This is a genomic window from Stutzerimonas stutzeri RCH2 (assembly GCF_000327065.1).
GTDB lineage: Bacteria > Pseudomonadota > Gammaproteobacteria > Pseudomonadales > Pseudomonadaceae > Stutzerimonas > Stutzerimonas stutzeri_AE.
Map to the genome: position 1 here is coordinate 2697107 of NC_019936.1, position 56994 is coordinate 2754100.

Here is a 56994-nt window from a genome sequence, read left to right on the forward strand (position 1 = left end):
CTGGTGGTCGGTGCTGCGCGCCAACCCGAAGCAGGTACCACAGGCGCTGATGGCGGTACTACTTACGCTGATGCACACCGGCCTGCTGGGCGCCCTGCTCACCTTCGGTAACGTTTCGTTCTATGGAGAAGGCCGCGCGGTGGAGGACCAGCAACTCGCCGGGCTGATCATGTGGGTGCCGGGCGGGCTGATCTATCTGATTGGTGGCGGCTGGATCGCCTGGCGCTGGCTGACCCGCATGTGGCGTCGCCAGCAAACGGGTGCTGCCCGGGAGGAGCTGGGCTGAGGCTGCGAACGAATCGGCAGCCACATCGCTCACTCGCTCTTTTTGCGAATCCAGTAAAGGTAGGTGCCTGCTGCTTCCTGCTGCTCGACCAGGTCATGCCCAAGGAAAATGCAGAACTTTGGAATATCGCGCTGGGTCGAGGGGTCGGTGGCAATTACCTTGAGCAAGGCACCACCGGCCAGATCGCGCACCTTGTTGTGCAGCATCATCACCGGCTCGGGGCAGTTCAGGCCGCTGGCATCGAGCACGGCGTCGGCGGTCATTTCAGCTGATTGGTTCATCTTTGGCTCCGGTAAACAGGCGTGCATTGTTACGCATGGGCGCAGGCGGGTCATTCGCTAGCTGATCAGAGACGCCGCAGATGACAGGTCACCTCTTCACGATCGTGGTACAGCTGCTTGCAGCCGATACTCGCCTTGACGCCGCGCGCGGCCAGGCCATCGGCGATACGCTCGAGCAAGCGCTTCACCTCGGCATAGCGCTGCTTCATCGGCAGCTTGAGGTTGACTACCGCCTCGCGGCACAGGCCCTCGCCGATCCAGGTTTCCAGTAGCGCGGCGTTACGTGCCGGCTTCTCGACGATATCGCAGACCATCCAGTCCACCGGCCTCTTCGGGCGGAAGGTGAAACCGTCAGCGCGAAAATGCTCGACCAGCCCGGAGTCCATCAAGTCAGCGTTCATCGGCCCGTTGTCCACGGCACTGACCTTGATGTGCCGATTGACCAGCTGCCAGGTCCAGCCGCCCGGTGCCGCACCGAGATCGACGCCGGTCATGCCTGCTGCCAGGCGAGCGTCCCACTGATCGCGCGGGATAAAGTGGTGCCAGGCCTCCTCCAGCTTTAGCGTGGACCGGCTTGGCGCCTGGCGTGGAAACTTCAGTCGCGGGATGCCCATCGGCCATAGCGCACTGTTGTCCGCCTCGGCGATTCCGGCAAACACCTCACGGCCGCTCTTGAAGGTCAGCAGCAGCCTGGGCCCGCTACCCTCTTCATCGAGCCGCCCGGCCTTGATTAGCGCCTTGCGCAGTGGCGCCTCGAACTTGCGACAGAAGTTGGAAAGCTCCTTGCCGTCGTTGGTATCCAGCACTTCCAGCCACAGGCTGCTGCACACCGGATAGTTCGCCAGATGAGTCAGCAGCACGCTGATGCGATCCGTTTCGGGAAGTTGCAGGTATTCACCGCGCGCCCACTGCCGCGGAAAGATCAGCTCGGCAAAACGCAGTTTTCGCATCAGCCGCTCGCTGCCCCTGCTTTCGCTACAGACGAACTCGGCACAGGCGCTGTCTGGCCGTGCCTTGGCGTAGCCAGCAACTTCGAGCATGGCGGCGTGTTCGCTGATCTCCGAGCAGACTTCACCCTCGAAACCGGGCCGGCAATGCAGCAGCAAAGTGTTCATGTTCGAGTCCTGTCAGCGGTCGGGCCTGCGCCAAAGCCGCGCATCATAGCCGACCATGGGAACCCTCGCCCGCATGGCCCGGTCCAGTGCAGTAGCGAAACCCCTGCCCTGGTGGCCTGTGTGGTGAGTTGGCTCGGAAATGTTTTGAGCGAAACCGAACCCACCAACCCGGCCACTTAAGCTAGTTTCAAAGCTCATTCATCAGCCAGCCCTACCGTGTGGGCACAAGGAGATGAGGAATGCCTTCCCTGGATAGCCTGAAATGCCGTCGCAGTCTCGAAGTCGCCGGCAAGACCTACCACTATTACAGCCTGCCCGATGCAGCTGCCCAGCTCGGCGACATCAGCCGGCTGCCCACGTCACTAAAGGTACTGCTGGAAAACCTGCTGCGCTGGGAGGACAACCAGACGGTGCGCGCCGACGACCTGAAATCCCTGGTGAGCTGGCTGGACACCCGCAGCTCCACCATGGAGATCCAGTATCGCCCTGCCCGCGTGCTGATGCAGGACTTCACCGGCGTGCCGGCAGTCGTCGATCTGGCTGCCATGCGCGACGCCGTGGCCAAGGCCGGCGGTGACCCACAGAAGATCAATCCACTGTCGCCGGTGGATCTGGTGATCGACCACTCGGTGATGGTCGACCGCTTCGGCAGCGACCAGGCATTCGAACAGAATGTCGAGATCGAGATGCAGCGCAATGGTGAACGCTACGAGTTTCTGCGCTGGGGCCAGCAGGCCTTCGACAACTTCGCCGTAGTGCCGCCGGGCACCGGCATCTGTCACCAGGTGAATCTGGAATACCTCGGCCAGGTGGTCTGGACCCGCGAAGAGAACGGCGAAACCTTCGCCTATCCGGATACCCTGGTCGGCACCGACTCGCACACCACCATGATCAACGGCCTCGGCGTGCTCGGCTGGGGTGTTGGCGGGATCGAAGCCGAAGCGGCAATGCTCGGTCAGCCGGTGTCGATGCTGATCCCCGAAGTGATCGGCTTCCGCCTGACCGGCAAGCTCAACGAGGGTGTCACCGCCACCGACCTCGTGCTGACCGTAACGCAGATGCTGCGCAAGCACGGCGTAGTCGGCAAGTTCGTCGAGTTCTATGGCCCCGGCCTCGATCACCTGCCGCTGGCCGACCGCGCCACCATCGGCAACATGGCCCCCGAATACGGCGCCACCTGCGGCTTCTTCCCGGTCGATCAGGTGACCATCGACTACCTGCGCCTGACCGGCCGTAACGAAGAGCGCATCGCACTGGTCGAGGCCTACAGCAAGGCGCAGGGCATGTGGCGTGACAGCAACTCGCCCGCCCCCGAGTTCACCGCTACCCTCGAACTGGACCTGAGCCAGGTTCGACCGTCCGTGGCGGGTCCCAAGCGTCCACAGGATCGAGTGACCCTCGGCGATATCGGCGCCAACTTCGATCTGCTGCTGGAAACCAGCGGGCGCCAGCAACAGGCTGATACCGATTTTGCGGTCGCTGCTGAACAATTCCAGCTCAAGCATGGCGCAGTAGTGATCGCTGCCATCACCTCCTGCACCAATACTTCGAACCCAAACGTGTTGATGGCCGCCGGCCTAGTCGCCAAGAAGGCCATCGAGCGCGGACTGCAACGCAAACCCTGGGTCAAGACATCTCTGGCACCCGGCTCCAAGGTGGTGACCGACTACCTCGAGCGCGCCGGCCTGACCCGCTATCTCGACGAACTCGGCTTCAACCTGGTGGGTTATGGCTGCACCACCTGTATCGGCAACTCCGGCCCGCTGCCGGACGCCATCGGCCAGGCGATCACCGATAACGACCTGATCGTGTCATCCGTGCTGTCCGGCAATCGTAACTTCGAAGGCCGCGTACACCCGTTGGTCAAGGCCAACTGGCTGGCGTCGCCGCCACTGGTGGTCGCCTTTGCGCTGGCTGGCACCACACGTATCGACATGGACCGCGAACCGCTGGGCTATGACGCACAGAACCAGCCGGTCTACCTGAAGGATATCTGGCCAAGCAGCGCGGAAATCGCCGAAGCGGTGGCGCGCATCGACGGCGAGATGTTCCGCAGCCGTTACGCCGACGTGTTCAGCGGTGACGAGCACTGGCAGAAGATTCCGGTCAGTGCCGGGGATACCTACGCGTGGAACGCTAATTCCAGTTACGTGCAGAACCCGCCCTACTTCGAGGATATCGGCCAGCCACCGACCCCACCGGCAGATGTCGAGAATGCCCGGGTACTGGCCGTGTTCGGCGACTCGATCACCACCGACCACATCTCACCGGCCGGCAACATCAAGGCCAGCTCACCGGCGGGCCTGTACCTGCAGTCACTCGGTGTGGCACCCGAGGACTTCAACTCCTACGGCTCGCGCCGCGGTAACCACGAAGTGATGATGCGCGGCACCTTCGCCAATATCCGCATCCGCAACGAGATGCTCGGCGGTGAGGAAGGCGGCAACACGCTGTATCAGCCGAGTGGCGAGAAGCTTTCCATCTACGATGCCGCCATGCGCTACCAGGCCGAAGGGGTACCGCTGGTGGTGATCGCCGGCAAGGAATACGGCACCGGCTCAAGCCGCGACTGGGCCGCCAAGGGCACCAATCTGCTAGGCGTGAAGGCGGTGATCGCCGAAAGCTTCGAGCGCATCCACCGCTCCAACCTGATCGGCATGGGTGTACTGGCGTTGCAGTTCGTGAACGACCAGACGCGCCAGTCGCTGGGTCTGAACGGGATGGAGAAGTTGTCGATCCGCGGGCTCGACGCCGACATCAAACCGCGCCAGATGCTCACCGTCGACGTAGAGCGCGCCGATGGCTCGCGTGATTCGTTCCAGGTGCTCAGCCGCATCGATACGCTCAATGAAGTGCAGTACTTCAAGGCGGGCGGCATTCTGCACTATGTGTTGCGCCAACTGATCGCCCACTGAGCGCCACCATGCGGGCGCCCTGCTCCCGCAGACAAAAAAACGCCGGTGCGAATCCATTCGCACCGGCGTTTGCCATTCCGTGGCGCCTGATCTCCAGCTGCCCTGACGTCCATGCCGCCGCCCGGATCCGTGACCGCCAAGTCATCGCTCCCGTCATAGAGCGTCCGGACATGGGCTTAACGTGCCGGAAAGAGATTGCAGATTGATTAAGCCGCACCAGTTGCCAGTGGTCTTATTGCCGGCTTGAAGCAGCTCCGGCCGGCAGCATAGCGCTCAAGAACACAGTGCGGCTGCCGACCCCATAGGTCAGCCTGAGACTCAAAAAAACATAAAGGTCAGGCGCACCACCTTATGAATACCTTGCCAGGCGTGAAAGTCGATGCGTAACAACCAGCCCGTAACTCAACGTGAATATGCCTTTCCCGACCAGCAGCGATTAGTCTCGACTACCGACCTGAAAGGCCAGATCACCTATTGCAACAACATCTTCGTAGAGGTCAGCGGCTTCGATCGCGACGAGCTGATACGCGCACCGCACAATCTGGTACGCCATCCGGATGTGCCGCCGGCCGTGTTCGACCATATGTGGACCACGCTCAAGCAGGGCAAACCCTGGATGGGCATCGTCAAGAACCGGCGCAAGACCGGCGACCACTACTGGGTCAATGCCTATGTCACGCCAATTCTCGATCAGCAGCGGCAGGTGACAGGCTACGAATCGGTACGGACCAAACCAACCCGGGAACAGGTGCAGCGCGCTGAAGCACTGTATGAGCGGATCAACTCCGGCAAGAGCGGCGTGCCCCAGAGCGATCGCTGGCTCCCGGTGCTGAGCAAGTGGTTGCCCTTCCTGATCATCAGTCAGCTCGGATTTCTCGTCGGCGCAGGCTTCGACCATGCCCTGGGGTTCATCGCCGCAGCCGCGCTTGCCGTTCCGCTCGGACTTGCCGGCTTGCAGTGGCAGCAACGCGGTCTGAAACGCTTGTTGCAGCTGGCGAGCCAGACCACCAGCGATCCGCTCATTGCACGCATGTATACCGACAGCCGTGGCGTAGAAGCCCAGCTCGAGATGGCGATGCTCAGTCAGCAGGCGCATCTGAAAACCTGCCTCACCCGCCTGCAAGACACCGCTGTACAACTGCAAGGCCAAGCCAAGCAGGCCGACTCGCTGGCACAGAGCTGCGCAAATGGCCTGGCGCAGCAGAATCAGGAAACCGAACAGGTAGCGACTGCCATCAACGAAATGGCTGCGACCACTCAGGAAGTAGCAAGCAACGTCGCCCTGGCGGCCGAAGCCACCCGCGAAGCGAGCCGTCTCACCATTCATGGTCGCGAGGTCACCGCGGAGACACGAAAGGCGATACAGCAGCTGGCCGATTCGGTAGCCAGTACCGGCGAGGCGGTCAATCAGCTAGCCAACGACAGCGACGCAATCGGTGGCGTGGTCGATGTGATCAAGAGCATTGCCGATCAGACCAACCTTCTGGCCCTCAACGCTGCGATCGAAGCGGCACGGGCCGGCGACAGCGGACGCGGGTTTGCCGTGGTTGCAGATGAGGTACGGCAGCTGGCACAACGCACTGCCGAGGCCACTGGCGAAATTCACCAGCTGATCGAGAAGCTGCAACTGCAAGCTCGACACGCCGTTCAGACCACCGAAGAAGGTCGTGTCCAGGCCACGCGTGGTGTCGACCAGGTTGCTCAGGCGGACCAGGCCCTGACCGGCATAAACGAGGCGATGGGCAACATCATCGACATGACCACGCAGATCGCCTCGGCAACCGAGGAGCAAAGCGCAGTGGCCGATGAGATCAGCAACAACGTCAGCACCATTGCCCGCCTGGCCGATCAGACCTCGGGAGACGCACGCAGCTCGGCGCTGCTTAGCGAAGACCTCGCCGCAACGGCCGAAGGTCAGTACGCGCTGGTGGAACGCTTCAACCGCTGAGTTCGCCCGGCAGCCGGTGTCGCTTGACCCGGCTGCCTCCTGCAAGAATCAAGGCCGAGCAAGCCCCCGCAGAAACACTGCGATCACGTCCGCGGCGCTGTCGAGATGCTCTGCGTGAGTCGATCCGGAGCGTTTCAGTGGCTTGAGGTCATGATCTGCCGTCGTGAGCCAGTGCAGCGCGATAGCCGGTGACAGCTCGTACTGCTCCACCGTTTCGCGGTCGCCGAGGACGTCCCGCTCTCCCTGAACGATCAAGGTCGGCGTCTGCAGCGTGGCGAGGTGGGCCACCCGAGGTTTTTCCGGCTTGCCGGCGGCATAGAACGGATAGCCCAGGCACACCAGTGCATCCGCCTCCAGTTCATCGGCCAACAGGCTCGCCATGCGCCCGCCCATCGACTTGCCGCCGATGGCCAGCGGTCCTGTGGCCTGCTGTCGCACCAGCTCATGGATTTCCCGCCACTCCGCCAGTAACTGGGCCTGGGGACTGGGTGGGCGCTTTGCCGCACCCACCCGCCGCTGCGCCATGTAGGTGAACTCGAACCGACCGACCGCAATGCCACGCACGGCAAGGCGTTCGGCCATTTCTTCCATGAAGGGGCTGTCCATCGGTGCGCCAGCGCCGTGGGCGAGAATCAGGCTCGCGATCGCGTCGTCTGGCGCTCGGTTCCAGCGGACGGAATGCCCTTTGTCACTTTGTGTGTATTGATCCGGGTCAATACCGGCAGATTGCCCTTTCCCCATCCTTGCCTCGCTTTCTATTAGAAAGAAAAAAACTGCTCATTACCCGTGGATGGAAGCCCATACATGAACACAGCAACCAGTACCGCCTACAGTTACAAGGTGGTCCGCCAATTCGCCATCATGACGGTGGTGTGGGGAATCGTCGGGATGGGGCTCGGCGTTTTCATCGCAGCACAATTGGCCTGGCCATTTCTGAACCTTGACCTCCCGTGGACCAGTTTCGGTCGTCTACGTCCATTGCACACCAACGCGGTGATCTTCGCCTTCGGCGGCTGTGCTCTGTTCGCGACGTCCTACTACTCGGTCCAGCGCACCTGCCAGACCACCCTGTTCGCGCCGAAACTGGCCGCGTTCACCTTCTGGGGCTGGCAGCTGGTCATCCTGCTCGCCGCAATCTCCCTGCCGCTGGGCTTCACCAGCTCCAAGGAATACGCGGAACTGGAGTGGCCGATCGACATCCTGATCACCATCGTCTGGGTGGCCTATGCGATCGTCTTCTTCGGCACGCTGGCGACACGCAAGGTCAAGCACATCTACGTCGGTAACTGGTTCTTCGGCGCCTTCATCCTGACCGTGGCGATCCTGCACATCGTCAACAACCTGGAAATCCCGGTCACCGCGATGAAGTCCTACTCGGTTTACGCCGGTGCAACCGATGCGATGGTGCAGTGGTGGTACGGCCACAACGCCGTGGGCTTCTTCCTCACCGCAGGCTTCCTCGGGATCATGTACTACTTCGTGCCGAAGCAGGCCGAGCGTCCGGTGTATTCCTATCGCCTGTCGATCGTCCACTTCTGGGCACTGATCACCGTCTACATCTGGGCCGGTCCGCACCACCTGCACTACACCGCGCTGCCGGATTGGGCGCAGAGCCTGGGCATGGTGATGTCGCTGATTCTGCTGGCTCCGAGCTGGGGCGGCATGATCAACGGCATGATGACCCTCTCGGGCGCCTGGCACAAACTGCGTAGCGACCCGATCCTGCGCTTCCTGGTGGTATCGCTGGCGTTCTACGGCATGTCGACCTTCGAAGGTCCGATGATGGCCATCAAGACCGTCAACGCCCTCTCCCACTACACCGACTGGACCATCGGCCACGTACACGCCGGCGCCCTCGGCTGGGTTGCCATGGTGTCCATCGGCGCGCTGTATCACCTGATTCCGAAGGTCTTCGGCCGCGCCCAGATGCACAGCGTCGCGCTGATCAACACCCACTTCTGGCTGGCTACCATCGGCACCGTGCTCTACATCGCCTCGATGTGGGTGAACGGTATCGCCCAGGGCCTGATGTGGCGCGCGATCAATGACGACGGCACGCTGACCTACTCCTTCGTCGAAGCACTGGAAGCCAGCCACCCCGGTTTCGTGGTGCGCATGATCGGTGGTGCGATCTTCTTCGCCGGCATGCTGGTGATGGCCTACAACACCTGGCGCACCGTGCAGGCTGCCAAGCCCGCCGAGTACGACGCTGCCGCGCAGATCGCCTGAGGAGCCTAGGTAAATGAAATCGCACGAGAAACTAGAAAAGAACGTCGGGCTGTTGACCCTGTTCATGATCCTGGCGGTGAGCATCGGCGGTCTGACCCAGATCGTCCCGCTGTTCTTCCAGGACGCCGTCAACGAGCCGGTCGAAGGCATGAAGCCCTACACCGCGCTGCAACTGGAAGGCCGCGATCTGTACATCCGCGAAGGCTGCGTCGGCTGCCACTCGCAGATGATCCGCCCGTTCCGTGCTGAAACCGAGCGCTACGGCCACTACTCCGTTGCTGGCGAAAGCGTCTACGACCACCCGTTCCTGTGGGGCTCCAAGCGTACCGGTCCGGACCTGGCCCGTGTCGGTGGCCGTTACTCCGATGACTGGCACCGTGCGCACCTGTACAACCCGCGCAACGTAGTGCCCGAGTCGAAGATGCCGTCCTACCCGTGGCTGGTCGAGAACACCCTGGACGGCAAGGACACCGCCAAGAAGATGTCGGCACTGCGCACCCTCGGCGTGCCGTACACCGAAGAAGACATCGCCGGCGCTCGTGACTCCGTCAAGGGCAAAACCGAGATGGACGCCATGGTGGCCTATCTGCAGGTGCTCGGCACGGCTCTGACCAACAAGCGCTAATCGCAGCCAAGAAAAATGACGGCTGCCAAGCCAGCCGTCAGGGACTTCAATCGCGGACAGCCAGAGTTGCTCGGGCTGTCCAGGAGTAGCACATGAGCACTTTCTGGAGTGGATACATCGCCCTGCTGACGCTGGGCACCATCGTCGCTCTGTTCTGGCTGATCTTCGCCACCCGCAAGGGCGAGTCGGCCGGCACCACGGATCAAACGATGGGTCATGCCTTCGACGGCATTGAGGAATACGACAACCCGCTGCCGCGCTGGTGGTTCCTGCTGTTCATCGGCACGCTGGTGTTCGGCATCCTTTACCTCGTGCTCTATCCGGGCCTGGGTAACTGGAAAGGCGTCCTGCCCGGCTACGAAGGTGGCTGGACCCAGGAGAAGCAGTGGGAGCGCGAGGTCGCCCAGGCCGATGAGAAGTACGGCCCGATCTTCGCCAAGTACGCAGCCATGTCGGTGGAAGAAGTCGCTCAGGACCCGCAAGCCGTGAAAATGGGTGCGCGCCTGTTCGCCAACTACTGCGCGATCTGCCACGGGTCTGACGCCAAGGGTTCTCTCGGCTTCCCGAACCTGGCCGACAGCGATTGGCGCTGGGGTGGTGACGCGGCCTCGATCAAGACCACCATCCTGAACGGCCGTATCGCGGCCATGCCGGCATGGGGCCAAGCCATCGGCGAAGAAGGCGTAAAGAACGTTGCAGCCTTCGTCCGCAAGGAACTCGCTGGTCTGCCGCTGCCTGAGGGCACTGACGCCGATCTGGGCAAAGGCAAAGAGGTCTATGCACAGACTTGCTCCGTTTGCCACGGCCAGGGTGGCGAGGGTATGGCTGCATTGGGTGCGCCGAATCTTCAGCATGCCTCCGGCTGGATCTACGGCTCGAGCCTCAGCCAGCTGCAGCAGACCATCCGCCACGGTCGCAATGGTCAGATGCCTGCTCAGCAACAGTATCTGGGTGACGACAAGGTTCACCTGCTAGCCGCCTACGTTTACAGCTTGTCGCAGAAACCGGAACAACTCGCCAAGCAGTAAGTCGTAAAAGGGCGGTACACTCGTACCGCCCTTCCCGCCTTGTCCCCAGGCAATTCCGTCACGCTGCGACCATCTGTCGCATCACCAGCCGACCGAAGACCTTCCCCGCCCGCTTACGCACTTCTAAGCTTTGCTTCCGACTCGCCGCGCCACCTAGAACCATAAGGCGAACTCGGTATTTCTGGCGCACCGGCCTGGTGCGAAACATCCCTGCGCAGCGCATGGAAAACGCTTTAAATCAGGGTTTTGGCCAGCAAAGAGAGCCCGGGCGTGGTTTGCATTGCCCCCCTGCTTTCTCCATACTTGCCGCCGTTTTTGCCTTCGAAAATGCCATTAGCGTGGAAGCCTTGCATGAGCACAGCAATAAGTGAGACTGCTTATAACTATAAGGTGGTTCGCCAATTCGCCATCATGACGGTGGTATGGGGAATCATCGGGATGGGCCTGGGTGTCTTGATCGCCGCGCAGTTGGTGTGGCCCTCGCTCAACTTCGACCTGCCGTGGACGAGCTTCGGCCGTCTGCGACCATTGCACACCAACGCGGTGATCTTCGCCTTCGGTGGTTGCGCACTGTTTGCCACGTCCTATTACGTGGTTCAGCGCACCTGTCAGGCGCGGCTGTTCTCCGACGGACTTGCAGCCTTCACCTTCTGGGGTTGGCAGGCTGTGATCGTGCTTGCGGTCATCACTCTTCCGCAGGGCTTTACCAGCTCCAAGGAGTACGCGGAACTGGAGTGGCCGATCGACATCCTGATCACTCTGGTGTGGGTGTCGTACATCGGCGTGTTCTTCGGCACCATCATGAAGCGCAAGGCCAAGCACATCTATGTGGGCAACTGGTTCTTCGGCGCCTTCATCCTGGTTACGGCGATGCTGCACATCGTCAATAACCTGGAAATCCCGGTGTCCTGGTTCAAGTCCTACTCGATCTACTCGGGTGCGACTGACGCCATGGTGCAGTGGTGGTACGGCCACAATGCCGTAGGTTTCTTCCTGACCACCGGCTTCCTGGGCATGATGTATTACTTCGTGCCGAAGCAGGCCGAGCGCCCGGTGTACTCCTATCGCCTGTCGATCGTCCACTTCTGGGCGCTGATCACCCTCTACATCTGGGCCGGCCCACACCACCTGCACTACACCGCGCTGCCGGACTGGGCGCAGAGCCTGGGCATGGTGATGTCGATCATCCTGCTGGCTCCGAGCTGGGGCGGCATGATCAACGGCATGATGACCCTCTCGGGCGCCTGGCATAAGCTGCGCACCGACCCGATCCTGCGCTTCCTGGTGGTATCGCTGGCGTTCTACGGCATGTCGACCTTCGAAGGTCCGATGATGGCGATCAAGACCGTCAACGCACTATCCCACTACACCGACTGGACCATCGGCCACGTACACGCCGGCGCCCTCGGCTGGGTCGCGATGATCACCATCGGTTCGATGTACCACCTGATCCCGAAAGTGTTTGGTCGCGAGCAGATGCACAGCATCGGCCTGATCAACGCGCACTTCTGGCTGGCCACCATCGGCACCGTGCTCTACATCGCCTCGATGTGGGTCAACGGCATCACCCAGGGCCTGATGTGGCGCGCGATCAACGAAGACGGCACGCTGACCTATTCCTTCGTGGAAGCACTGGAAGCCAGCCACCCAGGCTTCATCGTCCGCGCACTCGGCGGCGCCTTCTTCCTCGCCGGCATGCTGCTGATGGCCTACAACACCTGGCGCACCGTGCGTGTCGCCAAAGCAGCCCAGTACGACGCTGCCGCGCAGATCGCTTGAGGAAACGGATAGATGAAGAACCACGAAATACTTGAAAAGAACATCGGTCTGCTGACCCTGTTCATGATCCTGGCGGTGAGCATCGGCGGTCTGACCCAGATCGTCCCGCTGTTCTTCCAGGACGCCGTCAACGAGCCGGTCGAAGGCATGAAGCCCTACACCGCGCTGCAACTGGAAGGCCGCGATCTGTACATCCGCGAAGGCTGCGTCGGCTGCCATTCGCAGATGGTGCGTCCGTTCCGTGCGGAGACCGAGCGCTACGGCCACTACTCCGTTGCCGGCGAAAGCGTCTATGACCATCCGTTCCTGTGGGGCTCCAAGCGTACCGGTCCGGACCTCGCCCGTGTCGGCGGCCGCTACTCCGATGACTGGCACCGTGCGCACCTGTACAACCCGCGCAACGTAGTGCCCGAGTCGAAGATGCCGTCCTACCCGTGGCTGGTCGAGAACACCCTCGACGGCAAGGACACCGCCAAGAAGATGTCGGCGCTGCGCACCCTCGGCGTGCCCTATACCGAAGAAGACATCGCTGGTGCCCGGGATGCCGTTCGCGGCAAGACCGAGATGGACGCCATGGTGGCTTACCTGCAAGTACTCGGCACTGCACTCACCAACAAACGGTAACGCATGATGGAAATCGGGACTCTTCGCGGCCTGGGCACAATTCTGGTATTCGTCGCCTTCATCGGCGTGGTGCTCTGGGCCTACAGCAGCAAACGCAAGCAAAGCTTCGACGAAGCAGCCAACCTGCCCTTCGCAGACGACGAGACCGACGCCAAGAAGCGTGATGAAGAAGCTTCCAGGAGTAAGAAATAAATGACCTCGTTTTGGAGTTGGTACGTCACCCTGCTGAGCCTCGGCACCATTGCCGCGCTGGTGTGGCTGCTACTGGCAACTCGCAAGGGCCAACGCCCTGACAGCACAGAAGAAACTGTCGGCCATTCCTATGACGGCATCGAGGAATACGACAACCCGCTGCCACGCTGGTGGTTCATGCTGTTCGTCGGCACCGTGATCTTTGCCCTCGGCTACCTGGTGCTGTATCCGGGACTGGGCAACTGGAAAGGCATCCTGCCCGGCTATGAAGATGGCTGGACCCAGGTAAAGGAATGGCAGCGCGAGATGGACAAGGCCGATGAGCAGTACGGCCCGCTGTATGCCAAGTACGCTGCCATGCCGGTCGAAGAAGTTGCCAAGGATCCGCAAGCCTTGAAGATGGGTGGCCGCCTGTTCGCCTCCAACTGCTCGGTCTGTCACGGCTCCGACGCCAAGGGCGCCTACGGCTTCCCGAACCTGACCGACGACGATTGGCTGTGGGGCGGTGAGCCTGAGACGATCAAGACCACCATCCTGCATGGCCGTCAGGCTGCAATGCCGGCCTGGAAGGACGTGTTCGGTGAAGAAGGCATCCGTAACGTGGCTGGCTACGTTCGCAGCCTCTCTGGCCGTGATACCCCAGAGGGTATCAGCGTCGACATTGAGCAGGGTCAAAAAATCTTCGCCGCCAACTGTGTAGTCTGCCATGGACCGGAAGCCAAGGGCGTTGCAGCCATGGGCGCGCCGAACCTGACCGACAATGTATGGCTCTATGGTTCGAGCTTCGCTCAGATCCAGCAGACCCTGCGCTACGGTCGCAACGGCCGCATGCCGGCCCAGGAAGCAATCCTTGGCAATGACAAGGTGCACTTGCTGGCAGCCTACGTCTACAGCCTGTCGCAGCAACCGGAGCAGTGAAAGATCGAGGTCGGGAGTGACGTCCTGTCACACCCGACCTCAAAGCTCCGGGCGTACCATTCGCAGCTGGACAGAAAAATGATCCTGGTTGGCACGTATCGACCAGGACACCCACCTTCCGCCGTGGTACGCACTCGATGACTGAGCAGATCCCCGTTCGTGATGTAACCCCCCCGTCCAAGGCCGGAGCGTCAGCTGACCTTTACGCCGCGCGCGAAAAGATCTACACCCGGGCCTTCAGCGGCTTGTTCCGCAACCTGCGACGCGTTGGCGGCGCAGTTCTGTTTATCCTGTTCTTCGGAACCGTCTGGCTAAACTGGAACGGCCGTCAAGCCGTCTGGTGGGACCTGCCAGAGCGCAAATTCCATATCTTCGGGGCTACGTTCTGGCCTCAGGATTTCATGCTGTTGTCGTGGCTGCTGATCATCTGCGCCTTCGGCCTGTTCTTCATCACGGTCTTTGCCGGCCGTGTCTGGTGCGGCTACACCTGCCCGCAGAGTGTCTTCACCTGGGTATTCATGTGGGCCGAAAAGATCACCGAAGGTGATCGCAACCAACGCATGAAACTCGACAAGGCGCCAATGAGCGCCAACAAGTTCGCTCGCAAACTCGCCAAGCACGCGATCTGGCTGGCCGTCGGCATTCTGGTGGCCATCACCTTCGTCGGCTATTTCACGCCGATCCGCGAGCTGGTGCCCGATCTGCTCACCTTGAACGTCAACGGCTGGGCTGCGTTCTGGATCGGCTTCTTCACCCTTGCCACCTACGGCAGCGCCGGCTTCTTGCGCGAGCAGGTGTGCATCTATATGTGTCCGTATGCGCGCTTCCAGAGCGTGATGTTCGACAAGGACACCCTGATCGTCTCCTACGACCCGCGTCGCGGCGAAAAACGTGGTCCACGCAAAAAAGACGCGGACTACAAAGCCATGGGTCTTGGCGATTGCATCGACTGCACGATGTGCGTGCAGGTCTGCCCCACCGGTATCGATATCCGTGACGGACTGCAGATCGAATGCATCGGCTGTGCTGCATGCATCGACGCCTGCGACGCCATCATGGACAAGATGAACTACCCGCGCGGTTTGATCAGTTACACCACTGAGCACAACCTGTCGGGCCAGAAGACTCACCTGCTGCGTCCGCGCCTGATCGGCTATGCGGTTGCGCTGCTGGCCATGATGAGTCTGTTCTCCTACGCCGTGTATGATCGCCCGCTGGTCAAGCTGGACGTGCTCAAGGATCGTGTGCTCTACCGCGAGAACGAGTTGGGCAACATCGAAAACGTCTACACCCTGAAAATCATGAACAAGGCTCAACGCGAGCAGACCTTCGTGATTGAGGCATCCGGCCTGGACGGCCTGGTCTATGAAGGTCGCAGTGAGGTACGCGCCGAAGCAGGCGAACTGGTCACCATTCCGGTTGAACTGTCCATCGCGCCTGAGAAGCTACCTTCGAGCACCAATGAGATCGTCTTCAGCATCCGCTCGATAGACGATGCATCGATAAACGATGATGCCGACAGCCGTTTCATCGGCCCGAGCATCCGCTAAGCAAGGTAATACATGCGCTCTGAAAACGAACAAACGCGTTGGTACACCCAGTTCTGGGCTTGGTTTGTCATCGCAATATTGGTCTTCGCGGTTGTATTGGGGCTGTCACTGCTGACCATCGCGATTCGCAATGCCGACACGCTCGTCGCGGACAATTACTATGACGCCGGAAAAGGCATCAATCAGTCGCTGGAGCGCGAGAAGCTGGCGGAGCGTCTGCAAATGCAGGCGAGCATTTCACTCAATGACGAGCGGGGCCTTGCCGAGGTGCAGCTGAGCGGCGCAAGCCGCCCGCAACAGCTGGTGCTGAATTTGCTCTCTCCGACCCAACCCGAGCGTGATCGTCGCGTCATCCTGCAGCCTCAGGGAGATGGTCTCTATCAAGGACAGATGCAGGAGCCGATCAGCGGTCGCCGCTTCATCGAACTGCTCGGCCGGGAAGGCGAGCAGGACTGGCGCCTGTACGGGGAAAAGACCATCGAGACTGGCCGCGCCGTCGAACTGAAGCCTTGATCAGCTGATGGCAAAACCCCTTCCCTGTTACCACTGCGGCCTGCCAGTTCCGACTGGCAGCCCGTACCAGGCCCGCGTGCTGGGAGAGATGCGGGCCTTGTGCTGCCCAGGCTGTCAGGCAGTTGCCGAAGCTATCGTCAAAGGTGGCCTGGAAAGCTACTACCAGCATCGAAGCGACACCGCCATCAATCCGCAGTCGCTCCCACAGGAGCTTAATGAGGAGATGGCCCTGTACGATCGCAAGGATGTACAGCAGCCCTTCGTTCAGCACCAGGGCGAGTTGGCCAGTACATCGTTGATGATCGAAGGCATCAGCTGCGCCGCCTGCGGCTGGCTGATCGAGCGTCACCTGCGCAACCTGAACGGCGTGGCCGAGGCCAGTCTCAATCTGTCCAACCACCGATTGAGCGTACGCTGGAGCGATGCCCAGCTTCCGCTCAGCGAGCTGCTAGGGGAGCTGCGTCGAATCGGTTATGCGGCCCACCCCTATCAGGCCGATCAGGCCGCCGAGCGTCTGGCCAGCGAGAACCGCCGATCCTTGCGGCAACTGGGCGTCGCCGGCCTGCTCTGGATGCAGGTGATGATGGCCACCATGGCCACCTGGCCGGAGTTCAATCTCGACCTCTCGGAAAGCTTCTTTGTCACGCTGCGCTGGACGGCTCTGCTGCTGACCACGCCGATCGTGTTCTATTGCTGCACAGATTTTTTCAAGGGAGCCCTGAGAGATCTGCGCACCCGCCACCTGACCATGGACGTCTCGGTCTCGCTGGCCATCGGCGGCGCCTACGTTGCCGGTATCTGGTCGACGATTACCGGCCAGGGCGAACTCTACTTCGATGCTGTGGGCATGTTTGCCCTGTTTCTGCTGGCCGGGCGTTACCTGGAGCGACGCGCGCGCGAGCGCACCGCAGACGCTACGGCACAGCTGGTCAATCTGCTGCCGGCGTCGTGCCTGAAGCTCGATGCCGACGGGCACAGCAATCGCATCCTGCTCAGCGAACTGCAACTGGGTGACCGTGTGCTGGTGCAACCTGGCGCATTGATTCCTGCAGACGGGACCATCATCAGTGGCCAATCGAGCGTCGACGAGTCGGTTCTCACCGGCGAATACCTCCCCCTCCCGCGCGGTTGCGGCGACGCAGTGACCGCTGGCACGCTGAATGTCGAAGGCCCGCTGACCGTCGAAGTGCAGGCCTTGGGCGATGACACCCGCCTGTCCGCTATAGTCCGCCTGCTGGAACGCGCCCAGGCGGACAAACCCAAGCTTGCCGAATTGGCCGACAAGGTCGCGCAATGGTTCCTGCTGGTGGTGTTGGTGGTTGCAACCGTCGTAGGGCTGGTGTGGTGGCAAATCGACCCTCAGCGTGCGTTCTGGATCGTGCTGGCGCTATTGGTTGCCACTTGCCCTTGCGCACTCTCGCTGGCAACTCCAACGGCACTCACGACAGCAACCGGCACGCTGCACAAACTCGGCCTGCTGCTGACCCGCGGGCACGTGCTCGAGGGTCTCAATCAGATCGATACCGTGGTATTCGACAAGACCGGCACCCTCACCGAGGGGCGCCTGACGCTTACCGCCGTACACCCACTCGGCGCCCTCGACGCCGATGCTTGCTTGGCGCTGGCCGCAGCTCTCGAGAACCGCTCCGAACATCCGATTGCGCGTGCCTTCGGCCGTGCACCTCTGGCCGCCGAATCGGTCGAGACGGTGCCGGGGCTCGGCTTGCTGGGCTGCGTCGAGGGACGCAACCTGCGTATAGGCCAACCCAATTTCGTCGCCGAAGGCTTTTCCCAACCGGCGCCCGTCATTCCCGGTGAACAAGGCCAATGGCTGCTGCTTGGCGATGAACGGGGTCCGCTGGCTTGGTTGGTGCTCGACGACCGTCTTCGTGACGATGCGCCTGCTTTGCTGGCTGCTTGCCGTCGTCGCGGCTGGCAGACATTGCTGCTCTCCGGCGACAGCTCGCCTATGGTCGGCCAGATTGCTAAAGAACTCGGCATCGACCAGGCCGAAGGCGGCATGACTCCTGCTGCGAAGCTCACGCGACTGCAGGCACTGCAAGCTCAGGGGCATCGGGTGCTGATGCTCGGCGATGGGGTCAATGACGTCCCGGTGCTCGCGGCAGCGGACATCAGCGTTGCCATGGGGTCGGCCACCGACCTGGCAAAAACCAGCGCCGATGCAGTGCTGCTATCCAACCGCCTCACCAGCCTGGCACAGGCTTTCGACGTTGCGCGGCGTAGCCGCCGCATCATCATCGAAAACCTCACCTGGGCAAGCCTGTACAATGGCCTGATTCTGCCCTTTGCCGCCATCGGCTGGGTGACTCCGCTCTGGGCAGCGCTGGGTATGTCGATCAGCTCGCTGCTGGTGGTTTTGAATGCCCTGCGGCTGACACGTCAGCCTGCGAATAACGGCTGACTCCAGTCGAGATGTGCTGTGGCGCGGCAGTTGCGTACTTAGTTGACGCCACTGCCGCACAGTAATCGCAGCTGAAGACTTCGCTTCGGATCCTGGAGGTTCTGATGGCCGCTTTGTATATCCTCATCCCTGTTGCGGTGGTCCTGGTGGCCGTTGCGATCTGGGTATTCTTTTGGGCCGTGAACAGCGGGCAATTCGACGATCTCGACGGGCCCGCCCATAGCATCCTGTTCGATGATGAGGAGCCGCAGAAGCCTACCGGCTCCGAACTACAGAAAAACCCGGAAACCGAGCAACGGAAACGCAACGGTGAGTGAGCTGGCGCCGCTGCTGCTGTCCGCATTCGTGCTAGGCCTGCTCGGGGGCGGTCATTGCCTGGGCATGTGCGGCGGCCTGATGGGTGCGCTGACCATGGCCATTCCGGCTGATCAGCGCGCCAAGCGCCTTCGCCTGTTGATCGCCTACAACCTGGGTCGCGTATCGAGCTATGCCCTTGCCGGCTTCCTCATTGGCCTGGCGGGCTGGGCGGTTGCCAACAGTCCCGCAGCGATGGCGCTGCGCGTCGTTGCCGCGCTATTGCTGATTACCATGGGCTTGTATCTGGCGGGCTGGTGGAGCGGGCTGACGCGCATCGAGGCCTTAGGTCGAGGCCTTTGGCGCCATATCCAGCCCGTCGCCAGCCGCTTCATGCCTGTCACCAGCGTGCCGCGCGCCCTGCTATTGGGTGCGCTGTGGGGCTGGCTGCCCTGCGGCCTGGTCTATAGCACGCTGTTGTGGTCGGCCAGCCAGGGCGATGCGCTGGATAGCGCAATGCTGATGCTGGCCTTTGGCGTCGGCACGTGGCCGGTACTGCTTGCCACAGGCCTGGCTGCCGAGCGGCTTACCGCCTTGTTACGCAAGCGTGGCGTACGGGTCATCGGCGGCGTGATGGTGATTCTTTTCGGCCTGTGGACGCTGCCCGGCCCGCACCAGCAGTGGCTGATGGGGCATGGCGCGGTGGCTTCACACGGGCAGCACGCGCACTAGGGTAGCGCTGGCGAGGCATCAGGGCTCCTTGGGCAACTGCCGCTTGTGCGCCGTTTTGTCGTAGGTTTCGACAATGATTCGGGCGGCCTCGTCCGGTACTGGCTTGCCCTGTAGAAAATCATCGATGTTGCTATAGCTGACGCCATGGGCGGCCTCGTCGGGCTTGCCTGGCGAGAGCTCCTCGAGGTCGGCGGTGGGCACCTTGTGCACCAGTTGATCCGGAGCACCCAGTGCTGCCGCAATCTGCCGAACCTGATCCTTGACCAAGCCGGCAAGCGGGGTCAGGTCACACGCGCCATCACCAAATTTGGTGAAGAAGCCCATCACCGCCTCGGCCGCATGGTCGGTACCGATAACCAGGCCCTGTCGAGCATTGGCGATGGTGTACTGAGCAACCATGCGCATCCGTGCCTTGGTGTTCCCCAGTACGAAATCACGCTGCGCAGGGCTCAGCGGGTCGAGCGCCTGCGTGGCCGCCGCCAGCCCCAGCACGGCAGTGCCGATATTCACGGTATGGCACTCGTCGGGCTTGATGGTATCCACCGCCATCTGGGCTTCATGCTCGTCGCGCTGCACCTGATAAGGCAGGCGCACGGCAATGAAACGATAGTCGTCTCCCTCTCCCGCTTCGCGCATAGCAGCGACCGCTCGTTGCGCCAGCAGGCCCGCAGTGGTTGAGTCGACCCCGCCACTGATCCCCAACACCAGGGTTTTCAGGCCCGACTCGCGCAAGCACGACTGGATGAAGCTCACTCGGCGATCAATTTCAGCCTGTACCGACTCCGGCCCGCTGAATGGTGCGCAGACTTTGAGCGCGGTTGCGATTTCCTGCTGGCGGCTGTGCATGAAACTCTCCTCTGTTGATATGAAGGCTCTGCAGAAACAACAAGACACTGCATGATCATCTGACCACGAATCAGCGAGATCCCTCCGGCTGTCGGCACCGATCTGGCCCAGCGCGCTAGCGTCGGATCAAGTTTGATACAGGTCAAGTCTGCCGCAGGGCCCTGCCCCTAAAATCCAGCGACCGCCGTCATGACCGGGAACGCACATGCTCGACTCCATTCGCTGGGATTCCGACCTGATCCGTCGTTACGATCAGGCTGGCCCGCGCTATACGTCGTACCCGACCGCGGCCCAGTTCAATGACAGGATCGGCTCGTTCGACCTGCTGCATGCGCTGCGCAGCAGCCGTCAGGCGTCACGCCCGCTGTCCCTTTACGTCCACCTGCCGTTCTGCGCAAACGTTTGCTATTACTGCGCATGCAACAAGATTGTCACCAAGGATCGGGGCCGCGCACTGCCCTATCTGGAGCGCCTCGAAAAAGAAATCGAGCTGATCGCCTGCCACCTGAGCAAGGATCAGGTGGTGGAGCAGCTACACCTCGGTGGCGGCACGCCCACGTTCCTCAGCCATGACGAACTGCGCCGGCTGATGAGCCATCTGCGTCAGCATTTTCACCTCCAGGATGACGACCACGGCGATTTCGGCGTCGAAGTCGATCCGCGTGAGGCCGACTGGCCTACCATCGGCCTGCTGCGCGAGCTCGGTTTCAACCGCATCAGCATTGGCGTTCAGGATCTCAACCCGGACGTACAACGCGCTATCAACCGCATGCAGACGCTCGAGCAGACGCGCACCATCATCGAAGCGGCCCGCACGCTGCAGTACCGCTCGCTGAACGTGGACCTGATCTATGGTCTGCCGCTACAGACCCCGGCAGGTTTCGGCAAAACGGTCGAGGCGATCATTGATCTGCAGCCCGATCGGCTGTCGCTATTCAACTATGCCCACCTACCCGAACGCTTTGCGCCACAGCGGCGCATAAATGCCGCGGACCTACCCGCGCCGAGCGAGAAGCTACGCATGCTCGAGCAGAGCATCATGCTGCTTGCCGATGCGGGATATCGCTACATCGGCATGGACCACTTCGCCCTGCCAGATGATGAACTGGCGATGGCGCAGGAAGACGGTAGCCTGCAACGAAATTTCCAGGGTTACACCACCCACGGCCATTGCGATTTGGTGGGCCTGGGGGTTTCAGCGATCAGCCAGGTCGGCGATCTCTATTGTCAGAACGCGTCGGACATAGCGGCCTACCAGCAACGTCTGGACCAGAACCAGCTGGCCACCGCAAGGGGGTTGCGCTGCAATCAGGATGATCGCATCCGCCGCGCGGTCATTCAGTCGCTCATCTGCGACTTCGCCCTCGGCTTCGAGCAGCTCCAGCGCGATTACGCAGTCGATTTCCGCCAGTATTTCGCCGACGCATGGCCAATGCTGGAGCAAATGTCGGCGGACGGCCTGATCGAACTGAGTGATTCCCACCTGCTGATCCAGCCAGCCGGGCGTCTTTTGGTCAGATCAATTTGCATGCTTTTTGATCACTATCTGCCTGAGCATACCAATCACGGTTTTTCGCGCGTGATCTAGGGAACTTTTTCTGCTCTGCCAGTCCTGCGACGCTCTAGCCGATTGGCCATCGCAGACGTCCTGAGTTAACCTTGCGCGCTATAACCAGGTTTCCAGGAAGCCATCTATGTCCGAATCGATCAAGGTCCGTGCGCAGCGGCAAGCCCATTGCAAGGATTGCAGCCTTTCCGGGCTCTGCCTGCCCCTGTCACTGAACATGCACGACATGGACGCTTTGGATGACATCGTCAAGCGTGGCCGTCCGCTGAAAAAAGGTGAAACCCTATTCCGTCAGGGTGACGTTTTCAGTTCTGTATTCGCGGTACGCTCCGGTGCGCTGCGTACCTTTAGCGTGACCGATGGCGGCGAGGAGCAAATCACCGGCTTCCATCTGCCTAGTGAGCTGGTGGGGTTGTCCGGCATGGATACCGAAAGCTATCCGGTCACGGCCCAGGCACTGGAAACCACCTCAGTCTGCGAGATTCCCTTCGAGCGTCTCGACGAGCTGAGCGTGCTGCTGCCGCAGTTGCGTCGTCAGCTCATGCGCATCATGAGCCGGGAAATCCGCGACGATCAGCAAATGATGCTACTGCTGTCGAAAAAAACCGCCGATGAGCGCATTGCGACCTTCCTGATCAACCTCTCTGCGCGCTTCAGTGCAAGGGGTTTCTCGGCGAACCAGTTCCGCCTGCCCATGTCACGCAACGAGATTGGCAATTACCTGGGTCTGGCAGTCGAAACCGTCTCGCGCGTGTTCACCCGGTTTCAGCAGAACGGCTTGCTCGAGGCCGAAGGCAAGGAGGTACGCATCCTCGATTCCATCGGTCTGTGCGCCCTTGCCGGCGGCGCCATGGACGTCTGAGTTCACCGCGTTTGGAGCAGTCCGATGATCTTCGATGAGTTCAGCATCAAGACCTTGATACGCCCGGTGCCGGATTTCCCCCGTCCAGGCGTGGTATTCCGTGACATAACACCGCTGTTCCAATCACCGAAAGCGCTGCGCATGGTTGCCGACAGCTTTATTCAGCGCTACGTTGAAGCCGAGTTCACGCATATCGGCGCCCTTGACGCCCGCGGCTTTCTGGTTGGCTCGATTCTCGCGTACGAACTGAACAAGCCACTGGTCCTCTTCCGCAAGCAGGGCAAGCTGCCGGCGGATGTGCTGTCCCAGGCGTATTGCACCGAATACGGAGAGGCTCATCTCGAGATTCATGCCGACAGCCTGTGCGAGGGTGATTCGGTGCTGCTGTTCGATGACCTGATCGCCACGGGTGGCACTCTCATCGCCGCTGCGCAACTGGTCCGACGCATGCGCGCGCACATACACGAAGCGGCTGCGATCATTGACCTGCCAGAACTGGGCGGGTCGCAAAAGCTCCAGGATATGGGCATTCCCACCTTTACCCTGACCGCCTTTGCCTTGAGCGACCGCTAACGACGAGCTCCGCCCGATCCGGCTTTACTCGACGCGATCTGAAGGAAATATCTCGTGTTTACGATGCTTCAGCGCAGCCTGCTCATCCTTGCTCTGGCTTGCGTCTCGCCCTCCTTCGCATCTGATCGCGACACACTGCTGGATCAGGCAAACCTCCTGCTACTGCCGCGCGAACGCGCCATACCCGAATTTGAGCTGGTCGATCAGGATGGCCAGCCATTCACCAGCGCGTCACTCCAGGAGCGCTGGCACATTCTATTTTTCGGCTTTACGGCGTGCCCTGACATCTGCCCCACTACCTTGAGCGACATGCGCCGGCTGCTAAGCCAGCTGCCCGCCGACACCCGCGAGCGGGTGCAGCTGGTATTGCTCAGTGCCGATCCTGCGCGCGATACACCGCAACAATTGAAGACCTACTTGAGCTACTACCGTGCAGGCTTCGTTGGCGTGACCGGAGACATGGACCAGTTGCAAAAGCTGTCCAAAGCCCTGGGGCTCCCCTTCGTTCCAGCCAGCGAAACTGAGGGCGATTACAGTGTCAGCCATAGCGGCAACCTGGCTTTGGTGGCACCGAATGGCAGTTTGCGCGGGCACATTCGCGCGCCATTGAAGCTGGATGGGTTGCGCGAGATGTTGCCGCAGGTACTAGACAAAGAGCGCTGATTTACCGTCGAAGCCGTTCCGCAAAAATCAGTGGCAGTCCAACGTATCAGCCAGTACATAGGCCTGGAACGCCACCTCGTCGACCCATTGCCGGGTCAGCTCAGCCAGTTGCCCGTCCGCTTCCCACTGTGTCAGCGACGTATTGATCTGCTGCTGCAGATCTGAGTCATCCGTAGCCAGGCTTAAATGCCGTTTGGCATCGGTAAGCGCTGGCAACAGATGCCTGTAGAGCTGCCACTCTGGCAAGGTGGCGATCTCTTTCAACAACACATCGTCATCGACTACCGCACGGCATTCGCCGAGCTTGAGACCAATGAGCGCATGCGCCGTGCTCGGATATTCATGTGGGCGTGCAGCGAAGCGAGTACGCAAAATCTCGCTATGTGGGCTATCTCGGCTGACACAGACCAACTGTCCCTGTAAATCGGACCAGGCACCAAGACCGCCTTCCGTGGCACTGAGCGCGGCGGGCGCAGCGCGATAGTAGATGGCAGCCTTGGCGGGGTCAGCCTCGACCACGCGCACATCAGCGTCTTGCGCCGAGGCTACAGGCGAAGCGAGACGTCCAAGGCCCTCAGCCACCCGCTCTAGCAACGCCAGCTCGAAGCTCTCCGTTTCGCTGCTGGAGAGTGCCCGGAACTGGGGCAATTGAACCCGCAGCGGCTCTGCGAGCAACGCCGTCGGGCCGAGCAAGGCCAGACAAAGAGCGACGCACAAAAACCTGGACACAGGGGCCTCAGACGTACTGGTAACGCAACATGCGTTGCTTGAACTTCTCCAGTACCACCTGATCGATCAGCGTGGCGAGGATGGCGATGACCAGAATGTTCATCATCACACCCACCATGTCGGCAATTTCGCCCGAATAGGCGAGCGAGCGGCCGAGCCCCTGACCGAAACCGATCAGCATCTCCGCGGAGATCAACGCCCGCCAGGCATTACCGAACGCCAATTGCGCACCCGTGATCAGTTCGGGCATCACGGCTGGCAGGTAGACACGCCGCAGCAGCTGCCAGCGCGACGCTCCCATTACCCGCGCGGCAGACACATGCACCGGCTGCACGCTCTCCGTGGCATTCATCACCGAAAGCGCCATCGGGAAGAAGGCGGCAAGGGCTACGACGACGATGATCGGCAGGTTGCCGAAGCCCATCACGATCAGGAACAGCGGCACCCAGGCGATCGACGGAATCGACTGCAGGATGACGATGGCCGAACGCAGAATCTCGCGGAAGAAAAACAGCACACCTCCGACCAGACCGAAACCAATGCCAAACAACAGGGCGAAGCTGTAGCCACTACCAAGCCGGCTCATGCTGCCATAAAGCCCTTCGCGGAACTCAGGCTGCTGGACGGTGGTAACCAGGCGCTCGAAGACGGTTGGAATGCCAGGCATCAGAAAGGCCGGCAGACTCCAGGCTGCAGCCTGCCAAATCAGCAGGATGAACAGGATGGCCAGAACGACGGCAAGGTACTTCTTGGGCCCAGTAAGGCGACGTGCCTGGCTCATGGGTGCGTTACCTCCGTCTTGATGCCCAGCAGGCTGAGAATTTCCTTACGCTCGGCAGCGAAATCCGACAGGTCGTGGCTCTTCTCACAATGCGTGAAGTTGAAGGTTTTCAGCACGCGCGTCGGCCGTGCACTGAACACCAGCACGTGATCGGCCAGGTAAAGCGCTTCGTCGACATCGTGGGTAACCAAAAGCACGGTAGGCTGATGCTCCTCGATCAGCTCGCGCAACACGTCCTGCAATGCCATACGGGTCAAGGCATCGAGCGCACCGAACGGCTCATCCAGCAGCAGCACCTCTGGCTTGGCGATGAAGGCGCGAGCCAAAGCCGTGCGCTGACGCATGCCGCCAGATACCTGATGCGGGTAGTAATGCTCGAATCCATTCAACCCAACGCGCTCTAGCCAGCTCTGGGCCTGCTCGAACGCGTTGCTCTTGGCGACGCCTTGCAGTTCGAGCGCCATGGCGACATTGCCCTGCAGGCTCAGCCAGGGATACAGCGCGTGCTCCTGAAAGACCAGGGTGCGTCGCGGACTCGGCTCGGCGATCGGCTTGCCGTCGGCAAGCACGCGTCCGGCGCTGGGCTTCTCCAGCCCCGCCACCAGGTGCAGCAGGGTCGATTTACCGCAGCCGGAGGGTCCGACCAGGGCAACCAGCTCGCCCTGGGCGAATTCGCCGCTGAAGCCCTTGATGACTTCGAGCTGCCCGAAGCGCTTGTCTACATCTTCAAACCTGAGCTGCATAAAAATCCGCAAATCCAGAAACGAAATTGCCCGGCAATGCGGGCGGGGTAAACGGCCCGGCAAAAAGCCGGGCCCTGATGATACCGAACCGAAAACCGCTTAGAGTTCGCGCGCTTCCTGCCAGGTCAGATCGAGGATCGCACTGGTGTCGAACGACTTGCCATCACGGGTCTTCAGCGAGCCTTGCTCCTGCAGGATGTCAGCCAGCTCCTGGATACGCGCGAGGTCATTCGCGTCGAGCTTCGCGCTGAAGGTCTGGGTGCCGATTGCTTCTTCGATTACAACTTCACGCGGCAGCTCGCCACGCTTGAGCGTCTTCAGGGTCGGCTCGGCTATGAAGTAGCTGGCAATCAGCTTGGCCGCCTCGGCTGGCTGCTTGTCGAGCATCTCGATAGCTTCGCGCTGGGCGTCCAGCGATTTCCAGACAGCGTCCTTGCGCTTGGCCAGGGTTTCGCCGGAAGTGATCACCACCATGCAAGGGAATGGCCATACCTCCCCGATCTCATAGACCTGACGGACCGGTGCCACCAGTTGCGCGATACGGTCATAAGGCTCGAACAGGAAAGCCGCATCGACACGGCCGGATACAAGCGATTGCACCGCCACCGCAGGACTGACACCCATGATGTTGACATCGCTCGGCTTGAGGCCGGCGCTCTTCAAGGTCACACCGCGCAGAACCGCGTCGGCCGTGCTGCCTTCGCGCTGGGAAGCAAGGGTGCGGTCCTTCAGGCCCGCGACATCCTGAATATTCGTGTCTTCCCTTACCAGAATCGAGTGATAACCCTGCTGCGCGCCGCCTACCACCTTCAGGTCCGCACCCTTGGACGCCCAGGCCACCGCATTGGTAAAGCCCAACACACCGGTATCCAGCTGCCCGCCAACAATGGCCTTGATCAGATCGGTGCCGGAGCTGAACTCGATCAGCTCGACGTTCAGGCCGTGCTTCTCGTACAGCCCGGCCTCATGCGCAACCATCGCCTGAGCATCATCCATCACTCGGATGTAGCCAACCTTGAACTTCTCTTGCGCCTGGGCGAACGCGCTCAGGAGCACAAGAGCAGGAACCAGCCAAAGCTTTGCTTTCATTCTGACCTCGATCGGATAGCCAATGCATATAACCAGATCGAAGGATTATATTCGATCTGGTTATATAACTTTTATGGCTTAGAACTTTACCCGAACCAAACAAGAAACGGCACTACCGAGGAGGCATAAGGTCAGCGCCTGAGGTTATAGACTGATCGGCTTGCGCCCTGCCAGTGCATGGGCCAGCGTGCCACCGTCGACCAGGTCCAGCTCACCGCCCAGGGGCACGCCGTGGGCGATTCGGCTGATGGTCAGGCCCTTTGGAATCAGCATCTGGGCGATGTAGTGCGCCGTGGCTTCGCCTTCGACCGTTGGGTTGGTGGCGAGGATCACCTCCGTGAACGCCCCCTCGCCAACGCGCAAAAGCAGTTCGGGAATACCGATGGCTTCCGGGCCCAGGCCATCGAGCGGTGACAGGTGTCCCTTGAGCACGAAATAACGCCCCCGAAAACCGGTCTGCTCGACGGCAAACACGTCCACCGGGCTCTGCACGACACACAACAGCGAGTCGTCACGCCGTGGATCGGCGCACTGCGGACACAGGTCGTCCTCGGTCAGCGTACGGCATTGTCGGCAGTAGCCAACGCCTTCCATCGCCTTTGCCAACGCCTGCGCCAGGCGCAGGCCGCCGCTGCGATCACGCTCCAGCAGCTGCAGGGCCATGCGCTGCGCAGTTTTCTGGCCTACGCCGGGAAGAATGCGCAAGGCGTCGATGAGTTGGCGAATCAGAGGACTGAAGCTCATGGCTATCTCGAAGCGGGTGCTGAAAAACGCAAGAAGCTGCCACGCCTGACATCGAATGCTCCGATATCGGCGTTAGGCAGCTTCCGAGGTGGTCGTATGAACTAGAACGGCATCTTGAAGCCTGGCGGCAGCTGCATGCCGGCGGTCATGCCCGCCATTTTGTCCTGACTGTTCTGCTCGATCTTGCGTACGGCGTCATTCACGGCAGCGGCGATCAGATCCTCCAGGATCTCCTTGTCTTCCTGCATCAGGCTGTCATCGAGACTGACACGCTTGACGTCATGGCGGCCATTCATCACGACACTGACCAGACCAGCGCCCGACTGGCCGGTGACCTCGGCGTTCGCCAGCTCTTCCTGCATCTTCTGCATTTTTTCCTGCATCTGCTGCGCCTGCTTCATCAGGCCGGCCATGCCACCTTTCATCATGGGTATCACCTCAATTCGATCAGGGTTCTGAGTGTTCTACGGGTTCAATGGTGCCTTCGCGGATCACCGCCGCAAACTGCTGCATAAGTTGCTGGACCAGAGGGTCCGAGTGAATCGATTGTTCCGCAGCGCGCTGTCGCTCGGCACGCCGGCGGTTGGCAGCCTGGGCGGGCGTTTCCTGCTCCGGCTTCTGCAGCACGATGTCCAATTGCAGCGTGCGTCCATGGTACTGATTCAACGCATCGTTCAACCGCCGCTGCTGGGTGGGGTTGAACAGCGCACTCTGCGCCGGATCGAGGTGCATCAGCCAGCGATCACCTTCAACCGCAATCAACGTGCAGTTGGCGGCAATGCTACCGGTGAGACCGGATAATCCAAGTTTGAGATAAAGCTCAAGCCACTCGGCAGCGAGACCAGTGGCCGGTTCTACCGCCGGCAGCGGCTCAGCAGGCTCCGGCTCGTCGCTGACACTGCTCAACTCGTCCAGATAGGCCTCGGCCTGATTCTCGACCTCGAAGTAGTCCTCGTCGGTCAACGGCGGCTCGTCATCGTCCGGTTCTTCGACCTGCACGACGGAGGCGACATGCTCATCCGGGCTATCAGGCGCAGGCTCGGGCAGCACGGCGCCTGCTTCGACCGCAACCGGCGGCACATCCGGAGGCTCGTTCCAGGGTACGTCGATCACGGCCGGCGCCTGCTCTTCCACCGAAAGCGGCGCTTTCACTTCAGCCGCAACCGCGGGTTCGGAGGCGGCTGGTGCAGATGGTTCGGCAATACTGACCGGCGCGATCGGTGCTGGTGCCGGAGCCACAACAGCGGAAGCGGTCGGGGCCGAGGCCGGCGACACGCCGAGCGGAACCATGTCGGCCACCGCTGCAGGCTTGGAATCAGCTGTGGCCGGGCTGACTCCCAAGGTCTTTAGCGGTGTTCGCGGCGCATCATCGTTGCCTGCGGGGCGGAACGCCAGCATCCGCAGCAGCACCATTTCGAAGCCGCTGCGCGGGTCCGGCGCCAGTGGCAGATCGCGCCGCCCGATCAACCCCATCTGGTAATAGAACTGCACGTCTTCGGCCGGCAGCGCCTGGGCCAACGCCAGCACGCGATCACGATCGCCCTGGCCGTTGTCCACCGCCTCCGGCAGCGCCTGAGCGATGGCGACGCGGTGCAGGACATTGAGAATTTCAGCCAGTACGCCAGCCCAGTCAGGACCCTGCTCGGCAAGATGACGCACCGCTTCGAGCAACGCCCTGGCATCGCCTTCGAGCAATGCCTGCAACACGCCGTAGACTTGGCCGTGATCGAGGGTACCGAGCATCGCCCGCACATCGGCAGCCAGCACCTTGCCTTCCCCGAAGGCGATCGCCTGGTCGGTCAGGCTCATTGCATCGCGCATCGAACCATCTGCAGCGCGGCCCAGCAGCCAGAGTGCGTCGTCTTCGAAAGGAACGTTCTCGACACTCAGCACGTGGGTGAGATGCTCGACCACGCGCTCCGGTGGCATGTTCTTCAGCGAGAACTGCAGGCAGCGGGAAAGGATGGTGACCGGCAGCTTCTGTGGGTCGGTGGTCGCCAGCAGGAACTTGACGTGGGGCGGCGGCTCCTCAAGCGTCTTGAGCAGTGCGTTGAATGAATGCGACGAGAGCATGTGCACTTCGTCGATCAGGTAGACCTTGTAACGCCCACGGCTCGGCGCGTATTGCACGTTGTCCAGCAGCTCGCGGGTGTCTTCGACCTTGGTCCGGCTCGCGGCGTCGACCTCGATCAGATCGACGAAGCGGCCTTCATCGATTTCCCGGCATACCGAGCACTGACCGCAAGGCGTCGAGCTGACACCGGTCTCGCAGTTCAGACACTTGGCGATGATCCGCGCGATGGTGGTCTTGCCAACGCCGCGCGTGCCGGTAAACAGGTAGGCATGATGCAGGCGTTGGTTATCCAGCGCATTGATCAGGGCCTTGAGCACATGCGTCTGGCCGACCATTTCGCGGAACGAGCGCGGACGCCATTTACGTGCAAGAACCTGATAACTCATAACACCATCGCGGGGGACAAGGCAGAGGACGGGTAATGCTAGCGGAGCAGGATGGAAATTGCATCCGAGCCGCGTTCTATCTGCCGGTTAGTCCAGCAATCGGGCACCGAGCGCCGCAACCACCGCCTCAAGCGCCGGGTTTCTACCGACGATACGCACCGCCAGCCCATCGATCTCGCGTCGCGACGGATACTGCTTGCGCAGCAGATCGAACGTTGCGCGGCGCTGCGCTTCATCGCCCATCAGGCTGCGGCGAAAATCTGCATCATCGCGGCGCGGGTCATAGACCGCCCGGCATAGCGTCGCCAGCATATCGACCGGCTCCGCGGAAGACGCAAAGGTCAGTTCGGTCAGTGCCGCACCGGGCACCAAATGCGCCAGCTCGACCACAGGCTCCAGCCCCCGCGCCATGCACAGCGCCGTATAGATCTGCGCTGTACCGCGCAGCTTGCCATCCAGGCTGTATCCGGCGATGTGTGGCGTGGCGATCCGGCATAACCCGGCAAGCGCCACATCCACCTGCGGCTCACCTTCCCAGACATCCAGCACTGCTTCGATGTCCGGGCGCTGCTGCAGCACGTCGCACAGTGCGGCATTGTCCATCACTGCGCCGCGGCTGGCGTTGATCAGCCAGGCTCCCGGGCGCAGCCTGGACAACCTCTGCTGATCGAGAAGGTGAAAGGTCGGCCAGGCGCCATCCATGCTCAGCGGGGTATGCAGACTGATCACATCGCATTCGGCAAGCACTTCGTCCAGCGACACGAAGCCGCCCGTCTCACGGGCTTCTCGCGGCGGATCACAGACGCGCACATCCCAGCCGAGCCCCCGAAGCACCTCCACTAGTCGCCCGCCGACTTCACCGGCACCGACGACACCAAAGCGGCGTTGCCCCAACGCCTCACCACGCACCTCTGCCAACGTGAGCAGGCTGCCGAGCACATAATCGACCACACCGCGCGCGTTGCACCCCGGCGCACTGGCCCAGTCGATGCCTGCCCGTTCGAAGTAATCGAGATCCAGATGATCCGTACCGATGGTGCAGGTGCCAACGAAGCGCACCGCGGTGCCTTCCAGCAAATCTCGATCGACTCGTGTCACCGAGCGCACCAGCAGCACATCGACATTTTCCAGTGCCGCGCGATTGACGCTGCGGCCGGGCATACGCCGGATCTCACCCAGCCCGGCAAAGAACTCATCGACCAGGGGAATGTTTTCATCGGCGAGGATATGCATGACACGGCTCCGGTGAGGGGAAGCACATTCTAGACGGCTTGCCACTGCTTTGCCGCCTTCCTGAGTGAACGTGCGCGGCGTAGACTAGCGCGCTTCTTGTATACAACCGGAACGTTTCCTGATGCCCACTGAGCTCAGACTCAGACGGGTCCGCCTTGAATTGCGCACCCTCTTCGCTCTCGCCCTGCCCATGATGATCGCCCAGCTGGCCAGTACCGCGATGGGCTTTGTCGACACCGTGATGGCCGGGCGCGTCAGCCCGCACGATCTGGCTGCGGTCGCCCTGGGCAATTCGATCTGGGTGCCGGTGTATCTGCTGCTGAGCGGTATCACCCTGGCGACGACGCCGAACGTGGCGCAGCGTTACGGCGCCGGAGCCCATGGCGAAATCGGCCCGCTTGTCCGCCAGGCGCTGTGGATGGGCGCAGGAATCGGCCTGACCAGCGCGCTGCTGATGTGGAACGCGGAGCCGGTGCTGCACCTGATGCGTGTCGAGCCGGCGTTGATCGAGCCGACCATGGCCTATCTGCGCGCCGTCGCCTGCGGCTTCCCGGCCGTGGCGCTTTACCAGGTTCTGCGCTGCTTCAGCGACGGGCTGGGACATCCGCGACCGAGCATGGTAATTGGCATCCTCGGCCTGCTGCTGAACATCCCGCTGAACTACGTGTTCATCTATGGCAAGTTCGGCATACCGGCGATGGGCGGCGTTGGCTGTGGTGTGTCAACCGCGCTGGTGATGCTGTTCATGCTGATAGCGATGAGCGTCTGGGTAAAACGAGCACCGGCTTATCAGCGCAGCCAGCTGTTCTCCCACTTCGAATGGCCGCGCTGGCCGATGCTTCGGCATCTGCTGTCAGTCGGCGTACCGATTGGCATCGCGGTGTTCGCCGAAGCCAGCATCTTTTCCGTGATCGCGCTGCTGATCGGCGCACTCGGCGCAACGGTCGTTGCCGGCCACCAGATCGCGCTGAACTTTACCTCCCTGATATTCATGATTCCGCTGTCACTGGGCATGGCCGTGACCGTACGCATCGGCCAGGAACTGGGCCGCAGTGCACCGAGAGACGCCCGTTTCGTCGCCGGCGTGGGGATCGCCGCGGCACTGGTCTACGCCTGTTTCTCAGCAAGCGTGATGTTGTTGTTCAGCGAGCAGATCGCCCGGATCTATACACCGGACCCGGCGGTCATCGCAGTTGCGGCAAGCCTGTTCTTCTATGCTGCGCTCTTTCAGTTCTCCGATGTCGTGCAGGTCACAGCGGCTGGCGCGCTGCGCGGCTATCAGGACACGCGCATGACCATGATCTACACGCTCTTCGCCTATTGGGGCATCGGGCTGCCGGTGGGCTATCTGCTCGGCCTGACCGATCACCTCGGCACTGCCACAGGACCAGCGGGCTTATGGCAGGGGTTGATCGCCGGACTGAGCTGCGCGGCGCTGCTGCTCAGCGTGCGCCTGGCTCGCAGCGCACGTCGCGAGATTCGTCGCCAAACTGCGCTTCGCAGGACGACAGTCTAGGTGACGGGTAAATACTGCGGCCTAGAGACTGCGTTCGATCCTGCCGTCAGAGCGGGCAAGGTAGCCAGAACCGCACTCCCAAAGCAGTGCTACCCGCTCTTCCGCGCTGAGCGCGTCGAGCCCGCCGCGCAATGCATAGGCGGTAAAGCCGAGCTGGGTCAGCAGAAATACGGCGTTGGCACTGCCCTTACCGCTTTCGCAATAGCACAGATAGGGACGCTGCGGGTTCAACAGGCGGGTTTTCAACCGTAGCAAGTGCAGCGGCATGTGCAACGCTTGCATGGCATGACCCTGCTCGTAGTCGTCAAGCAACCGAACGTCCAGCCACTGAGCACCACAGCCGAGCAGATCGGCCACGTCATCCAGATCGACTTCGCTTACCACCGGTGCTTTGAGCAATTCGAGAAAGTCCGCACGCGCAAGCCGCAGCACGGACCCATCCTCGATCATGGCTATGCTGGCGTTACGGGGGCGTTCCTCGAGTAGTGCCTCCTCGCCAAAACAGGCTCCGGCCTCGAGTTCCGCCAGCAGTTGCTCTCCGCTACCGACAGCCTTGAGCACCTGCGCGCGACCACTCTTGAGGAAATAGCAGCAATCACCCACCTCACCCTCATGGATCAGGGTTCGGCCAGCCGGTGCATCGATCTCCACAAGACGGCCCAGCATGCTGCGTATGTTGGCTGGTGGCACCTGAGCGAACAGCGGATTTTCCAGCAGTCGCTCGAGCCATTCGCCGTCTTCGCCATCCATCGACAGCTGCAGCAAGACATCCTGAAGGGCCTGACGCCAGGACAGCAGCCGCTCCAGCTCTGCGCCGTCCACAGTCAGCAACTGGCAGTCCTCCAGAGCGCGAACTTCAACCAGCTGAGCCAAGGCGATACTGTGCAGGGCAGCTGGCGAGCCGGCCACGACACGTGTCTGCTGCCCGTCGCGGTCGATCAACAGAAGACTGCCGGACATCAGATAGTGACGAGCCGAGGATGCACTTTCAGGCCGCAGAGCCTGGCCAGCCCCGAGCGCTAGCGGCGCGATCCGTACGCGGAGCTCCCACAGCTGGCGCGGCGAAAGGCCATCGAGCGGGACAAGATTGCGCAGCTGGTCGGGGTGCAGCGGCTTGTTCATCCAAGAAAATCCAATCGTCTATCCGTCAATCAGCTTCTGCAGCTGGCTCTCCGCAGCACGGCGCCCTTGCAGACCACCGGTGTGGACGAAGACCAACCGCGCACCGGCAGGAACATAACCGCGCTCGATATAAAGGCGCAATGCCATCATGGTCTTAGCAGTGTATATCGGATCGAGCGGCACGCCACCGTCACGTTCAGTCGCCAGGATGAACCGGGCCAGCTCCTGGTCGAACCTTCCGAACCCACCACGACTGGCGTCCAGCAACTCATAACCGCCATCGGCTACGCCGGCCTGCTCAAGCAGTCTCGCCACATCCGCACTCACCGAATGCGAAGGCGGGCCGGCCAGCGCGCCGAACACTCGATGTCGGCCGGCCTCGCCAATGACCAGGCCAGCCAGTGTGGTTCCGGTACCAGCTGCCAGCCAGATAGCGTCGTAGTCGTCCCAACCGACCGACCCAAGCGCCGCCTGCAAAGCAGGAACCAGCGCGGCGCAGCCCAGAGCGCCGAGCAAGCCGCCGCCACCTTCCGGTATCGGGTAGAAATCCGGGTAGCGCGCTTGCCACGGTTCCCAGAACGTCGGCAGGTGGCGCTCCCGGTAACCGCCGTAGCCAAGCCAGTGCAGTTCCATCCCCCAGGCACGTAGATCGGCCACCGTCGGCGTTTGCTGTTCGTGTCCGCGCAGCAGGCCGACGGTAGCCAGACCGAAGCGACGCCCAGCTGCTGCCACTGCATGCAGATGATTGGAATGCGCACCGCCGAGGCTGATCAGCCCCTCAGCGCCAGCACGACGGGCCGCGTCCAGATGCTTTATCAGCTTGAACCACTTGTTGCCGGATAGCTCGGCATCCACCAGATCCAGGCGTAGTACCGCGACTTCAACCCCGCTGCGCTGCAACCAGTCAAGCGATAGTGGTTGCAGGATCAGCGGAGCATCAAAGGGATGGGATGAAGACAAACGCTCAACTACCGGTGCGCTGCCGGTCTTCCTTACGGTGCCGAGTGCAGCAGTTGGATTCGCCGATCACGAAACGGCTCGGCGTATCGACCTTGTCCAGCGGCATTGCGCAACGCTCACCGCTGGAAAGGGTCGCAACGCAGGCTGGCTTTTGATAATGCTCCAACCACTGCCGATATTGCTCCTCGGAGACGAAGCACTTGGCTGCAGCGTAGGCCAAGGGGTTGGCGCGGTAGCGGGCGAGATCCTGCAAGGCGATGGTCAGATGCCCTGCTCCCGGATGGTACGCCATGAATACGACCCCCTGACGAGACAGCTCCTCCAGCACCCGGTCGCCGCTACCACCCAACTTCTCACACTCGCTCTTCAGCCGCTGGATTTCCTCTTCCAGCTGAGCATCCAGCTCGTTGCGATAGGCCAGTTCGACGTCGCGGATCGCTACCTGCTCCTTGTACTCGGCCACTGCCGCAGCAATACGCGCCTGAGCTTCGTGCTCGAACTGTTCGCGGGCCGCGCCAATCTCGACCCGACCACTGACCTCAAGGGTGCGCAACTGCTTGCTCATTTCCTCGCGGGCTTTCTGGAAGCTCTCACCTTGCGCGGTCAGCTGCGCATGCAGGCTGGCATTGATCTCCGTCTGCTGTTGCAACTGATGCTGCAGCGTGCGGATCTCATCCTGCAGCGCCTTGCGTTCTTTTTCCGCAGCAGCCTCGAGCTTGAGCGCGTCTTCCTCGCGCAACCGCTCCAGGTTGGCAATGCGCTGACGCTGCTGCTTGATCAGCAGCGCGGCCTTCTGCCGCTGCTCGCGTTCATGGCTTTCGGAGCGTTTGGCAGCGGCGTCCTTGCTCGCTTCGGCATACCAGGCGTCTTCGGCGACCATCTGCAGACGTTCGGCGGGTACTGCTTGAGGCGTTTCATCTTCAACCAGCAGACCAAGCTGATTGCGCTTGATGGTTTCGCGCAGCACAACCAGATCGTTGCGCTCGGGGCTGACCTTCGGGTCCCACATGTGCATCTGGTGCCAGGACACCGGACACTGGCTGCGGCAGGCCAGACGAATCGGGCCGGCGCCCATGTCCGGGCCGCGGCCGGTGCGCTCGGCCAACTGGCGCAACGGAATGTTCCAGCCTGCATCGGCGGATCCGTCATCATTGAAGTCGAGACAGAAAAAAACCGCGGCGCGCACTTGCAGCCGCGGGTTGATCATCACGTATACGGCATGCATCTGGCGATCGGCGAACTCGGGCAGTGCGACGACTCCGTCGAGCACCGCCTCGAATTCGGGATACAGCATTTCCTTGCAGATGGCACCTTCATTGAAGAACAGTACGGCTTCGACCATCTGCGGTTTGTTCTGCATGCTCGACTTCCTTTATTGCCCGCAGCAGCGAGCCAGCATTGTCCGGAGCGATCCGGCCATCCAATGCCGTCGCTCCGTTAGTGCCGCAAGTTTAGGGGAAATGTTCAAGCAGGCAATGTGACTGGGTTGGCAGCGAATCCCGGCATTGGGCGTTGCGCGACGCAGCGCCCTGCGGATTTTGCGATGAGCTTTGCTAAATCAGCCTGCGCTGTGGGCAGCAAGACGGCGCTTCATCTCGTCGCCCAGCGCCTGCAAGGCGCTCATGGGACGAATCATGACCTCGAACTCGACGATCTTCCCCGCCTCGTCGAACCGAATCAGATCGATGCCCTTGAGCTCGCGATCGCCCACCCGCGCGCTGAATTCGAGCACCACGTCTGTGCCTTCTGCGCTCGCCAGTTCACGGTGATAGCGGAAATCCTCGAAGACCTGCAGCACGGTATTGAGGATCAGATTGACCGCCGCCGCTCCTTCGTACGGTTTGTAGGCCATCGGCGAGCGAAACACCGCCTGCGGATGCAACAGCTCGGGCAGCCGGCTGAGATCACGCTCGGCGATCATCCGATGCCAGGCTTGCAGGCTACTCGCGGCGCCCGGTTGCAGCACTATTGCACTCTCCATACCTAATCCTCTTGCCAGTGTGGCCGATGGGTTTCGAATCAGAGCGCTGCAGCCAGGCGGCAGCCTTGATTGATCGCGCGCTTGGCGTCCAGCTCGGCCGCCACGTCCGCACCGCCAATCAGATGCACGCGTGCGCCCGCTGCTTCCAGGCCCTCCTGAAGTTCGCGCAGCGGCTCCTGGCCGGCGCAGAGGATCACCGTATCGACCGGCAGCACCTGCGGCTCACCCTCGCCCACGCGGATATGCAGACCGGCATCGTCGATCTGCAGGTACTCGACCGAATTGAGCATCTGCACGTGCTTGTTCTTCAGACCGGTACGGTGAATCCAGCCAGTGGTCTTGCCCAGGCCATTACCCACCTTGGACTTCTTGCGCTGCAGCAGATAAACCTGACGCTTCGGCGCATGCGGAGCCGGCTGAATACCGGCGATACCACCGCGCACCGCCAGTCCGAGATCGATACCCCACTCTTTCCAGAACGCCTCACGGTCCAGGCTGGTGGATTCACCATCATGGGTGATGTATTCCGACACATCGAAGCCGATACCGCCGGCACCGATCACCGCCACCTGCTGGCCGACCGGCTTGCGCTCCAGAATCGCATCCAGATAACCGATCACTTTCGGATGATCGATGCCAGGGATCGCCGGGATTCGCGGTGCGATGCCGGTAGCCAGAATGATGTCGTCAAAACCGCCCGCCAGCAGCGTTTCCACCGTCGCGCGGGTATTCAGCTGCACCTCGACGCCGGTTTCCTGCAGGCGATTCTGGAAGTAACGCAGCGTCTCGTAGAACTCTTCCTTGCCCGGGACGCGCTTGGCGACATTGAACTGGCCGCCGATCTCGCCGGCCGAATCGATCAGCGTTACCTGGTGGCCGCGTTCGGCTGCGATCGTCGCCGCAGCGAGGCCCGCCGGACCGGCGCCGACGACGGCAATCTTCTTCACCGTGGTGGTGGGAATGTAGTTGAGTTCGGTCTCGTGGCAGGCACGCGGATTGACCAGGCAGGTCGTCAGCTTGCCGCTGAAGGTGTGATCCAGACAGGCCTGATTGCAACCGATGCAGGTATTGATGCGCTCGCTATGACCGGCAGCCGCCTTGTTGACGAAGTCCGGGTCGGCGAGGAACGGGCGGGCCATCGACACCATGTCGGCATCGCCCTCGGCCAGCACCTGCTCGGCCACTTCCGGTGTATTGATGCGGTTGGTGGTGATCAGCGGAATGCTTACTTCACCGCGCAGCTTGGCGGTGACCTTGGTAAAGGCAGCGCGTGGCACCTTGGTGGCGATAGTCGGAATCCGCGCCTCATGCCAGCCGATGCCGGTATTGATCAGTGTGGCACCAGCCTGCTCGATGGCTTTGGCCAGCTGCACCACCTCTTCCCAGATGCTGCCGCCTTCGATGAGGTCGAGCATCGAAAGCCGGTAGATGATGATGAAATCCGGTCCTACCGCTTCGCGTACACGGCGCACGATCTCTACCGGCAAACGCATGCGATTCTCGTAGCTGCCACCCCAACGATCAGTGCGATGGTTGGTGTGCGCCACCAGGAACTGATTGATGAAGTAGCCTTCCGATCCCATGATCTCAACGCCGTCATAACCCGCCTGCCGGGCGAGGCTTGCACAGTTGACGAAGTCACGGATCTGCTTCTCGATGCCCTCCTCGTCCAGCTCGCGTGGCGTGAAGGGGTTGATCGGCGCCTGGATGGCACTCGGCGCCACCAGCTGAGGGCTATAGGCGTAGCGCCCGGCGTGCAGAATCTGCATGCAGATCTTGCCGCCGGCCTCATGAACCGCCTGGGTGACGATATTGTGTTCCTCGGCCTCCTCGGGCGTCGAGAGCTTGGCGGCTCCGGCACGTACCGAACCTTCCTCGTTGGGCCCGACTCCGCCGGTGACGATCAGGCCGACACCACCGCGGGCACGCTCGGCGAAGAACGCAGCCATCCGCTCGAAGCCGTTGGGCATCTCCTCCAAACCGGTGTGCATGGAGCCCATCAAGGTGCGGTTGCGCAGTGTGGTAAAGCCGAGATCGAGCGGGGCCAGCAGTTTCGGGAAAGCGGTCATCGGTGCGTCCTCATCATTACGAGTGCCGAGCCTCATGGGGCTGCGGTCGGTATGCAGCGACGATAAACAGCGCAGCTGCTGCGCTCAATGATCCAAAGTGACAACTTTTTGATCCTGCTGCGCAAAACGCTTGGCAATATGGCTCGCTTTACCTAGGCTGTCGGCGTCCATCACAGCCCTTCTTGCCATGCGTACCTATCTGAATATCGCACTGCTGGCAGTTCTTGCCGGCGTCTCTCTCGCGGTCTACCTCGACTGGACGCACGACCGCCGCAGCGGCCCGCTGCTGTCCGATCTGCGCACCCTGCCTATCGAGAGCCGCGGACGGGCGGCTACGGAGGGCAACCTGCTGGGCATCGAAACGCGCCTGCAACCCGCCGACTTCCAGAGTCGCGAGAGGCTTCAGCTGAAGTTTCGGACCTACCTCCAACAGGCAGCCGACGCCGGGATGCTCAGCGAGCGCACCGTCGTGGTGCTGCCGGAACATGTCGGTACGGGCTTGTTCGCATTCGGCGAGAAGCCGGAAGTCCAGCAGGCTCGCACCCTGCGCGACGCCATGCAGTGGATGGCACTCAGCAATCCAGGCAGCTATCTGCGCGCACTCACCGGCAACCAGGGCGACGATCGCCGCACCGGCGCCGTGCTACGCCTGAAAGCCCGGCAAATGGCCGAGGAGTACCAGACAATCTTTGGCGGCCTGGCCAGCGAATTCGGCGTGACGCTTGTAGCCGGTTCGATCGTGCTGCCGGAGCCCTACCTGGAGAACGACCGACTCAAGGTCGGGGACGGCCCGCTGCGCCAGGTCAGCCTGACCTTCGATGGCCGTGGCAAGCCGCTGGGTACGCTGCAATACAAGCACGCGCTGAGCCGCTATGAACGGCGCTACAGCGTCGCCCCGATCCCCGAACCACGCCGCCTGATCGAAACGCCGGCTGGGTCGCTGGCGGTGCTGCTGGGTTGTGATGCCTACCTCGAGCGAACGCCCGCCGAAGCGAAGCTGCTCGCGATACCCGGCGCTCTGGCGGATCCGCAGTCCAGCTGCGGCAGCACGCTTCCCGACACCCAGGGCGAGCGAACGCTGATGCCGGTACAAACTCTCGCACTACCCTGGAACCTGCTTGGCTCTCCACGTCGCCCGGCCCCGCCCGGGCATGGCATTCCGGTGCAGATACACAACCACTGGCTCGGCAACAATCCATGAATACCCAGCGCGTTCGGCTGGGTGATCTGTCGGTTGGTTTTCTGCACAGCCTCAGCGAGGCGCTGCAGCTCCATGGACATGATCCGAAGCCGCTTCTCGAAGCCTACGGACTGGATGCCGAGCGCCTGGCCGAACCCCACGCACGGCTGTCGATTCCTCGTTACATGCGCCTGGGACATGCAGCCATTCAACTTGCTGGCGACCCAGCCCTAGGACTGGAGATGGGCCGCTTGCGCAAGCCCGGCCACCTGGGCCTGGCCGGGCTGACCGCAGCTCAGGCACCTACCGTGCGTGAAGCGGCCCGCGCGCTGATTCGCTACGAGGCACTATATGCGTCCAACTACCGTGGTAGCTCGAGCTTTCACGAAGATGCGGCAGGCGCCTGGTTACGCTTCTACTCCATCAGCCCATACAACGCCTACAACCGCTTCGTGGTGGACACCGTACTGGCCAGCTGGGTCGCGCAGCTCGCCCGGTTGAGCGGTCAGGCGATAGTGCCAACGGCGATTCACATTGACTTTGCGGCGCCGGATTACGCACAACGCTACGAGGCGCTGTTCGGCCGGCCGGTATGTTTCGAAGCACAAGCGAACCAGTTGCAGCTGGATCAGCGCACCCTGGCCCAGCGCAACCCGGATCATTGCCCCGGCACCTGGCGGCATCTGCTCGAGTTGTGCGAAGCCGAGCTGGAACGACGCACCCGCACGCGCAGCCTGCGCGAACGCGTCGCGCAGATACTCGGCCCGATGCTCAAGGGGCAGGAGCCAGATCTGCAGCAGATAGCCGCTCGGCTACAGATGCCGGCCTGGACGTTGCGTCGCAAGCTGGCAGAAGAAGACAGCAGCTACCGGGTGATCCTCAACGACACCCGCCGCGACCTGGCGATGGCTTATATCCGCGATACCGAATCGGCGTTCGGCGAAATCGCCTGGTTGCTCGGCTTCTCGTCGGCAGAGGCCTTTCAACGCGCGTTCAAGCGCTGGAGCGGGCAGACACCGGGAGATTACCGGCGCACCCAGCGGCGCGGAGCCTGACCCGCCCCGCCGATCATCGGTTAGAGCTCGACCGCATCCTCGGCGCAATCCGGATGGTCCTGCTCAGCGGCGTGCCACTCGAGAAGTTCGTCCTGATAATCATCCATAGCAAGATTCCTCGTCGTCTGTTTGCTCAAGGCGCTGTGCCTGTCGTCCATCAAGGTTCGTGCCAGGAAGGCTATACGCCGCAAATGAAGGAATCGTGACGTGATTCACGGTCGCCGGCAGCTTCAAAACGGCGCCATACCCGAAACCACGCCCTATACCAGGGCACGCCTCAGGGAGACGACAGCCCGGCAGCGTTCATCGCCAGGCGTAACAGCCAGGCCACGACACCCAGCGCCAGCACACTGCCGCTCCAGATCAGCACCAGCCAGCTCATACGCTGCCAGAGCGGCTTTGGCTCGCCGCCGGAGGCCGGTCTTTTCGCCTGCTGCCCCATCAGTGATACCCATCCTCCGCACTGACCTTGCCGCGGAACACGTAATAGCTCCACGCCGTGTACATCAGGATCAACGGCAGAATGAGCAGCGCCCCGACCAGGGTGAAGCCCTGGCTCTGTGGCGGTGCCGCAGCCTCCCAGATGCTCACCGACGGCGGAATGATGTTCGGCCACAGGCTGATGCCCAGCCCGCTGTAGCCGAGGAAGATCAGCGCCAGCGTGAGCAGGAAAGGCATGTAGTTGGCGTAGCGCTGAATCGAGCGCAGCAGGCCGAAGGCGCAGAGCAACACCAACACCGGAACCGGCATGAAATAGAGCAGATTGGGCATGCTGAACCAGCGCTCGGCGATGTCCGGATGGGTCAACGGCGTCCACAAACTGACGATGCCGGTGACCACCAGCACCGCCCAGACCAGCGGAATGCCGATATCGTGCATGCGTCGCTGCAGATCGCCGGCGGTGCGCATCATCAACCATGTGCAACCCAGCAGTGCATAGGCAACGATCAGCGCCAGCCCGCAGAACAGCGAGAATGGCGTCAGCCAGTCCAGTGCTCCGCCGGCGTAGGCCCGATCCTCGACCGGCAACCCGCTGATGAATGCGCCAAGCACGACGCCCTGGAAGAAGGTCGCGACCAGCGAGCCGCCAATGAAGGCCTTATCCCAGACGTGCTGGCGCTCGCGAACCACCTTGAAGCGGAACTCGAAGGCCACGCCGCGGAAGATCAGCCCCATCAGCATGAAGATGATCGGCAGATACAGCGCCGACAGCACCACCGAGTACGCCAGCGGGAAGGCCGCGAACAACCCTGCCCCGCCAAGTACCAGCCAGGTCTCGTTACCGTCCCAGACCGGCGCTACGGTATTCATCATCACGTCGCGATCGGAACTGTCCTGCACGAACGGGAAGAGGATGCCAACGCCCAGATCGAAGCCGTCCATCACCACGTACATCATGATGCCGAAGATGATGATCACGGCCCAGATAAGAGAAAGATCGATACCCATGGCTCAGTTCCTCTCGCCCAGTTGATCGCCTTGTTCATGAGAGATGGCCTCGTCCGCAGCGGAAATGGGCCGCATCGGCGTCCGCGCCTCCCCAGGACCTCCGGCGCCTTTTTCGCGACCTTCGCTGACCACCGGGCCTTTCTTCACCAGCCGCAGGACATACACCATCCCCACCCCGAACACGGCGAAGTAGACGACCACGAACATCGCCAGGGTGAGTCCCAGCTGGCCGGCACCATGATTGGATACCGCATCGGCGGTGCGCATCAGGCCGTAGATCACCCAGGGCTGCCGGCCGATCTCGGTGGTGTACCAACCGGCCAGAATGGCAATCAGCCCTGACGGCCCCATCAACAGCACCAGGCGCAGGAACGGCCGTGAGCTGTACAGGCGATCCCCCCGCCGCAGCAGCAGGCTCCAGATCCCCGTGACGATCATCAGCAGGCCGAGCGCGACCATGATGCGGAAGGTCCAGAACACGATGGTGGAGTTCGGCCGATCCTCAGGCGGAAAATCCTTCAGCGCCGGAATCGGCTCGGTCAGGCTGTGCTTGAGAATGATGCTGGCAAGATAGGGGATCTCGATCTTGTAGCGCGTTTCCTCCGCCTCCATGTCTGGCCAGCCAAACAGCAGCAGCGGGGTCGGCCCGCCTTCGGAATTGTCCCAGTGTCCTTCCATCGCGGCGATTTTCGCCGGCTGGTATTCGAGGGTGTTCAACCCGTGAAAGTCGCCGATCACCGCCTGCACCGGCGCAACCAGCAGCGCCATCCACATCGCCATCGAGAGCATCTTGCGGATGGCCGGGGTGTCCTTGCCGCGCAACAGGTGCCAGGCGGCGGAAGCGCCGACGAAGAACGCCGTGGCGAGGAACGCCGCGACGGCCATGTGCGCAAGGCGGTAAGGGAACGACGGATTGAAGATGATCGCGAACCAGTCCACCGGCACCACGATGCCGTCGATGATCTCGTGGCCTTGCGGGGTGTGCATCCAGCTATTGGACGCCAGGATCCAGAAGGTCGATATCAGCGTGCCGATGGCCACCATCAGCGTCGAAAAGAAGTGCAACCGCTCACCCACGCGGTTCCAGCCGAACAGCATCACGCCGAGAAAGCCCGCCTCCAGGAAGAACGCAGTCAGCACTTCATAGGTGAGCAGCGGCCCGGTGACGCTTCCGGCAAATTCGGAATAGGCGCTCCAGTTGGTACCGAACTGGTACGCCATGACGATTCCGGACACCACGCCCATGCCGAAGTTGACCGCAAAGATCTTCAGCCAGAAGTGGTACAGATCGCGGTAGACCTCCTGCCGGGTCTTCAGCCATAGCGCTTCGAGCACCGCTAGAAAGCTGGCAAGGCCGATAGTGATGGCCGGAAAGATGATGTGAAAGGTGATGGTGAAAGCGAACTGGATTCGCGCAAGCTCAAGTGCTTCCAATCCGAACATGGGCAGCTCCTCGTCAAATGACCGCCCGCCTCGTCTGTGACGGCGAATACGGGGTCCAGCACAAATGACAGCAGATCGCGCCAAGGGTGCAGCGCAACCGCCGCGCCAAGTCGTCGCGCCTGGATCGACGGTCGGGCCGACCGCACACCCCGGGTCTATGCTGGTCACAGCCGAGTCAACCGAGGAGTCCTGCCGGTGCAGATCCGTTCCTTCATTCCGCCGTACATCCTCGACCGCATCATCGACCACGGCTCGCCTTACCAGCGCGGGTGTGCGCGACAAACCCTCGACCACGTTCACAGCCTGCTGCCCAACCCCGGCCCGCCTCGCCCCACGGCAATCGCCGAGCTTGGCGAACTACGCACACCCGGGCATCCACAGCGGCGAATTCACGATGCCGAACAGCGCATGCAGTTACCTGGCATACCGCGGCGTCGCGAAGGCCTGCCGGCCAGCGGGGATGCGGCCGTAGACGAGGCTTATGACGCGCTGGGCGCTACCTACACATTCTTCTGGCAGGTGTTTCAGCGCGACTCGATCGATGACCTGGGCATGCCACTGATCGGCACAGTCCACTACGGGCAGGGCTACGAGAACGCCTTCTGGAACGGTGAGCAGATGGTCTTCGGGGACGGCGACGGCGAGCTGTTCCAGCGTTTCACCCGATCGCTGGATGTGGTTGCGCATGAGCTGGCCCATGGGGTGATCGAAAGCGAAGCGGGGCTGGTCTACTTCAATCAGCCCGGCGCGCTGAACGAATCCATTTCGGACGTGTTCGGCGTACTGACCAAACAGCATGCACTCGGCCAGACTGCCGCCGAGGCGGACTGGCTGGTCGGTGCCGAGCTGCTCACCGACAAGGTCAGCGGCGTGGCCCTGCGCTCCATGGCCAATCCGGGTACAGCCTATGACGACCCGCTGCTCGGGCGCGATCCGCAGCCAGCACACATGCGCGACTTCATCGAGACCCGCGAAGACAACGGCGGCGTGCACCTTAACTCGGGCATTCCCAACCGCGCGTTCTATCTCGTCGCCACTGCGCTGGGCGGCTATGCCTGGGAACAGGCCGGGCGGATCTGGTACGCCACCCTCTGTGACCCGCAATTGCCCAACGATGCGGACTTCGTGACGTTCTCCAGCGCGACCCTGGCCCACGCTGCGAAACTGTTCGGCCGGCAGTCGTCGCAGGTGCAGGCCTTGCACGAAGCATGGACGTCGGTGGGCGTAGTGCCACGCTAAGGAGGCAACATGAAAATGCCTGCACTCGGTCCGGATGCCTCCTTGCGCGTATCACGCCAGGGCGGTTTCGCCGCCGCGCCTGGCCTGGCGCGACCGCGCCAGATCGAATTCGCCGACTGCAACGCGGCCCAGCGCCAGGGTCTCTGCTCGGTACTCGAACAGTGCCTGCCTGTTGCCAGCAAGCATGTCGGCCATGGCGACCAACGTTTTTTCAAGGTCGAGGTGCATTACCGCCGCGAGAACGATGACGCCGAGATGATCCTGCAGATCGCCGAGGAGCGGGCCCCTCAAGAGTTGTTGCAGCTCTGGAAGGACGGCGCGATTCCTGGCGGATCGCCCTAGATCAGAACCGCACAATCCCACCTGCAGCGAGCAAAGCGGTGAACTGTGCCGCCGGAAGTGGCCGCGAGAGCAGGTAGCCCTGGAACTCGTCGCAACCATTTCGGCACAGGAAGTCGAACTGCGCGGCGTTCTCTACCCCCTCGGCGACCACCGTCTTGTGCAGGCTCTTGCCCAGTGAAATGGCGGCGCGGGCGATCATCGCCACCTCCTCCTCCTGTTCCAGCCCGGTGACCAGCGAGCGATCGATCTTGATGATGTCCAGCGGGAAACGTCGCAGATAACTGAGCGCCGAGTAACCGGTACCGAAATCGTCCATCGCCAGCCGAAAGCCCCGCGCCTTGAACTCGGCAAGAATCGCCACGGCGCGCGTACCGTCACCGAGAAATACCGTTTCGGTGATTTCCAATTCGACCTGGTTCGGCGGCAGACCGACGTCATCCAGTACTGTACAGACCCGGTCAACCACATCATCACCAAGAAACAGCAGCGGTGACAGATTGACCGCCACCATCAGCGGGATGGCCCGCCCCGCGTTCCACTGCCGAGCGTCGCTGAAGGCGCGGCGCAGCACGGCCAGCGTCAGCGGCATGATCAGGCCGCTTTCCTCTGCCACGGGAATGAAACGATCCGGCCCGATGACGCCCAACTGCGCATCGGTCCAGCGTGCCAGTGCCTCGACCCCGACTATGCGTCGCGAGGCATCGACCTTCGGCTGGTAATGCACCGAAAACTCATCACGCTCCAACGCCGCGCGCATCGCCGCTTCAAGGTTCAGTCGCTCGTCAGCGATCCGGTTGAGGTCATGGGTGAAGAACTGGAAATTGTTGCGTCCGCGTTTTTTTGCCGCGTACATGGCGATGTCGGCATGCTTGAGCAAGGTTTGCGCGTCCTCGCCATCCCCCGGAAACATCGCTACACCGATGCTCGCACCCACCTGAAACTCCCGACCGGCCAGCGTGACAGGTCGCCGGATCTCGTTCAGCACCCGCTCCAACAGCGAAATGACTGTGCTGATGCGGTAGTGATCGCTGAGCACCAGCACGAACTCGTCACCACCCACCCGCGCAACGGTGTCGGAGCCGCGCAGGCTGCCGGCCAAGCGGGCGGCGATGCTCTTGAGCAGCTCGTCGCCGGCGACATGACCGAGGCCGTCGTTGATGAATTTGAAGTTGTCCAGATCGATGAACACCAAGGTCAGGTAGTAGCCCAGGCGCGCCGCGCGCGCGAGCCCCTGTTCGATACGGTCGTTGAGCAGGATGCGATTGGGCAGTCCGGTCAACAGATCATGGTTGGCCTGGCGCTCGAGCTGTTGCTGATAGTGCTTGCGCTCGGAAATGTCCTGCACCGTGCCTTCGTAGCAGATGAACTCGCCGTTGGCGCCGCGCACCACGTGGGCGTTTTCGGATATCCAGATACGCGTGCCGTCTCGGCGATACACCTCGGACTCGAAATTGAGCACCTCGCCCTGGTGTTCCATCAGCCGACAGAACGCCTCGCGACGTCCACCTTCCACATACAGGCGGCGCTCGATGTCGGCGAGATCAGCCACCAGTTCGGTGGCGCTGTCGTAACCGTAAATGCGCGCCAGGGCAGGATTGGCCGCCAGGTATCGACCGTCACGGGTCGACTGGAAAATCCCCTCGGAGGCGTTCTCGAAAATGCTGCGATAACGCAGTTCGGCCTGCTCCAGGGCATCGAGGATCGCCCGTTGCGCGGTGATATCCTCGATGAAGCCCTCCACGACGATCTCGCCCTGCTCGTCCGCCACCGCGACGCCGCGCTCAATTACCCATTTGTGCGCCCCGGACGCGGTACGGATTCGATAATGCACGCAGAAACGCCCCACCGCGGCGACGGCTTGCTCGATACAGCGCCGCACGCGCAGTCGATCGTCTGCATGCGTGATCCGCTCCCACGTAATGCGCGTTTCATCAACCAGCTCCGCAGCGCTGTATCCACACAAGCCCAGCGCGCCCTGACTGACGAAGATCATCGTCCACGATGCATCGTTGCGGCAGCGGTAGGCCATGCCTTCCAGGTTGTTGATCAAGGTGTCGAGCACACGAGAGCGGTCCAGCACTTCGCAGGAGAGCAGAGTGCTCGGACCGTTGGCAGAAGAATCAAGAGTCATGGGGGGCATGCTTGCAGTGGTTGCGGCCCGTCCGGCGCTGACGAAGCTCAGCTCCGGGCGCAGAACGAATGAGCCGAAAAGGCAGAAAGCCACTACTGAGCAAGAAGCGCTCCAGCCGCAGCGCCAGTGCAACTGCGCGTTTGCGGCTGCCATTGGCTCCGCTGATGCCCCACAACGGCGCACCCGCCTGTCGCGGCGCGGACCCATGCGCCAACCTGGTGCTCATGCGTCCCCTAGCCAAGCGGAGCCCGGCAGGTCAGTGCATTCCACGCTTCGCCGCAGGTGCAACAGTTGTTCGCCTTGCTGCTGCCGGCACGTCGCACTCAAGCGCAGCGCGCAAAAGCAGTGCGCTTGCGCAGGCGGCCGTGGCAGCGAGCAGCACGACCACACCGGCAGCGCTCCAGCCAAACGCCGTTGTCACGCTGCCGACCGCGACCGGACCGAAGAGCTGGCCGAGATTGCTGCCCTGCATGAGCAGGCCGACGGCGATCGGTACCAGCGTGGCTTCACGTACGGCCAGCGGCGCAGAGGCCAGCAAAGTCGCCGGGATCAGCCCGCCTACGGCGGAGAACAGCAGGCATAACAGGAAAGTCGTCGGCGCCTCGAACAGGCCGAGGAAAATACCGAGCCCACACGCCCCCATGACCGCGCTGGCGAAAATCAGCAGGGAGCTACGCCCGACGCCCCGCCCCAGCAGGTATCCCGCCGCCAGGTTGCCGCCGGCATTGACCACACTGGCCAGCGCGCTCAACAGGCCCGCGCTGCGGTAGCTGATGTCCATACGTTCCATCAGCAGAACCGGCAGAAAGCTGAACAGCGCAAAGAACATCAGGCTGTACAACGCGAATACGATCGCCAGCAACGCGGTCGCGCGGGAACGCAACACTTGCCGAACATCAGCGATCACCCTGCTCGACAGCCCACGCGAAGCGTCCCGAGGTATGCAGTACACGACCATCGTAGCGGCAAGCACGGCGAGCGCCGCGCTCGCCCACCAGAGCCATTGCCAGCCTGGAAAAAGCGGCCCAACAACCATGACAAGCGCCATCCCGCACGGCATGAAGCAGCTCCAGAGCGCGAACGCCTTGTCGCGTGCCACGCCGGTCAGCAGGCGCTCAAGTATCGCCGGCCCGCCGACGATGATCAGCAGGAATCCCAGCCCCTCCAGCAGCCTGGAAACCAGCAGGAGGGCGAAGGACGGTGCGAGCCCACCCGCGGCCCCGGCGAATGCTGTTATGCCCAGACCCATCAGCAGGGTTCGCTGGCCGCCTAGCGCGGCCGCCACCGCGCCTGCTGGCGCACCGCCCAGCAGGCCGAGCACGGCAAATATCCCGGTCAACCAGCCGACTTGGCCCAGGCTCACCCCCAGATCCGTCTGCAGCATCGGCGCGGCGATGGCAGCCTTGCCCAGATGCAGGGACGCCACCACGCCGCAAGCCAGGATGACCCAGGCGACAAGCCGCCTCGGCGGCGCAAGGAGCACGGCATTCACCGCGGCGTCCCGAACGAATGCGTCGCCAGAGCAGCAGCGATGCGGGCGACATGCGCGCCTTGGTAACGCGCGCCCTCCAGCTCGTTCTCGCTCGGCTGCCGATCACCGCCACTGCCGTCGTCGGAGAGCGTCGAAGCGCCGTAGGGCGATCCGCCGGTCACCGCATCCATGCGCAGCTGGCCTTTGAAGCTATACGGCAGGCCGACCACGACCATGCCAAAGTGCAGCAATACCGTATGTGTCGCCAGAATTGTGCTCTCCTGGCCGCCGTGCTGGCTGCCCGTCGAGGTGAAGACGCTGCCGACCTTGCCGACCAGCCTGTCTTCGGCCCATAGGCCGCCACACTGATCGAGGAAGTTCTTCATCTGCGATGCCATGTTGCCGAAGCGCGTCGGCGTACCGATCACGATGGCGTCGTAGTCAGGCAGCTCCGACACGGAAGCGACGCCTGCTGATTGGCTCATCTTGTAGCCCGCCTTGTGCGCGACCTGCTCGGGGACCAGTTCGGGAACTCGCTTGATGTCGGCAAGCGCACCCACCTCACGGGCACCTTCGGCTACGGCCTGGGCTAGCGCCTCGATATGACCGTAGGACGAGTAATAGAGCACCAGTACTTTCGTCATTGTTGCAATCCTCTGATGACATTGACGCAAGCAAGGCTAATCACTACAAACGCTCACGAAGAGTGATTAAATTTCGATCAACTCGATCTACGGTGCAGATCATGCTCGATGGAATGACGCTGGATCAGATACGTACCTTCGTAACCGTGGCCGACAGCGGTAGCTTCCGCTCCGGCGCCGCGCGACTTATGCGTGTGCAATCGGCGGTCAGCCATGCGATCGCCAATCTCGAATCCGAGCTCGGCCTGCAACTGTTCGATCGCAGTGGCTACCGTCCCGTGCTCACCGCCGAAGGCCAGGCCTTGCTGGCCCACGCGCGCGACATCCTGCTGCGGGCGGACGCCATGCGCGCACGCGCGCGCGCACTGGGCGCCGGCGTCGAACTGGAGCTGTCACTGGTGGTGGATACCCTGTTTCCCATCGAACTGGTCGCACGAGCCGTCAGCGCCGCCAGCGCAGCGTTTCCCTCGACCAGCTTTCGCCTGGAGTCGCAACCGCTGGGCGGCCCGATTGCGGCCTTGGATGACAAGCGCTGCACGCTCGCGATCATCGTCGGCGAGGACTTCCGAAACCCTCGGGTGGCGCTGGAAGCCATCGGCTCGGTACGGCAGATCGCAGTGGTAGCTGCAGCACACCCGCTCGCCAAGCACAGCGACCGCGCACCGCTGGGCTTGGCCGACCTGGCTGGCCATCTGCAGGTGGTCCTGACCGACCCTACCTCGCTCTCCCAAGGCCGCTCGTTCGGCGTGCTATCCCCTTTCACCTGTCGAGTGAACACCCAGGAAGCGAAGGCGACCTTGATCCGCACCGGCCTCGGCTGGGGGAGACTGCCGGCATGGCAAATCGAGGAAGACCTGGAAGCTGGTCGGCTGGTGCGCGTAGCCATTCCCGATCTGGGCAGAAACGGCGAGGTGCAATCCGAGGCCTACCTGGCTCACCGCCTGGACGAACCGCTCGGCCCTGTGGCGCAGGCGTTTCGCCGAGCGCTGCTTGAGCAAACCAGGTGCTAGGCCCGAGACCGAAATACGGAAGCGCACGCAGCCGCTGTTAGCCAAGCCCACCTCCCCGCCCGACGTCGATGCCATACGATCACGGTCGCCCGGGACAAGCACGGCTCACCTCGATCGCGCAAAACTGCGTCGCCTCTCAATGCGCCAGAGCTGCTTCGATCACCGCAATGTCGATCCTGCTCATCTGCATCATTGCATCGAAGGCACGCTTGGCCGCCGCCCGATCAGAACCGGCCAACGCTTGCGTCAGGACGCGCGGAGTAATCTGCCAGGACACGCCCCACTTGTCCTTGCACCAGCCGCAGGCGCTCTCCTGGCCGTCATTGCCAACGATCGCATCCCATAATCGGTCCGTTTCGGCTTGATCGTCGGTTGCCACCTGAAAGGAGAACGACTCGTTGTGCTGAAACGCCGGCCCACCGTTCAGGCCAAGGCAGGGAATGCCCAGGACGGTGAATTCGACAGTGAGGACATCGCCCTGCTTGCCCGCCGGATAGTCGCCAGGTGCAAGAAGGACAGCCCCCACAGCGCTGTCCGGGAAGGTCCTGGCGTAGAACGTCGCAGCGTCTAGCGCGGCATCGTCGTACCAGAGGCAAATGGTGTTCTTGCCGGTCATGGGGGTCTCCTTGAAGACGACGGTTGCATTGCATCAGGGCCGCAGGCGAAACCGACGCAGGGTGCCGCTCACTGCAGCCTTGTTTCCAGCCTGCAAGCGTAGCCCCACTGCGCAGACGAAACCTGTAGACAACCGGCACCGTCATGACCGACCGTCCATTCGCGACAGCTGGTGTGACTGCGTTCTTTCGCCGAGTGGATCGCAACGAAGATGCGATTGTTATCCGCAAAGCGCGTTGCGGCACCGATTGCGGTGTTTTCTGGAAAGTCACAACACGCGTATGCCATCTAGTCTTGGATGCACGACGCAACAATCGAAGCGCGTTGCGGCCCGCCCATATCACCGACCAGGAGGCTTCATGATCGATTCCAGTGTGTCTCACAAGCGCGCCGTTTTTCGTGCACTGCACCAGTCAGGCTGCTTCGTGCTGCCCAATCCCTGGGATGCCGGCAGCGCCGCCGTTCTGGCTGCAATGGGCTTCAAGGCCTTGGCCACGACCAGTTCCGGCTACGCCTGGTCCTGCGCCCGTGCCGATGGACAGATGGCGCGAGACGCAGTGCTGGCCCATATGCGCGGCATGGTTCAAGCGACGGCTCTACCGGTGAATGGCGACTTCGAAAGCGGATTCGCCGAGACACCCGAAGGGGTGGCTGAAAGCGTGCGCATGGCAGTCGAGACCGGCATAGCGGGCATTTCCATCGAAGACTCCACAGGCGACCCGCGCGAGCCGCTGCGGGAGATCTCGCAGGCCACGGAGCGAATGTACGCCGCACGTGAGGCGATCGACGCAACAGGCGGCGAAACACTACTGATTGGTCGGGCCGAGAATTTCTTCGTAGGGCGCCCGGATCTCGACGACACCATTCAGCGTCTTCAGGCGTACGCCGAGGCAGGCGCTGACTGTCTCTATGCACCAGGTATCAGGACCCGCGAACAGATCAGCGCGGTCGTCGCCGCAGTCGCACCCAAACCGGTCAATGTGCTGATCGGCTGGGACAGCGACCTGACTGTTCAGGACCTCGCCGATCTCGGCGTACGCCGCATCAGTGTAGGTGGCGCCCTGGCACGCGCCGCGTGGGCCGGCTTTCTAAGCGCTGCGCGCTCTATCGCCGAACACGGACGCTTCGATGGATTTTCAAACGCCGCCTCAGGCGCAGAGCTCGACGCCCTGTTTGGCAAGCTGGAGAAGCCATAGGCGGATCAGCAACCCGCGAAGCGTGGCCTCGACGGGTGGCCGGGCGACTCGAACCCTGCATGAGCGTTATGCATTGCCTTTGCGTTGCATGAACTCGACGAAGTTATCCGATGCATATCCGGCGCTGCCATTCGCCGCGAACGGTGCGTCGACCTTACGCAGCATCCTCTTGCTCGCATCGGCAGGCGACATTGGAAAGAACGCGCCACCCGGCTCTGAGTGCATATAGAAATCGCCCAGCTTGGCCCCTCAGTGCTCGCAGTGGTTCATGTAGTAGGTAGCCCCGGCCTGCTTGCTGTAGGCAGGCCTATAGCGGGTCGTATGGGAACGAAGCTGCACCAATACCGCCGGCGCCAAGCCAGACACATTCGATACCGTCCCGATTTCACCCTGTCGCATCCAGTCGCCGTGGCGACTGCCTAGGGTCAATGCCCCATCACCCTGAGCCGCAGTAGGCGAGGCTTCCGTCAGCCGCTACGCTGTGAGCGGTTCAACCCCACTCTGCAAGCTGGCGGTGATTGTGGACAAGTTCCAGGAAATGAAGGTGCTAGTGGCCGTTGCGGAAGCGGAAAGCTTCGCCGCAGGCGCTAGGTTGGTGGGTATGTCACCGCCGAGCGTGACCCGGGTGATAGCAGGATTAGAAAATCGGCTGGGCACCCTGCTGTTGGCACGCAATACGCGCAGCCTGCGTCTGACTGAAGCGGGTCGGCGTTTCGTGGAAGACTGCAAGCGCATTCTGATGGACCTGGACGAAGCCGAAGAGCTGGCGACTAGCAACAATATTCGCCCCCGCGGCAACCTGACGGTGACGGCACCAGTGATGTTCGGCGAGCTGTTTCTGATACCGCTGATCACCGAGTATCTTGCCGCGAACCCCGAAGTGACCCTCAATGCCCTGCTAGTGGATCGTCTGGTGAACATGGTGGACGAGGGCGTGGATGTCGCCATCCGCATCGGCGAGCTGCCGGAAAGCGGCCTCCAGGCCATCAACGTCGGACATATTCGCCCGGTCGTGTGTGCCGCGCCTGCCTTTCTCGAACGTGTCGGCCGACCGCAACAACCCAAGGATGTGCTGGCACTGCCGATGGTGATGTCATCGGCAAGCACCCTGCTCACAGAGTGGCAGTTCAAGGTCGGCGAAGCCGTCATCGCCCTGCATCCCAAACCGCGCCTGATGGTCAGCTCCAATCAGGCTGCGATCAATGCCGCACGCACGGGCTGGGGCCTCACGCGGGTACTGTCCTACCAAGTGGCCGAGTGGGTGGCGAAGGGGGAGTTGGAGATCGTTCTTGAGGCTTTTGAGACTACAGCGCTGCCGGTACATGTTGTGTATCAGGGAGGTAAACGACTACCCGCCAAGGTGCGCACGTTTGTCGATTATTGCGCCAGCCGGTTCATGGCAGACTCGGCGCTGCAAGCCGCGCCGGTAACCTAAACAGTGAGCCGATATAGCCAGCTACAGACCTTCGAAGCCGTGGCACAGGCCGGCAGTCTGGCCGCGGCGGCACGGCAGCTGGGGCAGTCGTCGGCGACAGTTATGCGCACCATTGCCGCGCTGGAAGCGCGCTTGCACAACACCCTGCTGATTCGCGGACCGCGCGGTGTCGAGCTGACCCCTGCTGGCGAGCAGTTCGCGCAGAACGGTCGGCACATCCTGGAACAAACCACGGAGGCCGAGCGCTCTGCGGCCGGCCTACATGCCAGTCCCAATGGGCAGCTGACGGTGGCGTTACCGTTGCTGATGGATCTGCAGATAATCACGCCCATCGCCCTCGCCTATTTGAATGCGTTTCCGGACGTGCAGCTGAACATCCAATCCAGCGAAGGCGTACCCAAACTGCTCAAAGAAGGCATTGATGTTGCGCTGGTCCTTGGCCAGTTGCCCAGCTCCTCGGAGTTCGCCATGCCCTTGGGCGCAGTCAGGCCGATTGTCTGTGCCTCACCGGCCTACCTCGACACATGGGGGCGGCCCGAGATCCCCGACGATCTCAAAGCACATCGGGCGGTCGCCTCCACCGCAGCTGGTTACGCTGCACATTGGCATTTTCGCAGTGGACGTTCCATCCGTTCGGTAAAACCCATGCCCGTACTCACCTGCACGACCCAGCGCGCGGCTATCCATGCGGCCACCCTGGGGCTTGGGCTGCTCCGCTGCATGAATTTCGAAGCCCACGATGAACTGCACCGCGGCGTTCTTGAACCGGTACTGACAGGTTTCGCCCCCGCCGACGTGCCGGTGCAGTTGATCTACCGGCATGGCCGCCGCGCCGAGGCGCGTGTGCGGACTTTCGTTGACTTCGCCGCGCCTTTGCTCCGCGCCCACCCAGCCTTCCAAGCACTGAACTGACGAAGCATTTCACTGCGCACAGCGTGCCTGTATTTCAGAAAACGAAATTATGGATTGCTCGGCGTGGTGATTCTGCTTAGCCCTGCAAGCGCGCAGCATGGTTCCACCAGCGCGATGACCACCGAGGTGAATTGACGCTGCGCTGATTCCCTGGAACACATTGCGGAGCTATCACCATGCCACAGCCCATCAAACTGTATCGTCACCCGCTTTCGGGGCACGCCCATCGAGTTGAGTTGATGCTTTCGCTGCTGAAGCTGCCCTACGAGCTTCTGTTTGTCGACTTGGCCAAGGGCGAACACAAATCCTCCGAGTTTCTGAGCATCAACGTGTTTGGCCAGGTGCCGGTCATTGACGACAACGGCACCCTGATCAGCGACTCCAACGCGATTCTGGTCTACCTGGCCAAGCAATACGGCGGCGACAGCTGGCAGACGCCCGACCCACTCGCAGAAGCACGCATCCAGCGCTGGTTATCGGTGGCTGCCGGTCAGCTGGCCAACGGCCCTGCGGCGGCCCGGCTGATCACGGTGTTCGGAGCACCCTTCAACGCCGAAGAGGTCATCGCGCGCGCCCATATGCTGCTCCAGGTGATGGACGCCGAACTCGCCGGCAAGCGCTTCCTGACGGGTGCCCAACCCACCATTGCCGATGTCGCTAACTACACCTACATCGCCCATGCGCCAGAGGGCAACGTCTCGCTTGAGCCCTATCCGAATGTGCGAGCCTGGCTGGAGCGCATTGAAGCCCTGCCCGGCTTCGTACCCATGCAGCGCACCGCCATTGGTCTGCAAACCGCTGAGTAAGAACCGAACTGCCGGCTTCCGGCAGCAACTCGAGGAGCATCAGCCATGGATCGCCTACCCGAACACCGTAAATCGCCCTGGCACGCCGGTGAAAAGAAGCTCCAGGAGGCCTTTCATGCCTCTGAGCGGCTGGAGGTGCTCGGACAGAGAGTCATTCGAGACCACATGCCTGATCAGCACCGGGAGTTCTTTCACCAGTTGCCGTTCGTGGTAGTCGGCGCGGTGGACGCCGAGAATCGTCCTTGGGCCACCTTACTGGAAGGGCCGGAAGGCTTTGCCACCTCCGCAGATCCACAGCACCTGTTTCTGGCAGCGCATGCCGACCAACACGATCCAGCCGCCTCCGGGTTGCGCGCGGGCCAGGCCATCGGCTTGCTCGGCATTGAGCTGCATACGCGGAGGCGCAATCGCATGAATGGTGTGATTCAGCGTTCCTCGACCGACGGCCTTGAGGTACTGGTCGAGCAGTCGTACGGCAACTGCCCGAAGTACATTCAGACGCGTTCCTATACCCGGGTCCCGCGGCGAGCAGACGACGCTGAACCGTGCCGGGAATTCAGCAGCCTGGACGCACACACCAGCGCGCTCATTCGCGCGGCTGACACCTTCTTCGTCGCCAGCTACGTCGGGTATGACGCTCGCACGCGCGCCGTGGATGTTTCCCATCGCGGTGGCCG

53 protein-coding genes and 1 pseudogene (2 of these 54 only partly in view) are annotated in these 56994 nt (G+C 62.0%); 30 read left to right on the top strand and 24 right to left on the bottom strand.

All coding sequences use genetic code 11. From position 1 onward, the window contains the following. A protein-coding gene (locus PSEST_RS12280) for a cytochrome c oxidase assembly protein (RefSeq protein WP_015277299.1) crosses the window boundary here: on the top strand, positions 1-286 show its final stretch. 560 nt of this gene lie to the left of the window's left edge; only the last 286 of its 846 coding nucleotides appear in the window; its start codon lies beyond the left edge, outside the window; its stop codon occupies positions 284-286. 29 nt (positions 287-315) lie between these two features. On the opposite strand, the gene tusA is transcribed toward PSEST_RS12280, so the two are convergent. Beyond that, positions 316-567, bottom strand: coding sequence for a sulfurtransferase TusA (tusA, locus tag PSEST_RS12285; RefSeq protein ID WP_015277300.1), 252 nt, complete (start codon positions 565-567; stop codon positions 316-318). Positions 568-632: 65 nt separating this feature from the next. Continuing rightward, positions 633-1682, bottom strand: coding sequence for a 23S rRNA (cytidine(2498)-2'-O)-methyltransferase RlmM (rlmM, locus tag PSEST_RS12290; protein WP_015277301.1), 1050 nt, complete (start codon positions 1680-1682; stop codon positions 633-635). 239 nt (positions 1683-1921) lie between these two features. On the opposite strand from rlmM, the gene acnA reads away from it, so the two are divergent. Next, positions 1922-4597 carry an aconitate hydratase AcnA gene (acnA, locus tag PSEST_RS12295; protein WP_015277302.1) on the top strand — a complete coding sequence of 892 codons (2676 nt, stop codon included), beginning with the start codon at positions 1922-1924 and terminating at the stop codon, positions 4595-4597. Between the two features lie 379 nt (positions 4598-4976). Continuing rightward, positions 4977-6545 carry a methyl-accepting chemotaxis protein gene (locus tag PSEST_RS12300; protein WP_015277303.1) on the top strand — a complete coding sequence of 523 codons (1569 nt, stop codon included), beginning with the start codon at positions 4977-4979 and terminating at the stop codon, positions 6543-6545. Positions 6546-6593: 48 nt separating this feature from the next. Here the strand turns inward: PSEST_RS12300 and PSEST_RS12305 are convergent, their stop codons facing one another. Next, a complete protein-coding gene (locus PSEST_RS12305; protein ID WP_015277304.1) occupies positions 6594-7286 on the bottom strand; it encodes an alpha/beta family hydrolase in 693 nt (230 codons plus the stop codon). Positions 7287-7349: 63 nt separating this feature from the next. On the opposite strand from PSEST_RS12305, the gene ccoN (PSEST_RS12310) reads away from it, so the two are divergent. From ccoN (PSEST_RS12310) to PSEST_RS12365, 12 genes are all read left to right on the top strand, one after another. Beyond that, entirely contained in the window at positions 7350-8774 is a 1425-nt protein-coding gene (gene ccoN / locus PSEST_RS12310) for a cytochrome-c oxidase, cbb3-type subunit I (protein ID WP_015277305.1), read from the top strand. A 13-nt stretch (positions 8775-8787) separates the two neighbouring features. After that, a complete protein-coding gene (gene ccoO, locus PSEST_RS12315; protein WP_003301811.1) occupies positions 8788-9399 on the top strand; it encodes a cytochrome-c oxidase, cbb3-type subunit II in 612 nt (203 codons plus the stop codon). A 92-nt stretch (positions 9400-9491) separates the two neighbouring features. Next, the gene (gene ccoP / locus PSEST_RS12320) at positions 9492-10427 is read left to right on the top strand and encodes a cytochrome-c oxidase, cbb3-type subunit III (protein WP_015277306.1); all 936 of its coding nucleotides are present in this window, start codon (positions 9492-9494) and stop codon (positions 10425-10427) included. Between the two features lie 351 nt (positions 10428-10778). After that, on the top strand, positions 10779-12206 hold the full coding sequence (gene ccoN, locus PSEST_RS12325; protein WP_015277307.1) for a cytochrome-c oxidase, cbb3-type subunit I: 1428 nt from the start codon (positions 10779-10781) through the stop codon (positions 12204-12206). 12 nt (positions 12207-12218) lie between these two features. Further along, the gene (gene ccoO, locus PSEST_RS12330; RefSeq protein ID WP_015277308.1) at positions 12219-12830 is read left to right on the top strand and encodes a cytochrome-c oxidase, cbb3-type subunit II; all 612 of its coding nucleotides are present in this window, start codon (positions 12219-12221) and stop codon (positions 12828-12830) included. Between the two features lie 6 nt (positions 12831-12836). Further along, positions 12837-13022: a CcoQ/FixQ family Cbb3-type cytochrome c oxidase assembly chaperone gene (locus PSEST_RS12335; RefSeq protein ID WP_003294837.1), complete on the top strand. Its 186-nt coding sequence runs from the start codon at positions 12837-12839 to the stop codon at positions 13020-13022. Then, positions 13023-13940 carry a cytochrome-c oxidase, cbb3-type subunit III gene (gene ccoP / locus PSEST_RS12340; protein WP_015277309.1) on the top strand — a complete coding sequence of 306 codons (918 nt, stop codon included), beginning with the start codon at positions 13023-13025 and terminating at the stop codon, positions 13938-13940. A gap of 137 nt (positions 13941-14077) precedes the next feature. Next, on the top strand, positions 14078-15490 hold the full coding sequence (gene ccoG, locus PSEST_RS12345; RefSeq protein ID WP_015277310.1) for a cytochrome c oxidase accessory protein CcoG: 1413 nt from the start codon (positions 14078-14080) through the stop codon (positions 15488-15490). Between the two features lie 12 nt (positions 15491-15502). After that, positions 15503-16003, top strand: coding sequence for a FixH family protein (locus tag PSEST_RS12350; protein ID WP_015277311.1), 501 nt, complete (start codon positions 15503-15505; stop codon positions 16001-16003). 7 nt (positions 16004-16010) lie between these two features. Next, entirely contained in the window at positions 16011-18425 is a 2415-nt protein-coding gene (locus PSEST_RS12355) for a heavy metal translocating P-type ATPase (RefSeq protein WP_015277312.1), read from the top strand. A gap of 104 nt (positions 18426-18529) precedes the next feature. Then, complete coding sequence (gene ccoS / locus PSEST_RS12360; protein WP_015277313.1) at positions 18530-18742, top strand: cbb3-type cytochrome oxidase assembly protein CcoS; 213 nt, start codon at positions 18530-18532, stop codon at positions 18740-18742. Next, a complete protein-coding gene (locus tag PSEST_RS12365) occupies positions 18735-19451 on the top strand; it encodes a sulfite exporter TauE/SafE family protein (protein WP_015277314.1) in 717 nt (238 codons plus the stop codon). The genes ccoS and PSEST_RS12365 overlap by 8 nt, the downstream gene beginning before the upstream one ends. Positions 19452-19469: 18 nt before the next feature. Here PSEST_RS12365 and nadE read toward each other — a convergent pair whose 3' ends face one another. After that, the gene (nadE, locus tag PSEST_RS12370; RefSeq protein ID WP_015277315.1) at positions 19470-20297 is read right to left on the bottom strand and encodes an ammonia-dependent NAD(+) synthetase; all 828 of its coding nucleotides are present in this window, start codon (positions 20295-20297) and stop codon (positions 19470-19472) included. A gap of 205 nt (positions 20298-20502) precedes the next feature. Here nadE and hemN point away from each other — a divergent pair, with 205 nt between their 5' ends. The 4 genes from hemN (at position 20503) to PSEST_RS12390 (ending at position 23962) form a co-directional block, all read left to right on the top strand. Next, positions 20503-21885 (top strand): oxygen-independent coproporphyrinogen III oxidase, encoded by a 1383-nt coding sequence (gene hemN, locus PSEST_RS12375; protein WP_015277316.1) that lies wholly within the window; start codon positions 20503-20505, stop codon positions 21883-21885. A 106-nt stretch (positions 21886-21991) separates the two neighbouring features. Beyond that, positions 21992-22726 carry a fumarate/nitrate reduction transcriptional regulator Fnr gene (fnr, locus tag PSEST_RS12380; protein ID WP_015277317.1) on the top strand — a complete coding sequence of 245 codons (735 nt, stop codon included), beginning with the start codon at positions 21992-21994 and terminating at the stop codon, positions 22724-22726. A 24-nt stretch (positions 22727-22750) separates the two neighbouring features. Beyond that, positions 22751-23299 (top strand): adenine phosphoribosyltransferase, encoded by a 549-nt coding sequence (locus tag PSEST_RS12385; protein ID WP_015277318.1) that lies wholly within the window; start codon positions 22751-22753, stop codon positions 23297-23299. Between the two features lie 54 nt (positions 23300-23353). Beyond that, complete coding sequence (locus tag PSEST_RS12390) at positions 23354-23962, top strand: SCO family protein (RefSeq protein WP_015277319.1); 609 nt, start codon at positions 23354-23356, stop codon at positions 23960-23962. 27 nt (positions 23963-23989) lie between these two features. On the opposite strand, the gene PSEST_RS12395 is transcribed toward PSEST_RS12390, so the two are convergent. From PSEST_RS12395 to pdxB, 8 genes are all read right to left on the bottom strand, one after another. Then, positions 23990-24691, bottom strand: a complete 702-nt coding sequence (locus PSEST_RS12395) for a transporter substrate-binding domain-containing protein (RefSeq protein ID WP_015277320.1) — start codon at positions 24689-24691, stop codon at positions 23990-23992. Between the two features lie 7 nt (positions 24692-24698). Next, the gene (locus PSEST_RS12400; protein WP_015277321.1) at positions 24699-25472 is read right to left on the bottom strand and encodes an ABC transporter permease; all 774 of its coding nucleotides are present in this window, start codon (positions 25470-25472) and stop codon (positions 24699-24701) included. Then, positions 25469-26215: an ABC transporter ATP-binding protein gene (locus PSEST_RS12405; RefSeq protein WP_015277322.1), complete on the bottom strand. Its 747-nt coding sequence runs from the start codon at positions 26213-26215 to the stop codon at positions 25469-25471. Before PSEST_RS12405 ends, PSEST_RS12400 begins: the two co-directional genes overlap by 4 nt. 99 nt (positions 26216-26314) lie before the next feature. Beyond that, entirely contained in the window at positions 26315-27304 is a 990-nt protein-coding gene (locus tag PSEST_RS12410) for an ABC transporter substrate-binding protein (RefSeq protein WP_015277323.1), read from the bottom strand. A gap of 144 nt (positions 27305-27448) precedes the next feature. After that, positions 27449-28048, bottom strand: a complete 600-nt coding sequence (gene recR / locus PSEST_RS12415) for a recombination mediator RecR (protein WP_015277324.1) — start codon at positions 28046-28048, stop codon at positions 27449-27451. A gap of 101 nt (positions 28049-28149) precedes the next feature. After that, positions 28150-28476 carry a YbaB/EbfC family nucleoid-associated protein gene (locus PSEST_RS12420; protein WP_003294866.1) on the bottom strand — a complete coding sequence of 109 codons (327 nt, stop codon included), beginning with the start codon at positions 28474-28476 and terminating at the stop codon, positions 28150-28152. Between the two features lie 19 nt (positions 28477-28495). Next, the gene (gene dnaX / locus PSEST_RS12425) at positions 28496-30508 is read right to left on the bottom strand and encodes a DNA polymerase III subunit gamma/tau (RefSeq protein WP_015277325.1); all 2013 of its coding nucleotides are present in this window, start codon (positions 30506-30508) and stop codon (positions 28496-28498) included. A gap of 87 nt (positions 30509-30595) precedes the next feature. After that, the gene (gene pdxB / locus PSEST_RS12430; protein WP_015277326.1) at positions 30596-31741 is read right to left on the bottom strand and encodes a 4-phosphoerythronate dehydrogenase PdxB; all 1146 of its coding nucleotides are present in this window, start codon (positions 31739-31741) and stop codon (positions 30596-30598) included. Positions 31742-31862: 121 nt separating this feature from the next. On the opposite strand from pdxB, the gene PSEST_RS12435 reads away from it, so the two are divergent. Beyond that, complete coding sequence (locus tag PSEST_RS12435; RefSeq protein WP_015277327.1) at positions 31863-33257, top strand: MATE family efflux transporter; 1395 nt, start codon at positions 31863-31865, stop codon at positions 33255-33257. A gap of 21 nt (positions 33258-33278) precedes the next feature. Here the strand turns inward: PSEST_RS12435 and PSEST_RS12440 are convergent, their stop codons facing one another. From PSEST_RS12440 to PSEST_RS12460, 5 genes are all read right to left on the bottom strand, one after another. Then, complete coding sequence (locus tag PSEST_RS12440; RefSeq protein WP_015277328.1) at positions 33279-34379, bottom strand: cyclic nucleotide-binding domain-containing protein; 1101 nt, start codon at positions 34377-34379, stop codon at positions 33279-33281. Positions 34380-34397: 18 nt separating this feature from the next. Continuing rightward, a complete protein-coding gene (locus PSEST_RS12445) occupies positions 34398-35339 on the bottom strand; it encodes a 1-aminocyclopropane-1-carboxylate deaminase/D-cysteine desulfhydrase (RefSeq protein ID WP_015277329.1) in 942 nt (313 codons plus the stop codon). A 4-nt stretch (positions 35340-35343) separates the two neighbouring features. Further along, on the bottom strand, positions 35344-36699 hold the full coding sequence (locus PSEST_RS12450) for a hypothetical protein (RefSeq protein ID WP_015277330.1): 1356 nt from the start codon (positions 36697-36699) through the stop codon (positions 35344-35346). A gap of 198 nt (positions 36700-36897) precedes the next feature. Then, on the bottom strand, positions 36898-37320 hold the full coding sequence (locus PSEST_RS12455; protein WP_015277331.1) for a nuclear transport factor 2 family protein: 423 nt from the start codon (positions 37318-37320) through the stop codon (positions 36898-36900). 38 nt (positions 37321-37358) lie between these two features. Beyond that, complete coding sequence (locus tag PSEST_RS12460; protein ID WP_015277332.1) at positions 37359-39389, bottom strand: NADPH-dependent 2,4-dienoyl-CoA reductase; 2031 nt, start codon at positions 39387-39389, stop codon at positions 37359-37361. A 187-nt stretch (positions 39390-39576) separates the two neighbouring features. Between PSEST_RS12460 and PSEST_RS12465 the strand changes: the two genes are divergently transcribed. Both PSEST_RS12465 and PSEST_RS12470 read left to right on the top strand, forming a co-directional pair. After that, positions 39577-40590 (top strand): hypothetical protein, encoded by a 1014-nt coding sequence (locus tag PSEST_RS12465; RefSeq protein WP_015277333.1) that lies wholly within the window; start codon positions 39577-39579, stop codon positions 40588-40590. Next, positions 40587-41624, top strand: coding sequence for an AraC family transcriptional regulator (locus tag PSEST_RS12470; RefSeq protein ID WP_015277334.1), 1038 nt, complete (start codon positions 40587-40589; stop codon positions 41622-41624). Before PSEST_RS12465 ends, PSEST_RS12470 begins: the two co-directional genes overlap by 4 nt. A gap of 277 nt (positions 41625-41901) precedes the next feature. On the opposite strand, the gene PSEST_RS12475 is transcribed toward PSEST_RS12470, so the two are convergent. Genes PSEST_RS12475 through PSEST_RS12485 form a run of 3 tightly spaced genes read right to left on the bottom strand, consistent with a single transcriptional unit; the run spans position 41902 to position 44516 of the window. Further along, on the bottom strand, positions 41902-42066 hold the full coding sequence (locus tag PSEST_RS12475; protein WP_015277335.1) for a DUF2474 domain-containing protein: 165 nt from the start codon (positions 42064-42066) through the stop codon (positions 41902-41904). Continuing rightward, positions 42066-43073, bottom strand: coding sequence for a cytochrome d ubiquinol oxidase subunit II (cydB, locus tag PSEST_RS12480; protein ID WP_015277336.1), 1008 nt, complete (start codon positions 43071-43073; stop codon positions 42066-42068). Before cydB ends, PSEST_RS12475 begins: the two co-directional genes overlap by 1 nt. Before the next feature lie 3 nt (positions 43074-43076). After that, the gene (locus tag PSEST_RS12485) at positions 43077-44516 is read right to left on the bottom strand and encodes a cytochrome ubiquinol oxidase subunit I (RefSeq protein WP_015277337.1); all 1440 of its coding nucleotides are present in this window, start codon (positions 44514-44516) and stop codon (positions 43077-43079) included. A gap of 195 nt (positions 44517-44711) precedes the next feature. On the opposite strand from PSEST_RS12485, the gene PSEST_RS12490 reads away from it, so the two are divergent. Beyond that, positions 44712-45755 carry a M4 family metallopeptidase gene (locus PSEST_RS12490; RefSeq protein WP_015277338.1) on the top strand — a complete coding sequence of 348 codons (1044 nt, stop codon included), beginning with the start codon at positions 44712-44714 and terminating at the stop codon, positions 45753-45755. Between the two features lie 9 nt (positions 45756-45764). Further along, entirely contained in the window at positions 45765-46097 is a 333-nt protein-coding gene (locus PSEST_RS12495; RefSeq protein WP_015277339.1) for a protealysin inhibitor emfourin, read from the top strand. Position 46098: 1 nt separating this feature from the next. Here PSEST_RS12495 and PSEST_RS12500 read toward each other — a convergent pair whose 3' ends face one another. The 3 genes from PSEST_RS12500 to wrbA form a co-directional block, all read right to left on the bottom strand. After that, complete coding sequence (locus PSEST_RS12500) at positions 46099-48228, bottom strand: putative bifunctional diguanylate cyclase/phosphodiesterase (protein ID WP_041756668.1); 2130 nt, start codon at positions 48226-48228, stop codon at positions 46099-46101. 256 nt (positions 48229-48484) lie between these two features. Beyond that, a complete protein-coding gene (locus PSEST_RS12505) occupies positions 48485-49720 on the bottom strand; it encodes an MFS transporter (protein ID WP_015277341.1) in 1236 nt (411 codons plus the stop codon). Then, entirely contained in the window at positions 49717-50343 is a 627-nt protein-coding gene (gene wrbA / locus PSEST_RS12510) for an NAD(P)H:quinone oxidoreductase (RefSeq protein WP_015277342.1), read from the bottom strand. The genes PSEST_RS12505 and wrbA overlap by 4 nt, the downstream gene beginning before the upstream one ends. 101 nt (positions 50344-50444) lie before the next feature. Between wrbA and PSEST_RS12515 the strand changes: the two genes are divergently transcribed. After that, entirely contained in the window at positions 50445-51353 is a 909-nt protein-coding gene (locus PSEST_RS12515; protein WP_015277343.1) for a LysR family transcriptional regulator, read from the top strand. A gap of 136 nt (positions 51354-51489) precedes the next feature. On the opposite strand, the gene PSEST_RS12520 is transcribed toward PSEST_RS12515, so the two are convergent. After that, positions 51490-51969, bottom strand: coding sequence for a VOC family protein (locus tag PSEST_RS12520; protein WP_015277344.1), 480 nt, complete (start codon positions 51967-51969; stop codon positions 51490-51492). 358 nt (positions 51970-52327) lie between these two features. On the opposite strand from PSEST_RS12520, the gene PSEST_RS12525 reads away from it, so the two are divergent. The 5 genes and pseudogenes from PSEST_RS12525 to PSEST_RS12550 all read left to right on the top strand — a co-directional run. Then, positions 52328-53164 (top strand): isocitrate lyase/PEP mutase family protein, encoded by an 837-nt coding sequence (locus tag PSEST_RS12525; protein ID WP_015277345.1) that lies wholly within the window; start codon positions 52328-52330, stop codon positions 53162-53164. A 538-nt stretch (positions 53165-53702) separates the two neighbouring features. Then, the gene (locus PSEST_RS12535) at positions 53703-54599 is read left to right on the top strand and encodes a LysR family transcriptional regulator (RefSeq protein ID WP_198286416.1); all 897 of its coding nucleotides are present in this window, start codon (positions 53703-53705) and stop codon (positions 54597-54599) included. 3 nt (positions 54600-54602) lie between these two features. Further along, positions 54603-55511, top strand: coding sequence for a LysR family transcriptional regulator (locus PSEST_RS12540; RefSeq protein WP_015277347.1), 909 nt, complete (start codon positions 54603-54605; stop codon positions 55509-55511). Between the two features lie 176 nt (positions 55512-55687). Then, a complete protein-coding gene (locus PSEST_RS12545; protein ID WP_015277348.1) occupies positions 55688-56317 on the top strand; it encodes a glutathione S-transferase family protein in 630 nt (209 codons plus the stop codon). 45 nt (positions 56318-56362) lie between these two features. Further along, positions 56363-56994 (top strand): annotated as a pseudogene (locus PSEST_RS12550) (pyridoxamine 5'-phosphate oxidase family protein); its annotated part runs 343 nt beyond the window's last position; the annotation flags it as partial.

Coding starts and splice junctions, on each gene's coding strand:
- tusA (WP_015277300.1), bottom strand. CDS start 567: ATGAACCAATCAGCTGAAATGACCGCCGACGCCGTGCTCGATGCCAGC.
- rlmM (WP_015277301.1), bottom strand. CDS start 1,682: ATGAACACTTTGCTGCTGCATTGCCGGCCCGGTTTCGAGGGTGAAGTC.
- acnA (WP_015277302.1), top strand. CDS start 1,922: ATGCCTTCCCTGGATAGCCTGAAATGCCGTCGCAGTCTCGAAGTCGCC.
- PSEST_RS12300 (WP_015277303.1), top strand. CDS start 4,977: ATGCGTAACAACCAGCCCGTAACTCAACGTGAATATGCCTTTCCCGAC.
- PSEST_RS12305 (WP_015277304.1), bottom strand. CDS start 7,286: ATGGGGAAAGGGCAATCTGCCGGTATTGACCCGGATCAATACACACAA.
- ccoN (WP_015277305.1), top strand. CDS start 7,350: ATGAACACAGCAACCAGTACCGCCTACAGTTACAAGGTGGTCCGCCAA.
- ccoO (WP_003301811.1), top strand. CDS start 8,788: ATGAAATCGCACGAGAAACTAGAAAAGAACGTCGGGCTGTTGACCCTG.
- ccoP (WP_015277306.1), top strand. CDS start 9,492: ATGAGCACTTTCTGGAGTGGATACATCGCCCTGCTGACGCTGGGCACC.
- ccoN (WP_015277307.1), top strand. CDS start 10,779: ATGAGCACAGCAATAAGTGAGACTGCTTATAACTATAAGGTGGTTCGC.
- ccoO (WP_015277308.1), top strand. CDS start 12,219: ATGAAGAACCACGAAATACTTGAAAAGAACATCGGTCTGCTGACCCTG.
- PSEST_RS12335 (WP_003294837.1), top strand. CDS start 12,837: ATGGAAATCGGGACTCTTCGCGGCCTGGGCACAATTCTGGTATTCGTC.
- ccoP (WP_015277309.1), top strand. CDS start 13,023: ATGACCTCGTTTTGGAGTTGGTACGTCACCCTGCTGAGCCTCGGCACC.
- ccoG (WP_015277310.1), top strand. CDS start 14,078: ATGACTGAGCAGATCCCCGTTCGTGATGTAACCCCCCCGTCCAAGGCC.
- PSEST_RS12350 (WP_015277311.1), top strand. CDS start 15,503: ATGCGCTCTGAAAACGAACAAACGCGTTGGTACACCCAGTTCTGGGCT.
- PSEST_RS12355 (WP_015277312.1), top strand. CDS start 16,011: ATGGCAAAACCCCTTCCCTGTTACCACTGCGGCCTGCCAGTTCCGACT.
- ccoS (WP_015277313.1), top strand. CDS start 18,530: ATGGCCGCTTTGTATATCCTCATCCCTGTTGCGGTGGTCCTGGTGGCC.
- nadE (WP_015277315.1), bottom strand. CDS start 20,297: ATGCACAGCCGCCAGCAGGAAATCGCAACCGCGCTCAAAGTCTGCGCA.
- hemN (WP_015277316.1), top strand. CDS start 20,503: ATGCTCGACTCCATTCGCTGGGATTCCGACCTGATCCGTCGTTACGAT.
- fnr (WP_015277317.1), top strand. CDS start 21,992: ATGTCCGAATCGATCAAGGTCCGTGCGCAGCGGCAAGCCCATTGCAAG.
- PSEST_RS12385 (WP_015277318.1), top strand. CDS start 22,751: ATGATCTTCGATGAGTTCAGCATCAAGACCTTGATACGCCCGGTGCCG.
- PSEST_RS12400 (WP_015277321.1), bottom strand. CDS start 25,472: ATGAGCCAGGCACGTCGCCTTACTGGGCCCAAGAAGTACCTTGCCGTC.
- PSEST_RS12405 (WP_015277322.1), bottom strand. CDS start 26,215: ATGCAGCTCAGGTTTGAAGATGTAGACAAGCGCTTCGGGCAGCTCGAA.
- PSEST_RS12410 (WP_015277323.1), bottom strand. CDS start 27,304: ATGAAAGCAAAGCTTTGGCTGGTTCCTGCTCTTGTGCTCCTGAGCGCG.
- recR (WP_015277324.1), bottom strand. CDS start 28,048: ATGAGCTTCAGTCCTCTGATTCGCCAACTCATCGACGCCTTGCGCATT.
- PSEST_RS12420 (WP_003294866.1), bottom strand. CDS start 28,476: ATGATGAAAGGTGGCATGGCCGGCCTGATGAAGCAGGCGCAGCAGATG.
- dnaX (WP_015277325.1), bottom strand. CDS start 30,508: ATGAGTTATCAGGTTCTTGCACGTAAATGGCGTCCGCGCTCGTTCCGC.
- pdxB (WP_015277326.1), bottom strand. CDS start 31,741: ATGCATATCCTCGCCGATGAAAACATTCCCCTGGTCGATGAGTTCTTT.
- PSEST_RS12435 (WP_015277327.1), top strand. CDS start 31,863: ATGCCCACTGAGCTCAGACTCAGACGGGTCCGCCTTGAATTGCGCACC.
- PSEST_RS12440 (WP_015277328.1), bottom strand. CDS start 34,379: ATGAACAAGCCGCTGCACCCCGACCAGCTGCGCAATCTTGTCCCGCTC.
- PSEST_RS12450 (WP_015277330.1), bottom strand. CDS start 36,699: ATGCAGAACAAACCGCAGATGGTCGAAGCCGTACTGTTCTTCAATGAA.
- PSEST_RS12455 (WP_015277331.1), bottom strand. CDS start 37,320: ATGGAGAGTGCAATAGTGCTGCAACCGGGCGCCGCGAGTAGCCTGCAA.
- PSEST_RS12460 (WP_015277332.1), bottom strand. CDS start 39,389: ATGACCGCTTTCCCGAAACTGCTGGCCCCGCTCGATCTCGGCTTTACC.
- PSEST_RS12465 (WP_015277333.1), top strand. CDS start 39,577: ATGCGTACCTATCTGAATATCGCACTGCTGGCAGTTCTTGCCGGCGTC.
- PSEST_RS12470 (WP_015277334.1), top strand. CDS start 40,587: ATGAATACCCAGCGCGTTCGGCTGGGTGATCTGTCGGTTGGTTTTCTG.
- PSEST_RS12475 (WP_015277335.1), bottom strand. CDS start 42,066: ATGGGGCAGCAGGCGAAAAGACCGGCCTCCGGCGGCGAGCCAAAGCCG.
- cydB (WP_015277336.1), bottom strand. CDS start 43,073: ATGGGTATCGATCTTTCTCTTATCTGGGCCGTGATCATCATCTTCGGC.
- PSEST_RS12485 (WP_015277337.1), bottom strand. CDS start 44,516: ATGTTCGGATTGGAAGCACTTGAGCTTGCGCGAATCCAGTTCGCTTTC.
- PSEST_RS12495 (WP_015277339.1), top strand. CDS start 45,765: ATGAAAATGCCTGCACTCGGTCCGGATGCCTCCTTGCGCGTATCACGC.
- PSEST_RS12500 (WP_041756668.1), bottom strand. CDS start 48,228: ATGACTCTTGATTCTTCTGCCAACGGTCCGAGCACTCTGCTCTCCTGC.
- wrbA (WP_015277342.1), bottom strand. CDS start 50,343: ATGACGAAAGTACTGGTGCTCTATTACTCGTCCTACGGTCATATCGAG.
- PSEST_RS12515 (WP_015277343.1), top strand. CDS start 50,445: ATGCTCGATGGAATGACGCTGGATCAGATACGTACCTTCGTAACCGTG.
- PSEST_RS12520 (WP_015277344.1), bottom strand. CDS start 51,969: ATGACCGGCAAGAACACCATTTGCCTCTGGTACGACGATGCCGCGCTA.
- PSEST_RS12525 (WP_015277345.1), top strand. CDS start 52,328: ATGATCGATTCCAGTGTGTCTCACAAGCGCGCCGTTTTTCGTGCACTG.
- PSEST_RS12535 (WP_198286416.1), top strand. CDS start 53,703: ATGAAGGTGCTAGTGGCCGTTGCGGAAGCGGAAAGCTTCGCCGCAGGC.
- PSEST_RS12545 (WP_015277348.1), top strand. CDS start 55,688: ATGCCACAGCCCATCAAACTGTATCGTCACCCGCTTTCGGGGCACGCC.